Annotated in this window: 55 protein-coding genes, 3 tRNA genes and 1 pseudogene (2 of these 59 cut by a window edge); 34 read left to right on the top strand and 25 right to left on the bottom strand. The window is 42.1% G+C overall.

Translation table 11 applies throughout. The annotated features are described in order from the left end of the window. A protein-coding gene (locus tag DCO44_RS00835) for an HlyC/CorC family transporter (RefSeq protein WP_116758736.1) crosses the window boundary here: on the bottom strand, positions 1-601 show its 5' portion. The gene continues 239 nt to the left of window position 1, outside the view; 601 of the gene's 840 nt are visible here — the first part of the coding sequence; it begins with the start codon at positions 599-601; the stop codon falls past the left edge of the window. Positions 602-838: 237 nt separating this feature from the next. Here DCO44_RS00835 and tusA point away from each other — a divergent pair, with 237 nt between their 5' ends. Both tusA and DCO44_RS00825 read left to right on the top strand, forming a co-directional pair. Further along, complete coding sequence (tusA, locus tag DCO44_RS00830; RefSeq protein WP_016168359.1) at positions 839-1096, top strand: sulfurtransferase TusA; 258 nt, start codon at positions 839-841, stop codon at positions 1094-1096. An 81-nt stretch (positions 1097-1177) separates the two neighbouring features. After that, positions 1178-1705 carry a hypothetical protein gene (locus tag DCO44_RS00825; protein ID WP_116758735.1) on the top strand — a complete coding sequence of 176 codons (528 nt, stop codon included), beginning with the start codon at positions 1178-1180 and terminating at the stop codon, positions 1703-1705. A 158-nt stretch (positions 1706-1863) separates the two neighbouring features. On the opposite strand, the gene DCO44_RS00820 is transcribed toward DCO44_RS00825, so the two are convergent. Further along, complete coding sequence (locus DCO44_RS00820; protein ID WP_116758734.1) at positions 1864-3576, bottom strand: electron transfer flavoprotein-ubiquinone oxidoreductase; 1713 nt, start codon at positions 3574-3576, stop codon at positions 1864-1866. Positions 3577-3764: 188 nt separating this feature from the next. Between DCO44_RS00820 and DCO44_RS00815 the strand changes: the two genes are divergently transcribed. The 5 genes from DCO44_RS00815 to DCO44_RS00795 all read left to right on the top strand — a co-directional run bounded on the left by DCO44_RS00815 (position 3765) and on the right by DCO44_RS00795 (position 8176). Beyond that, on the top strand, positions 3765-4376 hold the full coding sequence (locus DCO44_RS00815; RefSeq protein WP_116758733.1) for a DUF1285 domain-containing protein: 612 nt from the start codon (positions 3765-3767) through the stop codon (positions 4374-4376). Positions 4377-4422: 46 nt separating this feature from the next. Then, the gene (gene murI / locus DCO44_RS00810; protein ID WP_116758732.1) at positions 4423-5298 is read left to right on the top strand and encodes a glutamate racemase; all 876 of its coding nucleotides are present in this window, start codon (positions 4423-4425) and stop codon (positions 5296-5298) included. A 109-nt stretch (positions 5299-5407) separates the two neighbouring features. Beyond that, on the top strand, positions 5408-6421 hold the full coding sequence (locus tag DCO44_RS00805) for a DUF4062 domain-containing protein (protein ID WP_116758731.1): 1014 nt from the start codon (positions 5408-5410) through the stop codon (positions 6419-6421). 81 nt (positions 6422-6502) lie between these two features. Then, on the top strand, positions 6503-7516 hold the full coding sequence (hemH, locus tag DCO44_RS00800; protein WP_116758730.1) for a ferrochelatase: 1014 nt from the start codon (positions 6503-6505) through the stop codon (positions 7514-7516). Between the two features lie 15 nt (positions 7517-7531). Further along, positions 7532-8176, top strand: a complete 645-nt coding sequence (locus DCO44_RS00795) for an MBL fold metallo-hydrolase (RefSeq protein WP_116758729.1) — start codon at positions 7532-7534, stop codon at positions 8174-8176. A 154-nt stretch (positions 8177-8330) separates the two neighbouring features. Here the strand turns inward: DCO44_RS00795 and DCO44_RS00790 are convergent, their stop codons facing one another. The 3 genes from DCO44_RS00790 to DCO44_RS00780 all read right to left on the bottom strand — a co-directional run bounded on the left by DCO44_RS00790 (position 8331) and on the right by DCO44_RS00780 (position 9388). Then, on the bottom strand, positions 8331-8513 hold the full coding sequence (locus DCO44_RS00790) for a hypothetical protein (protein WP_116758728.1): 183 nt from the start codon (positions 8511-8513) through the stop codon (positions 8331-8333). Positions 8514-8869: 356 nt separating this feature from the next. After that, a complete protein-coding gene (locus tag DCO44_RS00785; RefSeq protein WP_116758727.1) occupies positions 8870-9052 on the bottom strand; it encodes a hypothetical protein in 183 nt (60 codons plus the stop codon). Between the two features lie 162 nt (positions 9053-9214). Continuing rightward, entirely contained in the window at positions 9215-9388 is a 174-nt protein-coding gene (locus DCO44_RS00780) for a DNA gyrase inhibitor YacG (RefSeq protein ID WP_116758726.1), read from the bottom strand. A gap of 83 nt (positions 9389-9471) precedes the next feature. Between DCO44_RS00780 and DCO44_RS00775 the strand changes: the two genes are divergently transcribed. The 3 genes from DCO44_RS00775 (at position 9472) to DCO44_RS00765 (ending at position 11804) form a co-directional block, all read left to right on the top strand. Continuing rightward, the gene (locus tag DCO44_RS00775; RefSeq protein WP_171304922.1) at positions 9472-10140 is read left to right on the top strand and encodes an SAM-dependent methyltransferase; all 669 of its coding nucleotides are present in this window, start codon (positions 9472-9474) and stop codon (positions 10138-10140) included. A 3-nt stretch (positions 10141-10143) separates the two neighbouring features. After that, on the top strand, positions 10144-11331 hold the full coding sequence (locus DCO44_RS00770; RefSeq protein WP_116758724.1) for a TIGR03862 family flavoprotein: 1188 nt from the start codon (positions 10144-10146) through the stop codon (positions 11329-11331). A 65-nt stretch (positions 11332-11396) separates the two neighbouring features. Beyond that, entirely contained in the window at positions 11397-11804 is a 408-nt protein-coding gene (locus DCO44_RS00765) for a GFA family protein (protein ID WP_116758723.1), read from the top strand. 92 nt (positions 11805-11896) lie between these two features. On the opposite strand, the gene DCO44_RS00760 is transcribed toward DCO44_RS00765, so the two are convergent. Next, positions 11897-12448, bottom strand: coding sequence for a hypothetical protein (locus DCO44_RS00760; protein WP_116758722.1), 552 nt, complete (start codon positions 12446-12448; stop codon positions 11897-11899). A gap of 21 nt (positions 12449-12469) precedes the next feature. After that, positions 12470-13246, bottom strand: coding sequence for a class I SAM-dependent methyltransferase (locus tag DCO44_RS00755; RefSeq protein WP_116758825.1), 777 nt, complete (start codon positions 13244-13246; stop codon positions 12470-12472). A 277-nt stretch (positions 13247-13523) separates the two neighbouring features. On the opposite strand from DCO44_RS00755, the gene DCO44_RS00750 reads away from it, so the two are divergent. The 3 genes from DCO44_RS00750 (at position 13524) to DCO44_RS00745 (ending at position 16181) form a co-directional block, all read left to right on the top strand. Beyond that, a complete protein-coding gene (locus tag DCO44_RS00750; protein WP_116758721.1) occupies positions 13524-14813 on the top strand; it encodes a hypothetical protein in 1290 nt (429 codons plus the stop codon). A 118-nt stretch (positions 14814-14931) separates the two neighbouring features. Beyond that, positions 14932-15129, top strand: coding sequence for a hypothetical protein (locus DCO44_RS16570; protein WP_133243147.1), 198 nt, complete (start codon positions 14932-14934; stop codon positions 15127-15129). A gap of 98 nt (positions 15130-15227) precedes the next feature. Next, positions 15228-16181 carry a 2-hydroxyacid dehydrogenase gene (locus DCO44_RS00745; RefSeq protein WP_116758720.1) on the top strand — a complete coding sequence of 318 codons (954 nt, stop codon included), beginning with the start codon at positions 15228-15230 and terminating at the stop codon, positions 16179-16181. A 62-nt stretch (positions 16182-16243) separates the two neighbouring features. Here the strand turns inward: DCO44_RS00745 and DCO44_RS00740 are convergent, their stop codons facing one another. The 8 genes and pseudogenes from DCO44_RS00740 to glyQ all read right to left on the bottom strand — a co-directional run bounded on the left by DCO44_RS00740 (position 16244) and on the right by glyQ (position 23311). After that, complete coding sequence (locus DCO44_RS00740) at positions 16244-16624, bottom strand: hypothetical protein (protein ID WP_133243146.1); 381 nt, start codon at positions 16622-16624, stop codon at positions 16244-16246. Between the two features lie 236 nt (positions 16625-16860). Continuing rightward, the gene (locus DCO44_RS00735; protein ID WP_116758718.1) at positions 16861-17469 is read right to left on the bottom strand and encodes a hypothetical protein; all 609 of its coding nucleotides are present in this window, start codon (positions 17467-17469) and stop codon (positions 16861-16863) included. A gap of 308 nt (positions 17470-17777) precedes the next feature. Beyond that, the gene (locus DCO44_RS00730) at positions 17778-18167 is read right to left on the bottom strand and encodes a hypothetical protein (RefSeq protein ID WP_116758717.1); all 390 of its coding nucleotides are present in this window, start codon (positions 18165-18167) and stop codon (positions 17778-17780) included. Positions 18168-18296: 129 nt separating this feature from the next. Then, complete coding sequence (locus DCO44_RS00725) at positions 18297-19505, bottom strand: methionyl aminopeptidase (protein ID WP_133243145.1); 1209 nt, start codon at positions 19503-19505, stop codon at positions 18297-18299. A gap of 12 nt (positions 19506-19517) precedes the next feature. Further along, a pseudogene (locus DCO44_RS00720) lies at positions 19518-19718 on the bottom strand (hypothetical protein); the annotation flags it as partial. Next, a complete protein-coding gene (locus tag DCO44_RS00715) occupies positions 19697-20170 on the bottom strand; it encodes a hypothetical protein (protein ID WP_116758714.1) in 474 nt (157 codons plus the stop codon). The gene DCO44_RS00715 and the pseudogene DCO44_RS00720, both read right to left, overlap by 22 nt. Positions 20171-20252: 82 nt before the next feature. Then, on the bottom strand, positions 20253-22322 hold the full coding sequence (gene glyS / locus DCO44_RS00710; RefSeq protein WP_116758713.1) for a glycine--tRNA ligase subunit beta: 2070 nt from the start codon (positions 22320-22322) through the stop codon (positions 20253-20255). After that, a complete protein-coding gene (gene glyQ / locus DCO44_RS00705) occupies positions 22322-23311 on the bottom strand; it encodes a glycine--tRNA ligase subunit alpha (RefSeq protein ID WP_116758712.1) in 990 nt (329 codons plus the stop codon). The genes glyS and glyQ overlap by 1 nt, the downstream gene beginning before the upstream one ends. A gap of 263 nt (positions 23312-23574) precedes the next feature. On the opposite strand from glyQ, the gene DCO44_RS00700 reads away from it, so the two are divergent. After that, a complete protein-coding gene (locus DCO44_RS00700) occupies positions 23575-23985 on the top strand; it encodes a lysozyme inhibitor LprI family protein (protein WP_116758711.1) in 411 nt (136 codons plus the stop codon). Between the two features lie 122 nt (positions 23986-24107). Beyond that, on the top strand, positions 24108-25208 hold the full coding sequence (locus DCO44_RS00695; RefSeq protein ID WP_416224508.1) for an HPP family protein: 1101 nt from the start codon (positions 24108-24110) through the stop codon (positions 25206-25208). A gap of 83 nt (positions 25209-25291) precedes the next feature. Here the strand turns inward: DCO44_RS00695 and DCO44_RS00690 are convergent, their stop codons facing one another. Further along, positions 25292-25558: a PspC domain-containing protein gene (locus DCO44_RS00690; protein ID WP_116758709.1), complete on the bottom strand. Its 267-nt coding sequence runs from the start codon at positions 25556-25558 to the stop codon at positions 25292-25294. Positions 25559-25850: 292 nt separating this feature from the next. Here DCO44_RS00690 and DCO44_RS00685 point away from each other — a divergent pair, with 292 nt between their 5' ends. Then, positions 25851-26513 (top strand): hypothetical protein, encoded by a 663-nt coding sequence (locus tag DCO44_RS00685; protein ID WP_133243144.1) that lies wholly within the window; start codon positions 25851-25853, stop codon positions 26511-26513. Positions 26514-26611: 98 nt separating this feature from the next. On the opposite strand, the gene DCO44_RS00680 is transcribed toward DCO44_RS00685, so the two are convergent. From DCO44_RS00680 to DCO44_RS00660, 5 genes are all read right to left on the bottom strand, one after another. Beyond that, positions 26612-26687 (bottom strand) — tRNA-Lys (locus DCO44_RS00680). A gap of 48 nt (positions 26688-26735) precedes the next feature. Continuing rightward, positions 26736-26811: transfer RNA gene (locus DCO44_RS00675), tRNA-Lys, on the bottom strand. Positions 26812-26829: 18 nt separating this feature from the next. Further along, a tRNA-Lys gene (locus DCO44_RS00670) sits at positions 26830-26905 on the bottom strand. 133 nt (positions 26906-27038) lie between these two features. Then, on the bottom strand, positions 27039-28880 hold the full coding sequence (locus tag DCO44_RS00665; RefSeq protein WP_116758707.1) for a long-chain-acyl-CoA synthetase: 1842 nt from the start codon (positions 28878-28880) through the stop codon (positions 27039-27041). Positions 28881-29068: 188 nt separating this feature from the next. After that, a complete protein-coding gene (locus tag DCO44_RS00660) occupies positions 29069-32413 on the bottom strand; it encodes an Rne/Rng family ribonuclease (RefSeq protein ID WP_116758706.1) in 3345 nt (1114 codons plus the stop codon). Positions 32414-33168: 755 nt separating this feature from the next. On the opposite strand from DCO44_RS00660, the gene DCO44_RS00650 reads away from it, so the two are divergent. The 9 genes from DCO44_RS00650 to DCO44_RS00610 all read left to right on the top strand — a co-directional run bounded on the left by DCO44_RS00650 (position 33169) and on the right by DCO44_RS00610 (position 42874). Further along, positions 33169-34107 (top strand): RluA family pseudouridine synthase, encoded by a 939-nt coding sequence (locus DCO44_RS00650; RefSeq protein ID WP_116758705.1) that lies wholly within the window; start codon positions 33169-33171, stop codon positions 34105-34107. 249 nt (positions 34108-34356) lie between these two features. After that, complete coding sequence (locus DCO44_RS00645) at positions 34357-35025, top strand: HAD-IA family hydrolase (protein WP_116758704.1); 669 nt, start codon at positions 34357-34359, stop codon at positions 35023-35025. A gap of 74 nt (positions 35026-35099) precedes the next feature. Continuing rightward, on the top strand, positions 35100-35813 hold the full coding sequence (locus tag DCO44_RS00640) for a helix-turn-helix transcriptional regulator (RefSeq protein WP_116758703.1): 714 nt from the start codon (positions 35100-35102) through the stop codon (positions 35811-35813). A gap of 49 nt (positions 35814-35862) precedes the next feature. Then, entirely contained in the window at positions 35863-36468 is a 606-nt protein-coding gene (locus DCO44_RS00635) for a glutathione S-transferase family protein (protein WP_116758702.1), read from the top strand. A 555-nt stretch (positions 36469-37023) separates the two neighbouring features. Then, on the top strand, positions 37024-37821 hold the full coding sequence (locus DCO44_RS00630) for a 2-keto-4-pentenoate hydratase (protein WP_116758701.1): 798 nt from the start codon (positions 37024-37026) through the stop codon (positions 37819-37821). Between the two features lie 25 nt (positions 37822-37846). Then, positions 37847-38743, top strand: coding sequence for an acetaldehyde dehydrogenase (acetylating) (locus DCO44_RS00625; RefSeq protein ID WP_116758700.1), 897 nt, complete (start codon positions 37847-37849; stop codon positions 38741-38743). A gap of 10 nt (positions 38744-38753) precedes the next feature. Next, positions 38754-39773: a 4-hydroxy-2-oxovalerate aldolase gene (gene dmpG / locus DCO44_RS00620; protein WP_116758699.1), complete on the top strand. Its 1020-nt coding sequence runs from the start codon at positions 38754-38756 to the stop codon at positions 39771-39773. 720 nt (positions 39774-40493) lie between these two features. After that, positions 40494-41732: an OprD family outer membrane porin gene (locus DCO44_RS00615; protein ID WP_116758698.1), complete on the top strand. Its 1239-nt coding sequence runs from the start codon at positions 40494-40496 to the stop codon at positions 41730-41732. Between the two features lie 281 nt (positions 41733-42013). Next, on the top strand, positions 42014-42874 hold the full coding sequence (locus DCO44_RS00610; RefSeq protein WP_116758697.1) for an alpha/beta fold hydrolase: 861 nt from the start codon (positions 42014-42016) through the stop codon (positions 42872-42874). Positions 42875-42967: 93 nt separating this feature from the next. Here DCO44_RS00610 and DCO44_RS00605 read toward each other — a convergent pair whose 3' ends face one another. Both DCO44_RS00605 and hcaR read right to left on the bottom strand, forming a co-directional pair. Then, positions 42968-43645, bottom strand: a complete 678-nt coding sequence (locus DCO44_RS00605) for a DUF1345 domain-containing protein (RefSeq protein WP_116758696.1) — start codon at positions 43643-43645, stop codon at positions 42968-42970. A 303-nt stretch (positions 43646-43948) separates the two neighbouring features. Beyond that, complete coding sequence (gene hcaR, locus DCO44_RS00600) at positions 43949-44848, bottom strand: DNA-binding transcriptional regulator HcaR (RefSeq protein ID WP_116758695.1); 900 nt, start codon at positions 44846-44848, stop codon at positions 43949-43951. A 282-nt stretch (positions 44849-45130) separates the two neighbouring features. Here hcaR and hcaE point away from each other — a divergent pair, with 282 nt between their 5' ends. From hcaE to DCO44_RS00565, 7 genes are all read left to right on the top strand, one after another. After that, positions 45131-46498 (top strand): 3-phenylpropionate/cinnamic acid dioxygenase subunit alpha, encoded by a 1368-nt coding sequence (hcaE, locus tag DCO44_RS00595; protein WP_116758694.1) that lies wholly within the window; start codon positions 45131-45133, stop codon positions 46496-46498. Continuing rightward, positions 46495-47013 (top strand): 3-phenylpropionate/cinnamic acid dioxygenase subunit beta, encoded by a 519-nt coding sequence (hcaF, locus tag DCO44_RS00590; RefSeq protein WP_116758693.1) that lies wholly within the window; start codon positions 46495-46497, stop codon positions 47011-47013. Before hcaE ends, hcaF begins: the two co-directional genes overlap by 4 nt. Beyond that, positions 47013-47339, top strand: coding sequence for a 3-phenylpropionate/cinnamic acid dioxygenase ferredoxin subunit (gene hcaC / locus DCO44_RS00585; RefSeq protein WP_116758692.1), 327 nt, complete (start codon positions 47013-47015; stop codon positions 47337-47339). The genes hcaF and hcaC overlap by 1 nt, the downstream gene beginning before the upstream one ends. 2 nt (positions 47340-47341) lie before the next feature. After that, positions 47342-48157, top strand: coding sequence for a 3-phenylpropionate-dihydrodiol/cinnamic acid-dihydrodiol dehydrogenase (hcaB, locus tag DCO44_RS00580; RefSeq protein ID WP_116758691.1), 816 nt, complete (start codon positions 47342-47344; stop codon positions 48155-48157). A gap of 319 nt (positions 48158-48476) precedes the next feature. Next, on the top strand, positions 48477-49442 hold the full coding sequence (locus DCO44_RS00575) for a 3-carboxyethylcatechol 2,3-dioxygenase (RefSeq protein ID WP_116758690.1): 966 nt from the start codon (positions 48477-48479) through the stop codon (positions 49440-49442). A 4-nt stretch (positions 49443-49446) separates the two neighbouring features. After that, positions 49447-50685 (top strand): 3-phenylpropionate/cinnamic acid dioxygenase ferredoxin--NAD(+) reductase subunit, encoded by a 1239-nt coding sequence (gene hcaD, locus DCO44_RS00570; protein ID WP_116758689.1) that lies wholly within the window; start codon positions 49447-49449, stop codon positions 50683-50685. A gap of 240 nt (positions 50686-50925) precedes the next feature. Continuing rightward, a complete protein-coding gene (locus DCO44_RS00565) occupies positions 50926-51975 on the top strand; it encodes an MBL fold metallo-hydrolase (protein ID WP_116758688.1) in 1050 nt (349 codons plus the stop codon). Positions 51976-51997: 22 nt separating this feature from the next. Here DCO44_RS00565 and DCO44_RS00560 read toward each other — a convergent pair whose 3' ends face one another. Both DCO44_RS00560 and DCO44_RS00555 read right to left on the bottom strand, forming a co-directional pair. Next, entirely contained in the window at positions 51998-52399 is a 402-nt protein-coding gene (locus DCO44_RS00560; protein ID WP_228157486.1) for a DoxX-like family protein, read from the bottom strand. After that, complete coding sequence (locus tag DCO44_RS00555; protein ID WP_116758687.1) at positions 52377-52832, bottom strand: thiol-disulfide oxidoreductase DCC family protein; 456 nt, start codon at positions 52830-52832, stop codon at positions 52377-52379. Before DCO44_RS00555 ends, DCO44_RS00560 begins: the two co-directional genes overlap by 23 nt. A gap of 313 nt (positions 52833-53145) precedes the next feature. Here DCO44_RS00555 and katG point away from each other — a divergent pair, with 313 nt between their 5' ends. Continuing rightward, on the top strand, positions 53146-55335 hold the full coding sequence (gene katG / locus DCO44_RS00550) for a catalase/peroxidase HPI (protein WP_116758686.1): 2190 nt from the start codon (positions 53146-53148) through the stop codon (positions 55333-55335). Positions 55336-55670: 335 nt separating this feature from the next. Beyond that, positions 55671-57671: the 5' portion of a TonB-dependent siderophore receptor gene (locus tag DCO44_RS00545; RefSeq protein ID WP_171304921.1), read on the top strand. Its footprint extends 54 nt past the window's final position; the window shows 2001 of its 2055 coding nt (coding positions 1-2001); its start codon is at positions 55671-55673; its stop codon lies off the right edge, out of view.

The following is a 57671-nucleotide window of genomic DNA, read 5'->3' as shown; positions in this document are numbered from 1 at the left end:
CATCATCAGGGACAATATATTGAGCTTCTTCATCGACCATGTCGTGTTCATCTTCAATTTCACCGACAATCTCTTCCAGAATATCTTCAAGCGTGACCAAACCTGATGTGGTGCCATATTCGTCAATCACCACAGCAATATGGGTCTGAGTGTTTTTCAGCATACGTAACACTTGGTCAGAGCGCGCACTTTCAGGGACAAACAGTGGCTGACGCATGAGCACCCGAATATCGACTTTGCTGGCTTTTTCGGTCAAGAAAGGCAGTAAATCTTTCGCCAACAAAATGCCGACCACATTATCGGGTTGATCGGACGAAAACACGGGAAAGCGTGAGTGCGCTGATTCAATCAAGACATGCAAAATATCGAGTAATTCATCATCTTCTTGCAGGCTAATCATCGCTGTGCGCGGTGTCATGACTTCGCGGATTTTAGTCGCAGGAAGATCGAATACACCTTCAAGCATCGCAACCGTATCGGGCTCTAAAAAACGACGTGAATCTTGTACGAGTTTGAGCAATTCGTCGCGAGTTTCTGGTGCAGTTCCTAACCACTTTCTTAAGCCACGCATGCCCCACGACGGGCTGGATTCATCGTGCATGATCTTTCCTAAAGACTCTAGATATGAAAAAAATTATTTTCATCATACCTTAGAAAATGCAGATGTCTATGCAAAAAGTACTGCAAAATATGAATGTTATCGTCATCTTTTACTGAACTAAATGGGTTGAAACTTTGAGTTAATGGTTTGCTTGCTAAACAGATAAGCGGGGAGGTGTTGCTGTGTCATTTCGAGTTTATGTTAGAATGGCGCTGAAAATTTATGAAGAGTGTCTAGATGTCTGAATCCTCTGTTACCCCGACCCTGCAATTAAATACCCGTGGATTACGTTGCCCTGAACCTGTGATGATGTTGCATCAAGCCATTCGTAAATCTAAATCTGGGGATGTGGTAGAGGTATTTGCAACAGACAATTCGACCTCGTGGGATATTCCTAAATTTTGTATGCATTTGGGACATGAGTTGTTGTTGCAAGAAGAACGCTTAGACGAAAATGGCAATAAAGAGTTTCATTATTTGGTGAAAAAAGGCTAATGCTTAAGCGTTAGCATCTTAAGATTGAGCCTAATAATATGAGTTTAAAACAATAAATACAGCTCATTTTAGGACATAAAAATGAAAAGTATATTTCGATGCTTAGGGTTTACTATTTTTGTCTTATCGGGCTCAATCGTGTGGGCAAAACCCTGTGAAATTCCTGTACAAACCATGAATGTCGCAGGTTTAAAGGTTGGGCAGAGTATCAGTGATTTTCAAAAGCTTCACCCTACCGTGAAACCTGTGGTTTTAGGGGGAAATAATTACCAGTTAGCGTTTGCCGATGGTGCTGATCTACAAATCAAAAAGGCAGGTGTGAGTTGGGTTCAGCATATTCGTTATGATCCAGATACTGAAGTCATCACTTCATTCAGTTTAAGTTTTCTGGATGGCCCCATGGCGAGTTATGAGACGGATTTGGATCTTTTTAAAAGTAGAATTCTCAAAAAATTTAAAGTTGCTCAAAAAGGCTGGGTGCAAGAAAAGAATAAATATATCTATCAATGTGATGATTACCGGATTGAAATTCATCAGGACTATGGCGCTGAACATACAGCGATTGGACCAACAGTCATGGTGTTGAGCCAAAAATCGGATATGTTTTAATAAAAAATCCCCTCACAGGGAGGGGATTTTTTTATGGATTAGAGATTACATATTTGGATAGTTCGGACCACCGCCACCTGAGGCAGGAAGAACAAAGCAACGCTTTGCCCTGCCGCAAGTGCAAAAGCTATGCTTTTGCAGTGAAGGTGGATTAGAGATTACATATTTGGATAGTTTGGACCACCGCCGCCTTCAGGCGTTACCCAAGTGATGTTCTGTGATGGATCCTTAATGTCACAGGTCTTACAGTGAACACAGTTCGCTGCATTAATTTGGAAACGTTTTGAACCATCATCATTTTCCATGATTTCATACACACCCGCAGGGCAGTAGCGCTGTGCAGGCTCATCCCATTTTGGTAAGTTCACGTTCACGGGAATCGATGCATCGGTCAGTTTCAAATGCGCAGGCTGGTTTTCTTCATGAACCGTGTTTGAAACGAAGACTGAAGATAAACGGTCAAAGGTTAATTTGCCATCTGGTTTTGGATAGTTTGGCTTGAAGGTTGCCGCATCTACAGTTTTTAGTGCGCTGAAATCAGGTGCTAAGTCATGTAGCGTAAACGGTACTTTAAATACGTTTTGGTCGATAAAGTTAAAAGCACCACCCATCCACTGACCAAACTTGTGCATCGCAGGGCCAAAGTTACGTGCGTTGTATAACTCTTCTTTTAACCAAGAATTATTATATTTTTCAGTATAAGCCGTGAGTTCTTTGGCGAAGAAGTCTTCACCTTCGGTTACACGGGCAATCGCAAGATCACCACCTTTTTCAACGCCAGCAGCAATTGCTTCAAATACTGCTTCGCCACACAACATGCCTGATTTCATGGCAGTGTGCGAACCTTTGATTTTAGCAAAGTTCAAGAAGCCTGCATCATCACCAATTAAAGAGCCACCCGGGAAGGTAAACTTCGGTAATGAGTTGAAACCGCCTTTCACTACAGCACGTGCGCCATAAGAAATACGCTTACCACCTTCCAAATACTGTTTAATGAGTGGATGCGTTTTCCAGCGTTGCATTTCTGCAAATGGGTACATGTGTGGATTTTCGTAAGATAAATCTACGATCATCCCCAAAGTCACTTGGTTGTTTTCAGCGTGGTATAACCACCAACCGCCAGAAGAACCTGTTTCATTTAAAGGCCAACCAGCACCGTGCATCACCAAACCTGGTTTGTGTTTTGCAGGATCGATTTCCCACAGTTCTTTGATACCGATACCGTAGTGCTGTGGGTCTGCATCTTTATCTAGATCAAATTTGGCAATCAGACGCTTACCTAAATGACCACGACAGCCTTCTGCAAAAATGGTGTATTTGGCATGTAATTCATAGCCTGGGGTGAAGTTATGGGTTGGTTCGCCATCTTTACCAATCCCCATGTCACCCGTTTGAATACCTTTTACAGTACCGTCTTCGTGGTAAAGCACTTCAGATGCAGCAAATCCTGGGAAGATAGAAACTTCTAATTCTTCGGCTTTTTGGCCTAACCAGCGAACCACGTTACCTAAAGAGATAACATAGTTGCCATCGTTATGCATGGTTTTAGGAACCATCCAGTGAGGCATTTTCTGAGATTTGGTATCAGATAATAAGAAATAAGTTTCATCTCCCGTTACAGGAACATTTAAAGGTGCACCTTCTTCCTTCCAGTTTGGGAATAATTCATTAATCGCACGTGGTTCTAGTACAGCACCCGAAAGAATATGCGCACCGACTTCGGAGCCCTTTTCTACCACACAAACGGATAAATCAGATAAGTTGTTTTCAATCGCAAGTTGACGAATTTTGATCGCAGCAGAAAGACCTGCAGGGCCTGCGCCTACGATAACGACGTCAAACTCCATCGATTCACGTTCGATGTGTTCCATGTAGGACTCCTCATATTACTTAAAGGTGGCAACTGTATGACTCTTTACAGTGCTGCCATGAGTGTTCTTAAATAGTCGGCACAAATGGATTATCATGCCTTTATATATTGTGGGCTAGTATAGTTTTAAACCGTGGTCTAGCCAATTGGCTGAATCATAATATTTTTACGTCATGTAGGCATTAATTCATGGTAAATCAAACTAATTCCAATAATCCGATGAATAATACAGCGAAAAATGATGATAAAAACATAATGAGTATTGCACAATACTTAAAAAGTGCACAGAGCGGTCACAAAAGGTCAATTCCTCCTATGGAGCAATGGCAGCCAAAGCATTGTGGCAAAATGGATTTGAAGGTTTTGGCCAACGGAGAATGGTGGCACGAAGGTCAATTGATTAAGCGCCAGCCCTTATTAGACTTGTTTTCAAGCGTGCTTTGGAAAGAACAGGGTCGGTTTTATTTAAGGACACCAGTAGAGCAAATTGAAATCGAGGTTGAAGATGAACCTTTGTTCGTCAATCAAGTTGACTCTACGGTCATTGCAGACAAAAAATATATTCAATTCACCACAACCAATGCCGATCTGATTATTGTGGATGCTGAACATTCCATTTTTATGCGTGAATTTGCGGGCGAGTTACGTCCTTATGTACATGTGCGCTTTGGGATAAATGCCTTAATTCAGCGTTCCGCTTTTTTTCATCTCATTGAAATGGGTGAGTTGGTTGAAAATCAGCAAGGCGATACCATTTTAAGCCTACAAAGTGGCGATTTTCACTTGCAATTGGGCACCTGAGGTTTAAGCTTTATTCATTCTGATCTTTCATCGTAAATAGTGTGTTATGACAGCCATTCATCCGATTTACCCCTTAGTTGATCCCATGCCAAAAGCGCAATCTGATGCACCTATTGGAATTTTTGATTCAGGTATTGGCGGGTTATCGGTAGCACAGGAAATTGCACACTATTTGCCGAATGAGCGCATTGTCTATTTTGCAGATACCGCGAATGTGCCTTATGGTCCACGTGAGGATCAGGAGATTCGTGAACTGACGGCCCGCGCCATTGAGTGGTTGTATCGACAAGGCTGTAAAGTTGCTGTGGTCGCGTGTAATACCGCTTCGGCTTTTAGTCTGGATTATTTACGTGAACATTATGGGGAAGATTTCCCAATTATTGGTTTGGTTCCTGCATTGAAGCCTGCGGTTCTGCAAAGTCAAAGTAAAACCGTTGCGGTTCTGGCAACACCCGCCACATTCCGTGGCAAATTAATCCAAGATGTGATGCAGCGTTTTGCTATTCCCTCTCAGGTGAATGTTTTGGCAGTGACGTGTTTGGAACTGGTTCCTTTTGTTGAAAGTGGTCAGCAAATGAGTCCTGCCTGTTTAATGACCTTAGAACGTATTTTACAGCCTGTAGTTGATCAGGGAGCGGACTATTTGGTACTGGGATGTACCCATTATCCGTTCTTGAAACCTGCAATTGAGTCAATTTTTGGGCAAAAAATGACATTAATTGACTCAGGTTATGCCGTTGCACGTCAAACTTCCCGTATTTTGTTAAAAAATGAGTTATTATTTGAACAAAGACGGAAAGATGGTTTACCGCGGATAGCATGTTATGTCAGTGGAAATAATGCCAAGCATTTAGAATCGATTGTGCAACATCTCATTCCACCTGATTTGAGTTGGAGCATCGCCAATATTGTCATGAAATAAATGCAGAACAATAATCCGTCTTAAAACTTGAGTATCAATATTAAAAATTGGGGTTGTCATACTGTAAGACTTTGATTGCGGTATACAAAAGAAAAGGTGAGGATAACCAATGATCGATAAGCGTTATCAGGTATTTATTTCGACTTCTGGGGCAGATATGCAGCCAGAGCGCATGATTTTGTCTCAAACCTTAGTGGGCATGGGTTTTTTTTCTTGGGGATTAGAACAAAGAACACCATTAAGCACCGCTTTTGCACGCCGTCAGATTGATGATTGTGATTATGTGATTATGCTGTTGGGCAGCCAATATGGTGAACAGTCGGTTTCTGGTGTGGGTTATATGCATCTGGAATATATCTATGCCATGACCAAGCAAAAGCCAGTTATTGTGTTTATGCATGAAGAGCCTGCCTCTCGTGACCCTGCCTTACATGACCAGAAACCAGAGCTGAAAGAAAAATTTAACGAGTTTCGGAAATTGTTGCAGCAAGAAGTTGATCAGGTTTTTACCTACCGAACCTTGCGTGACTTAGAAATGGCAGTGCGTTTGAATATGACACAAATGTTGGAGCGCTATCCAACTACGGGGTGGGTGCGACCTCAAAATGCACAAAAGTTACATGATGAAATTGATCGCCTTAAAGCCAAAATTAGTCAGCTAGAACGAGATTTAGGTACACGTGAAATCGACCCATTTTTAACCTTGCCGAAAGTGGCAATGAATGAAGCCTTTAGTTTTGAATATCGTGTACATGCTTATCAGGATGGTAATTTTAAAGAACTGAAGATTCAGAAGACCTTAACATGGGCGCAACTTTTGGCGGTATTGGGCAGTACTTTTTTAAACCCAACACCTGAAGAATATTTTTCTAAACGCATGAATGAATATTTAAATGAAATTGGATTGGCCGATGCACGAATTGAAATGCCTCGTGCACATGCAGTTGCCCGCTCACAAATCAATATTCGTGCATTACATAATATTAAAATACAGATGCGTCAAAACGAATGGATTAGTCCTGCTGGGCGGGACGACCGACAACGCATGTTATGGAAACTAACTCAGAAAGGGCATCATTTATTAGAAAGTCATTTACTTTCGGATAATCGTGTTTCTCTATAGAAATAATTGTATTTATTCGTATTTCATTTCATGGAAAAGTTGTTAAAGTGAGTGGGTTAAATTGGAAATAAAGGTCAACTCATGCCTGCGGAAAAAGCAAAAATCACCGTTATTTTAGCCAATTTAGGCACGCCCGATGCACCCACTGCACCAGCAGTCAGAAAGTTTTTAAAACAGTTTCTTTCTGATCAACGTGTGATTGAAATTCCAAAGCCGTTATGGCAAATCATTTTACGGTTATTTATTTTACCGTTTCGTCCGAAACGTGTTGCACATGCCTATGCCAGTATTTGGTCTGTAGACTCGCCTATGCGAGAGATTTTATTGGCGCAGGTGGCGCAAGTGCGAGCAATTTTAACTGAAAAATATCCAGAATTTGAGTTAAACGTGGTTCCAGCCATGAGCTATGGTCAACCTGGAATGGCAACGGTGCTTGAGCAAATAACCCAAAATCCGCAAGACCATATTATTTTATTGCCACTTTTTCCACAATATTCAGCGACTTCAACTGCACCTTTATACGATTTATTGGCCCAGTGGATGCAAAAGCAACGTAATTTGCCCGGTCTTTCAATTGTCCGCGATTATTATCAGCACCCATTATATATCCAGTCTTTAGCCCAAAGTGTCAAAGACTACTGGGCAGAACATGGTCGGGCAGAAAAGCTGCTGATGTCTTTTCATGGGATTCCACAGCCTTATGCCGACAAGGGAGATCCTTATGCCGACCGTTGCCGTAAAACAGCACAATTATTGGCTCAGGCTTTGGCTTTAACCGATGAACAATGGGCGATCAGTTTTCAGTCACGTTTTGGTAAGCAAGAGTGGGTTAAGCCTTATACGGATCAGTTATTGCAAGATTGGGCAGCTCAAGGAGTCAAGTCGGTGCAGATTATGAGTCCTGCATTTTCTGCTGATTGTTTAGAAACTTTAGAAGAACTCGCCATTGAGAATGCTGAATTATTTTTATCATTGGGTGGTGAGCACTATGCGTATATTCCTGCCTTGAATGCACGTGAAGACCATCTGCAATTGCTCTTGCGCTTATTGCAAGCTAATCTTGATGGTTTAAAACAAACATTAGCATCTGCCTAAGAGAGACCAGAGACTATGCTTCAAGTGAAAATTGTACCTGTAACTGCATTTCAGCAGAACTGTTCTATTGTTTGGGATTCTGAAAGCAAAGAAGCAGTACTGATTGATGCTGGCGGTGAACCAGAAAAATTAAAGGCTGAAGTAGAAGCACTGGGTTTGACAGTAAAAGCCCTCTGGTTGACACATGGGCATTTAGATCATGCGGGTGCAGTGGGTACTTTAAGCCGCATTTGGAATATCCCTGTGATTGGTCCACACAAGGAAGATCAATTTTGGTTAGATATGCTCCAAGAAGTCTCCGAACGCTATGGTTTTCCAATTCCAGAGAAAGTTGAAGTGACACAGTGGCTTGAAGGTGGCGAAACATTGCACTTGGGCGAACAAAACTTTGAAGTCCGTTTTGCACCTGGTCATACGCCTGGGCATGTCATGTTCTATAACGCAGAATATGGTTTATTGTGGACAGGGGATGTGTTGTTTAAAGGTTCGATTGGGCGTACTGATTTCCCACGTGGGAATCATCAACAGTTAATCGACTCGATTCAGCGCGAATGTTTTAGCCTACCCGATGAAACGCAATTTATTTCTGGGCATGGACCACTGAGCACAATTGGTTTTGAAAAACAGCATAATCCTTTTGTGGCAGGTAAGGCGGGTTAATTTCCTGCACAGGGCATGAATGAATGGCTCACTACAGAGAGAATAAGCGTAAAATGCAATGTTATTGAAGGGTGTATAGATTCAATGATATTGATAAAAAATGGGAGGTGTTCATTCACTCCCATTTTTTATGTGGCAATCAAATTGAAGAGCATTAGCTTCTAAAAGGATCTGTTTTGTGTTGTTTTTTCTCGAGACCAAGTAGAAGGGTCGCAATTGCCAATAGAATGCCTACGCCCATGATCATCATGTCATGCGTGAATAGGCTTAGCGTTACTGCACATAAAGTTAAAACGACAAGGAGATAGAAAAAAAACTTTAAAGCCAATTCTTTCATGGGGGAGATTCCACAATTTTCCAAAAATGCAACAAACTTAACAAATTGTTACTTGATGCGTAAAATTTTATGAATTATAGGGGAGTTTTTAGGAAAATCTAGATAAATCTTAAAAATATGATAACTGTGTTGTATTTGTAGGAATAACTTTGAGATGGTTGGAGGAATACTTCTTCAATTTAGCATGGTCTTTGCTGAATTAAGTGACTCGACCAATCAAATGGAAGCATCATCCTGTTGAGATGCGGAAGATTGACTTAAATTTTTTAAAAATCAAATATACAGCCTAATTTTTTGATTGGACACTAGGCTGTAATCGTGAATAAAACCATCAGTGAGTGATTAACTGGGAAGTGCTATTTACGGAAAGGGTTGGCAGAAAATTGCTTACTCTCTAAACCTAACAAAACGGCTGCAATTGCCAGTAAAATACCAATCCCCACAAACATAAGATCTTGTGCGTAAATTGCGAGAATAAAGCTACACAATGTAAAGACAATAGAAAGGTAGAAGAATATTTTTAAGGTTAATTCTTTCATGGGAAATTCTCAAAATAAAACACAGCACAATACAAAAGCAAAGAATAGAATGATTCTCATTATTTATATTATGGTACCCAAAAGGCACCTGTGCAAATAATAATCATGTATAAAATAATTAATGATTTGTATGTCGTTTTGATGAATTGTAAAAATAAAAGGCTATTCTTCTGAATTTCCTGCCTGAGGTGCATCTTCGGTGGGTAATTTATAGTCATCGTTTGCCCAAGCACCTAAATCAATCAGCTTGCAACGCTCAGAGCAAAATGGTCGATAAGGATTACCTTCCCAAGTCGAAGGTTTGCCACAACGTGGGCAAGCAAAGGTCTTTGGCATAATAGACTCCAGTGAAATAGATGGGAAGATTTGGTCAAAACTTTGTGCAGTGTTAGACTGGCGCAGATTTTCTTTAGTTTGATCTGATTATGCCGATTCGTCAATTTCAAGCACAGCATATGCATGCTCCGCGTGATTTTATCATGATTGATTCAGCGCCGATTTGTGTGGAAATTGGTGCAGGTAAAGGTAAGCATGCTTTGTTGTTTACTCGTGAGCATCCAGACAGCAAGCTGATTGCCATAGAACGAACACGCGAAAAGTTTGTGGCGATGCAAAAACAGCATCAATTAGAAGGGCAAACAAATTTACAAACCGTGCATGCCGATGCTTTGCCGTGGATTGTGCATGCTTTGGCACCGCAGCAAGTTCAACAATTTTTCATTTTATACCCGAATCCAGAGCCACATAATCCTGCACAGCGCTGGCTGAATATGCCATTTTTCGAATTTCTGTTGTCCCGACTACAAGTGGATGGTCAGATTACCCTAGCCAGTAATATTCCAGAATACATTGCCGAAGCGGAGCAACAACTACAAGAGGTTTGGAAGTTACCTTATGTAAAAGAGGTGATTGCTTCTGATTCAGCACGCACCCATTTTGAGATTAAGTATCTGGAGCGTGGAGAATTATGTCAGCAATTACTGATTCAAAAACCCGAGCATTACACCACGCGCTTTGATGATTTTCAGGCTTTGGCGGGTGTAAACATGCCAAAACTAACTTCTGCTGATACGCAAAGTGATGCCTAAGTCATGAAAAAGCGGATTGCGATTATCGGTGCAGGTCCTGCGGGTTTAATGGCCGCTGAGATGTTAAGCCAGTGGGATTATGATGTGCATGTATATGAACAGAAACCGTCTGCTGCGCGCAAGTTTTTAATGGCAGGGAAGACAGGGCTGAACATTTCACATGCTGAACCGTTTGAGCAATTTATTCAGCGTTATGATCGGGCAGATTGGCTTTCCGATTGGATCCGCCGTTGGGATGCGACATGGATTCAAAACTGGATGCAGGGCTTGGGTGTTGAATCTTATATCGGTTCTTCAGGTCGTATTTTCCCTATGGAAATGAAAGCCGCACCGTTACTTAGAGCGTGGCTCAAACGCTTAACCGAGCAGGGTGTGCAATTTCATTACCGACATTCGTGCTTAGGGATTCAGTCCAATACGTTAAAAATGAAAGATTTAGTTCAGCAACGCGAATTTAGTGAAGACTTTGATGCCATTGTACTGGCGTGTGGCGCAGTTTCTTGGCCGCAATTGGGCAGTGATGGTCAGTGGCAACAATGGTTAGCAGCAGAGCAGTTAAATCCATTTCAAGCCAGTAACGCCGGTGTTGAACGCGAATGGTCTACCTTTATGCAAGCGGTATTTGGGCAGCCATTAAAGCGAGTTGTGGCTTGGGTGAATGCTGCTGAAAAGAGTCAGGGCGATATTGTGATCACCCATTATGGCTTGGAAAGTGGCTTGATTTATAAACTGGGCAGAGCTTTAAGACAGCAGTCAGAAATGCAGTTAATGCTCGATTTGTTGCCTGAATTAAGCCATGCGCAGTTGGTGCAGAAATTACAACCGAGTAAAAAACAGTCTTTAAGTAATGTCTGGCGTAAAGCTGGTTTAGATGCAGCAAAAGCCAGTTTGGTACGTGAGTTGGTGCCAAAAGCAGATTGGCATGATCCTGAAAAATTGGCGCAGCAAATTAAACAGTTGCGAATTGAATTAACAGGTTTTCGCTCAATCGAAGAAGCTATTAGTTGTGCAGGTGGCATAAAACGCGAAGCTTTAACGGCGCATTTGCAGTTGCAGCAACAGCCACAAATTTTTTGTTGTGGTGAGATGCTAGATTGGGATGCACCCACAGGGGGCTATCTTTTAACCGCCTGTTTTGCAACAGGACGTGCCGCAGGTGAAGGAGTGCATGAATATTTGGCTTCACATTAAAAAGTGATATAAAGCCAAAGATAGACATGCTAATTTAAAACTCTTTCATTCACAGGGCTGAACTGATGTCACAACATTGTTATGCGGGAAGCTGTTTATGTGGTGCAATTCGTTATGAAGTGCGTGGTGAAATTGGCGATATTGTGCAGTGTCACTGCCAACGTTGCCGTAAAGCCAATGGCACAGCCTTTGCCACCAATGCACCGATTAAGAAAACAGATTTTAAAATTGTGCAAGGTGAACAATTCCTGAAAGCTTACCAGTCGACTGAAACCACGCAGCGTTGCTTTTGCAGTGAGTGCGGTTCGCCGATTATGAGTATTAAAATGGATACACCAGAATATTATCGGTTACGCCTTGGGACTTTAGATACGACATTAACGCAAAAACCGACCATGCATATTTTTGTTGACTCCAAAGCAGAGTGGGACAGCATTCAGGATGAATTGCCACAATACAGTGAACGTCCTTAAATTTATTGCACTGCAATAAAAAACCAGATGGCAACAAGATTGCATCTGGTTTTTGAGTTTAAAGCGTTCACTTTCTAGATGATGAATCTGTATTAAGACTTATTTTTCTCAGCAGGTTCATATTGTGCTTCCCAATGATCCAGTTGTTCTTGCGCATGTAGGAATTCACCCAAGCCTTTAATATTGTCTGGTGTTGAGTTGGGAATATCTTGCGAAGTCTTACTATTTTGATTTAATAACTTGGCTTGGTTTTCCCAATATTGTGCCATCAGCCCTTGAATATATCGGCCTTGTTCAGTTTTTAAATCCAGATCTTTGAGCATGGTTAATGCCGATTGAATATTGTCTTGTTTGCGATTACGAGCAAATTCATCGGTGAGGCTGCCGTTGTCACGCATTTTAATGAGCTCATCTTCCATAGCATCACTCATTTCACTAAAACGACGGTCATAGTCGACCAGAAGTTTAATGTCATGTTGATCATTCGCAGTTTTAGGAAACTCCTTAATTGGTGAAGATTCCAGTTCTTGCATCATCCGATCTTGAGAGGGATCAGGTACATCATTTTCATTGTTTTTGCTGCATGCGGTGAATAGCAGAGTACTACAGAGCAGTGGGAGCAAATAAGCTTTAAAGTGCTTCATTTCAGTTATCCTAAAGAATATTTATGTTGTTTTCTTAAAGTTATAGGCGTAGGTGACATAAGGGAAAGCAATTTCATCCTGTGCTGCTTTGCCCGTGTAATCGGCAACAATTTGTTCAAACTGGGCTTTCAGTTGGTATTGTTGGCTTTTGGGTAAAGCTGCAATAAAACTGGTCGAGAGGAGCCGTCCAGACACGACGTCTTCGACACGTCCAATGTGAAGTTGCTGAAAGGTTTTGACCTGATCCAGTTTGAATAAAAATTGCTGTTCAAAGGCTTGTTGCCATTGCCCACTATGAAATCGTGGTGTATCACCTTCGAGCGGTTCGAGCACATCTGCCAATGCTTTGACCCAATCCACCTGAATATCTCGTTGATTCCAGACCAAACCCAGTTGTCCATGGGGTTTTAAGATTTGATGGATTTCATTTAGGCTTTCAATCGTGGCAAACCAGTGGAAAGATTGGGCACAAATGACGGCATCAATACTTTCCGATGCAATGGGTAACTGATCACTGCTGGCTTGGAGGGTCGCAATCTGTGGATAGGTTTGCTGTAATTGTGCCAGCATTTCCGCAATGGGTTCAACGGCAATAATATGGGATGTCACCTGTTGCAGGTAAGGGAGGAATTTTCCTGTACCCGAACCCAAATCGACCACCTTCGACTGCGCCGTCAGATGGAGTTGTTGTTTTAACCACAGCACAATTTCTTGTGGATAATTTGGACGGACTTGTTGATAAAGTTCAGCGGCAGAACTGAAACCTTGCTGTGCGGCAGGATGAAGTGATTGTGTCATATTTTGCGCTTTTTTATCTGCTGTGCATCTATAAAATAACATAGTCCTTTCCGAGTGATCTTAGCAAGCGTTGGCGGGACTTGTTTTTCTAATACATACATCTGTTGCAGCATACGTTAAAATGTTGCCACGGATTTGTGACGCCGTAGATTTATTTTGTTGTTGATTGTGATTCAGATGAGATCGACACATTCTCCTACATAGACAGCGTAATAAGTAGCTGGTCTATGAATTTTATTGATACAAAAAATTAGGGCCGATTTGTTTCGGTGTGGACATGGATAAACACATTATTTTTGAAGACGAACAAATTCGCGCTATTTTTTTAAAAGGTTCGTCTGACGAGTTAGTTTTTTCTTTTGGTGACTTAATTACTCGTGCCAAAGGACTTGCAATCAATGCGGAAAAATCATTAGCCAAATTTGAGTTTAATGTGATTGGCATTATGCCCAAAGAAAAATCATGGTTTCCTGCGGAGTCCATGCACAACTTGCTCAAAGCCATTGAAGATGTAATTGCCCCCTTTCAAAAACGCATTGGTTATGGCGGTTCAATGGGAGGCTATGCCGCGATTAAATATTCAAAGCTGTTGGGTTTAAGTCGTGTGGTGTCTTTGGTCCCACAGTTTTCGATTGACCCAGAGGTGGTTGAAGATAGCCGCTATAACATGTTTTACCATGCAGAACTCAATGCGAATATGCAGGTGCAAACGCAGGACATTGCGGCGGACTGTGAATATATTGTGGTCTATGATCCTTACTGTGCCGAAGACCGCGCACATTTTGTTGAATTAGAACAGGTTATTCCAGAAATTAAAGTGCTGAATTTGCCCTTTACAGGACATGATGCCATTGCGGTGTTGGCAAGTTCTGAGCTGTTAAAAGATTTTCTAACTCGCGAATTTGACAGTGTTTATTTCTATCAAAAAATTCGTCAGGTGAAAAAAGGCAGCAAGTTTTATTACCGTAAAGTGATTGAAACCCTATTGCCGCATCATCGTCGTTCACTAGGGAAAATTCTCAGAAACAATGACATGCAGCTAGACAGCCAGTTTTTTGATGCCAAACTGAAACAAAGCATTATCCGTCAGTTACTCAGTAACCGTCAGGTCAGTGAACAAGACCTGTTGAAATTGGGCATTCAGGTGAATTTGCCACAGGAAAGTAACAGTCAGTTGTTGGACAGTTTTGGGCATGGTCTGGTGTTTAACGTGATTACCCAGAAAATTGAAAGTTATGCGCAAAATGCGATTAACCTCAACCATAAATTTCTGATTCCGATTTTTGCCAAAGGCACGGGTCTGGTACAGATTAGCCTGAACGATGAACGCTATGTGATTGCCATGAATGACCGTCATGTGATGAAACTGTTCAAAGAGCAGGATGAATTGTCTGCTGGGATGCACCCGTTGGTGTTAAAAAAATATAGCGACTATTATTTGCTCAGCTATAAGCAATTTAACCTCAGCAGTGATGAATATGGTGGCAATGACTTTATTGAGGATACGCCTGAAACTGCCAAGTTCATGACGCAACCCGAAGAATCGGAAGACGTAGAACAAGCTTAAAAATTAGGTGAATCTTATTCGATTTAGATGGCTTGATTTTTAACTGAATTGGTTTAAGATCGAAAGAGTGGATAAAAAATATCCACTCTTTTCTATTTTTCACTTAAGGTCAGGTTGTATGAATAGGATATTTATACCTGCTGTACTTTTGTCTATCACACTGATTTTCAGTTTGATTTATCTCATTAATCAAGGTTTTGATTTGGCAGCAATCATCTTTGCTGCTAGCGTACTGGTGGTGTTGATGCTCGCGAGTTATGTTTATCAGCAAATTCGACTTTCTGTGCGTGAGTGTATAAAAGATTCTACAAAATAGTGGATTTTTCTTTTTACGGTGTATGTCTTGAACCGAAACCTGCTTTGGCTTTTAATAAGCTGCACATGAGTCATGGAAAATAATAGCAGGAGCAAGGGATGAGGGCAGTATTTTTAGATGTGGAATCTTTAGATCAGCATGATTTGGATCTGAGACCCTTAACTGCCGCTTTTGATGAGCTGATTTTATATCCTGCAACATCAACCGATCAGGTGCTACAACGCGTGCAAGATGCACAGGTCATTATCACCAATAAAGTACAGATTTCTGCACAAGTGATGCAGCAATGCCCACAATTAAAACTGATTTTAATCTCTGCCACGGGCACTAATAATGTCGACTTAGCTCAAGCCAAAGCACAGGGCATTGTGGTGTGTAACTGTCAGGGGTATGGCACTTCGGCGGTGGCACAACACACTTTGGCTTTGATGTTGGCATTGGCAACTTCACTGCTGAAATATGACCATGCGGTGAAGCAAGGCGTATGGAATAGCTCAAAACAGTTCTGTTTACTGGACTTTCCGATTGTGGAACTTGCGGGTAAAACCTTGGGCATTGTGGGTTATGGTGAGCTAGGGCAGGCCGTGGCCAAACTGGCGCAAGCCTTTGATATGCGAGTCTTGATTGCTACTTTACCTGATCGCCCACAACGTGAAGGTCGCTTACCTTTGTCTGAATTATTGCCACAGGTGGATTTTCTCACACTGCATTGCCCACTGACCGATTCTACCCGTAACTTAATCAGTACGGATGAATTTGAATTGATGAAAGCCAGCGCCTTTCTGATTAATTGCGCGCGCGGGGGTATTGTCGATGAAGCCGCTTTGGCACAGGCTTTGCGTGAAGGGCGTATTGCAGGTGCTGCGACCGATGTATTAACAGTAGAGCCACCGAAAGATGGCAATGTGCTATTGGCAGCAGATATTCCAAATTTAATTATCACTCCGCACAGTGCGTGGGGCAGTGTTGATGCACGACAGCGTATTGTGCAGCAGATGGTGGAAAATGTGACTGCCTTTCAGCAAGGACAACCAATTCGCCAAGTTGCCTGACTAAAAATGAAAAAAGCGCAGTCTGTCGGCTGCGCTTTTTATGGTTTAAAAAATAGTGTGATTTAGTTGAGTTGTTCATTCTGAGCAGGGGAAGAGCTGGATTGACTCAGTGGGTGCGATTCGATGGGAGCAGGCGGGCTATTAGGATCACCTAAAACACTAGCTTTGGCTTCATTCCATTTTCTATTGACTGTAGCGGCGGCTTTCTGTGAGTTTTCTTTGGCGATTTCAGTCTGCTCCTCACTATAGATTTTGGTTTCCTGCCAAGTGCCAGCGACTTTCGGTCTGACTTTGGCAATGCCTTTTTGTGTCGTCCGATCCACAGCATTGGCAGCATCCTGGGCGGTATCTAAGGTTTTTTGCCCCAGCACTTCAAAAATATTTGGATTATCTCCATAGCCTTTTTTCTTGCCACTTTCTGCAGCATGGGCAGATAGAGTCATAGCCACGAACACCGTACTGGAAATTAAGGCGGCTTTTATCAATTGCATGCACTTTGTCCTCTATTGCTCTGCACTATGTTGCAGAAAACATGTTGTAGGCTGGCATGTTTTGCATAGTGTCATGATCGAATGGATACCTCATATTCTGCTGTATCCCATCGGACGTCAAGAATTTTCATTGAATGCCCAAGTACTGCTTGGTTTAAAAATGTGTCTACACCAATGGATTGGTAGCATTATTGTGCTGTGTTCACTGCCGTTTGTGATGAAACCCCAACCGGAGTTTTGGCAATAGGGGTATGTACGCCCACCTGTGCGTTCACATCTGCCTGTGCAGTTGTACTGAGTGCAGTTTTGGTTTTGTTCCAAGTGTGTTGAGTGGTTGCTTTACCTTGCTGCATTTTTTGCCCCAAATAGGCTTGGGTTCTTTCGGCTTTTTCCACACTGTAGTCTTTGGCTTTGGTTGCAGTTTGACCTGCATTTTTCATTTGTTCTGCGCTGAACTGTTTAGTGTTGCTCCATACTGCTTTACTGGTAGATTTAGTTTTTTGAGCACCATTTTCAATGCCTTGACCGACGCGTTCGGATGCTGTGCTGAGTCCCTGTCCAACTTGGGCAGAAGTATGTTGAACGCCATGTCCAACATTTTCTGTTGCTGTGCTTAAACCATTGCCGACTTTCTTGGCAGAAGTCGTTACACCTTCATGAATGTTGTGTAATACACCGTGAGTATTGCCTTGTGCTTCGGCAGAGGCATTGATCTGTCCATTGACTGCGACATTGGCAAAGACTGAAGCAGAAGCAAAAAATGTGGTACTCATGAATGCAGTTTTTATCATGTTCATGTTGGATCTTCCTCTATCATTGCACCCGTTATTGGGAGGGGGATGTGTGAGGCATCATAAACAGATTCAAAATGAGTTTTCGCTTTTGAGATGAAACTTACACAGTTCAGTACAACAGCTTAACACTCGCTACAAGATTGTAGAGATACAAGCTTGCTAGAGGGTGTTGATGTATCTGTATGCTGCCATTTGTTGATATCGGCAAACTTATGTAAGTACAGGGATATTGTAGGAAATGAATTTATAGTTTTGAATTTTAAATATTTTTAAAGGCTTTGCATCATATAGATACAAAGCCTCTATGTTGCTTAGTTACATTGCACAACAGCATCTTTGGCGAAGTTTTTACGTAATTTAATGAAATTTTGCTGTACTTGGGCATTGTTCAGGTCGAAATTGCTGGCTTGACTGGTACCATCTTTCTCGAATGTTGCTGTACTACCTGTAATGAGGGTATTGCCTCTAAAAGACCATTGCTCGACGACTTTGTTGCCGTCTAAATTCCCTGTAAATTCGATGACGCATTTGTCAGTAAATTTGGTGAGTTTGGCTTTATTGTCTGTTGTATCTGGATATACATCTAGGTTTTGAACTTCTTGTAGTACACCTGTTTCCAGTTGTGGAATTTTAGGAGATGAAGTACATGCTGTGAGTGCTGCGCAAGTGAAGCCCGTAAGTAAAAGTGTTTTTAATTTCATATTAACGTTCTTTCTTGTTGAGTGTTGTTAGCTTGAGTATAGGGAATTAAGAAAAGGTTGGCTATAGATTAAATTAAAGTAGTTGTTGGATAATCTATTTCCTCAAAATGATAAGATATGCTTACTACATTATAAAAAAACATGGGATAAGTATTGTAGGGCTTCAGGATAATCTTTAATATTTAAAGTAATATTCTTGTCTAAATCCTCTACATATTCTATTAGTTTATTGAGATTTTTTCTTTTATCATCAGTCAAACTATCCCACCAAGCTGGTGAAATATAAATGTTTTCTGTATACATTAGAATAAGTGCTATAAGTTTATGGTTTATTAAGTGTGATTCAGAAAATATAGAATTTGAGAAGTTTTTACCGTAATCATTATCTTCTTCAAGCCAGCTTATTAATACATAACCAATATTATTAAAAATAAAGCTATTTAAAAATAAGTTTTTTGCATTTACGGTATTTTCTAATTTTTGTAATCTTTCTAAATTGAAATTGAATTCAGGGCTAATTACTGAGCTACATAAAATTTTCTGTGTATCTTTTAATGTTATTAGGCAATGCTTCATTTTGTTGGAAGTATTATTAAGAATATCATTGTGTAGTAGAGATTGAATTTTTTCTAATTTAATCAGAGAATTTTTATTAAATTCAATTTCTATATTTGAACGCATTTGAATTTTATATTGCTCAAGTAAATTTTTCCCTCGATCTTTATTTTCTTTAAAAAAATGATACTTTTTAATAACTTTAATTTTTTTAAATATTTCTAAACAGAGCGATCTATAGCCTATTTTAAGTAGTTGATTGCTAGAAGCTATAAATTCCTTTCTTTCAAAGTCACTAAAAAGATTAGTATCATGTTTGTTGCAGAAACCATAAAAAACTGAGGCTTTAGTAACGCCTATTTCTTTCATGTTTATTTTATATTTAATCATGTCCATATGAGGGCTATAGACTTTATCTTTTTTTGAGATTTTTCTTAAAAATAATTCTTGTGAAACGGAGTGAGCCTTAATAATACCATTGGAGCAATCATTATCGAATTTATTAAAAAGGCATAATTTTAAATTCCTATCTATTTTTTTTAGATGATCTTGTTCTTCTTGTATCGTCATTGGTGTCATTTTCTCTTTATCTAAATGACAATGCTTAAATTTTTTTCCAGAGTCACACCAACATTTTTCATTTCTAGAGTTACTGGAAGTAAAGCTTATTACTTCTGAGAGTGTTTTATTCTTAAATACTAATGAATTCATAATCTTATTAACTTTATAAAGTCCTAAAGAAAACCCCGTTATACTTATAACGGGGTTTTCTTTTAAATTCAAGTAACTAAGACTTTAGTGCTGCAACACTGAAATATCTACAACACTGGTAAACAAGCCACGTAACTGCGCCAGTAAACGTAAACGGTTTGCTTTCAATTCAGCATCATCCGCCATCACCATTACACCATCAAAGAAGGTATTGTGAGGTACGTAAGGAGCTACAAGCTCCGCATCTTTGCTTAAACCGTTTTCTAAAGCTTTGGCAAAAAGAAGCACAGCCCAATAGCTCCAAAAATTCCGCTTAAGATCAGCCAGTCTTTTTTACGCATATCTGCAAGGCGGATCACAGAAAGATAAATACTACTGAAAAAAACCAAAACAAAAATCAGTAAAACGAGCGGATTATTGAAGAAGAATTTGCTGATGCCAAATAGCACAAAAATGGTGGTACTAGAAACCCAATACAGCAGAGCCAAAACAAATTTGTTCACTGATAAATTACGAACAGAACGGTCTAAACGAGGCAGAGTCACAGCTAGCATAATCAGCCCTGCAAAACCGCCCAAAATAGAGATAATCATAAAGAATAGGCCGCTCATATCTGGTTTGGTCTGTATATGAGGATATAGCTTCCATAGACCATAACCGAATGCCAGCAAAAGGGTGTGGCAAAGCACGAGGTAAGCATCTATACGGTAAAACTTTTTAATTGAAGAGGTATTCATTATGATGACTGCTGATTTATTTTTAGTATTAAAAAACCCCGCTATTTCTAGCAGGGTTTTAATTTTATTTCAATTATTGAGCTTAATGCTGCAACACTGAAATATCCGCAACACTTGTAAACAAGCCACGTAACTGAGCCAGTAAACGTAAACGGTTAGCTTTCAATTCAGCATCATCCGCCATGACCATTACGCCATCAAAGAAGGCATCAATTGGCGCGCGAAGGGCAGCGAGTTTAGAAAGTGCTTCGGTGTAGTCTTTCGCAGCCAATAATGGCTCAACCACTGGAGTAATGGCTTGAAGCTCTGCGAATAATGCTTTTTCAGCATCTTCAACCAATTTCGCTTCAACGACTGCACCTTCTGAAGTCGCTTCTTTCGCAAGAATGTTGGCAACACGTTTGTTTGCCGCAGCAAGCGCAGCCGCTTCAGCCAAGTTACGGAAGTGATTAACCGCATTGACACGCTTGTCAAAATCAAGAGGAGATTTTGGAGACAAGGCTTGAACGGCTTGAATCACATCAACCGCAACGCCTTGGTCTTCGTATTTCGCACGGTAACGACCTTCTAGGAATGCAACAGCATCCGCCAAAGTCTTGTCGTGATCTTTCAATACATCGCCATAAGCCGCTAAAGCCAACTTGATGAGTTCTTCAATCGAAACATCAAGATTGTTTTCAGTCACTAAACGCAAAATACCAATCGCAGAACGACGTAAAGCAAATGGGTCTTTTGAACCAGTCGGTGCTTGACCAATACCAAAAATACCAGTGAGCGTGTCTAAACGGTCTGCAAGGGCAATGGTCGTGCCTGTTTTGGTTTGTGGTAACACGTCACCCGCAAATTTAGGAAGATACTGCTCACCTAAAGCTTCAGCCACTTCATCATTTTCGCCTTCAAGACGTGCGTAGTAAGTCCCCGCAATCCCTTGAAGTTCAGGGAATTCACCTACAAGTTCAGACGTTAAGTCACATTTGGCAAGAAGTGCTGCTTTTTCAGCATCGGCAACGGTTGCACCTGTAATTGGCGCAAGGGCTACAGCCAATTTAGCAATACGTTCAGATTTGTTCCAAAGCGTACCCAATTGTGCTTGGAATACCATATTCGCCAGTTTTTCTTTACGAGACGCAAGCGGTTGCTTTTGGTCTTGCAAGAAGAAGAATTCAGCATCTGACAAACGTGGACGTACCACTTTCTCATTACCTTCAATAATTTGAGACGGATCTTTAGACTCAATGTTTGAAATGGTAATGAAGTAAGGCTGGAGCTTGTTATCGCTATTTACCAAACAGAAATACTTTTGGTTGTCCTGCATGGTAGTAATTAATGCTTCTTGAGGCACAGCAAGGAAACGCTCTTCAAAGCTCGCACGAAGTGCAACTGGCCATTCCACCAATGCGGTCACTTCGTCACGAAGATCCGCAGGCACAATCGCAATCGCATTGACTTCATCCGCAAGTGCTTTGACTTGTTGATCAATGATCGCTTGGCGTTCTTCAAAATTCGCCACAACTTTCGCAGCACGAAGTGCATCTAAGTAGGCATCGGCATTGGCTAAAGTAATCGCTTCAGGTGCATGGAAACGATGACCATAAGTCACATTGCCTGCTTTGTGATCCTGAATGGTTGCATCAACAACATCGTTATCTTTAAGCAACACAACCCATTTTACAGGACGCACGAATTCAGTACGGCTTGCCGCAGAACGCATACGTTTTGCAATTGGAAGGTTGTCCAAAGCAGTTTGTAAAATTTGTGGCAGTAAAGCATCAAGGCTTTGACCTTTAACATCTTTCAAGAAGCAGACTTTTTCAACTTTACCTGCTTGGAAAGTTGAAACTTGATCCGCTGTAATGCCTTGACCACGCATAAAGCCTTCAAGTGCTTTGGTCGGCTTGCCTTCAGCATCATAAGCAGCTTGTACAGCAGGGCCATCAAAACGTTTTTGCGTGTCTGCTTGCGCTGCATCTACATTGATAATTTTCAATGCCAAACGACGTGGCGCAGCATAGGCTTCGATAGAATCAAAAGCCAAGCCAGCATCTTTTAAGCCTTTTACAGTTTCAGCTTGTAAGGCATCACGTAAAGTTTTTAAGCTTTTTGGGGGAAGTTCTTCACAGCCAAGTTCAAATAAAACGGTATGTTTAGACATTATTTGTTCTCCGCTGATTTTTCTGCTTGAGCCGCTTCCGCTTCAACCTGAGCTTTGAGTTGAGCTAATACTTCATCACGTAAATGTGGTTCTGCCATTGGGAAACCAAGCTTGGCACGAGCAGCCACATAGCTTTGTGCAATCGAACGTGCCAAAGTACGTACACGTAAAATATAACGTTGACGCTCAGTTACAGAAATCGCACCACGTGCATCGAGCAAGTTAAAGCTGTGTGATGCTTTAATCACTTGTTCGTAGGCAGGAAGTGGAAGTTCAGCTTCCATTAAGCGCGTAGCTTCCGCTTCATAGAAGTCGAATAATTCAAACATTTTTTCAACGTTGGCATATTCAAAGTTATACGTCGATTGTTCTACTTCATTTTGATGGAATACATCGCCATAGGTCACTGTACCAAATTGACCTTTGGTCCAAACAAGATCGTAAACTGAGTCTACACCTTGTAAGTACATGGCCAAACGTTCAAGACCATAAGTAATTTCACCTGTCACTGGGTAGCATTCAACCCCACCGACTTGTTGGAAGTAAGTAAACTGAGTTACTTCCATACCGTTGAGCCAAACTTCCCAACCCAAGCCCCAAGCACCCAGTGTTGGAGATTCCCAGTTGTCTTCGACAAAACGAATATCGTGAACCAGTGGGTCAATTCCGATGGCTTTAAGCGAGTCAAGGTAAAGCTGTTGGATGTTGTCTGGGTTTGGTTTTAACACCACTTGGAACTGGTAGTAGTGTTGCAAACGGTTTGGGTTTTCGCCATAACGACCGTCTTTTGGACGACGTGAAGGTTGTACATAAGCCGCGTTCCAAGTTTCTGGCCCTAAAGCGCGAAGGAAAGTTGCTGTGTGGAAAGTCCCAGCACCCATTTCCATATCATAAGGTTGTAAGATCACACAACCTTGTTCAGCCCAGTAGTTTTGTAAGGCAAGAATTAAGCCTTGAAATGTATCAATATGCGATATGGCGCGACTCATGGTGCATCCATTAAAAATTAGAGAAAAATTGGCTCTAAGTATAAGGATTTTGCAGGGGAGTGGCAAAGGGTTCAGCTTGAATCATCAATTTAAAATTTGTGTATATATTTGCTATGGCTTGAACACGGTTAGATAAGGTGAACTGCTGAAATTCGAATCTTCAAATTCGAGTTTTAAAGCTTGAAGATCAATTGTGTAGATTGGGCTATCATCAAGCATTTTGCTATAGTGAGGACAATTCATAACAACAAAAGTGACAAGTCATGCTGAAATTTATTCTATCCACCAGTGTATTGGTTCTTGGCTCTATTGGGTTGGTGTGTGCCCAACAACCGACGACTGAATCGGATCCGTATAGCGAATGTGTTGAGCAAACCATTCAAGAGCAGCAACTGGCAGGGATTAACAATAGCGTGGTACAAATTTGCGCGGATCAAGCCAAACAAGGCTATGAAAAGCAAATTGTGGCATTACTCGATCAAATTCGGGTACAAAGTGCGGAGTGGCATCAACCTGAACGCTATCAAGCCATTTTAAAGTCGCAGCGGTTGTGGAAAGCCTATGTTGATCAAGAGTGTGAGAATGCTGGACAGTATATTGGTTCGCCCATGTATGCGTATTGTCCAATGCAGCAGTATGCTGAGCGGGTTGCACAGTTACAGCAATATATTTAACAAGTTGTTCAACAGAATTACTCATAAGAATAAGATATAAAATAGATGCATCTTATTGGGAAGACCACGTATAATTTTGCACCAGTTAAGTGCAAAAAAGTAGAAGGGCGGCTGTGTTTCATATGCAACTTGAATGGTTAAATACCTTAAAACCTAATTTTAAAGTGTTACCGCTAAAGGAAAGAATGCTCTGTGGTTTAGGTGCATTATTGGGCTTAGCACTTTCCTCGCTTATTAGTTGGTGGGTGTTGGGTGATATTAATGCATGGTACATTGCTCCAATGGGCGCATCTTCGGTACTGCTGTTTGCTGTCCCCGCCAGTCCTTTGGCGCAGCCATGGAATATGATTATAGGTAATACTTTGGCGGGCTTTATAGGCGTCACTTGTGCGCTATATATGCCGAATTTAACCGAAGCATTTAGTATTGCGGTGGCGTTGTCGATCTTTTTGATGATGACCACTGATTCTTTACATCCACCCAGTGGTGCTGTCGCCATTACTGCGGTGTTGGGTGGTAAAAGTGTGCATGAGCTAGGCTATGTCTTTATTGCCTATCCTGTGTTATTGAATTCATTATTGCTCTTGATTATCGCCATTATCTTTAACCGAATGTTGGGACGCCAATATCCGCAAACAGCACAGCTAAACTCACGTTCCACCGATCCGACACCGACCCAAAAAGTCACCATTCAGCCGCAAGATATTCACAATGTGTTGGAGCATCAGCCACAGTTGCTCGACATCAGTGAATATGATTTACAAAAGATTATTCTCAAGGCACAGCAAATTGCCAACGCACGTGCAGTGAATGAACTAACCTGCCAAGACCTGATGTCTAAAGATGTACTGATGCTGAATGAGCAAGATGATATTCATTTGGCCTTAGATAAGTTTAAACAAGTGAACTTGATGAGCTTACCCGTAGTCAATGCAGACAACCATTTGGTAGGAACTTTAGCATTGTATGAAGTCGTGGAATGGTTTAAACGTGCTGCCGACCCGAAAGCCAGTTGGGAACATCAGGTGAAACAAATTATGAATCGACAAGTGGTGACGGTACAGCCAAGTCAGCCAATTCAGGATTTAGTGCCGTACTTTGTAGAGCGTTCGTTTAACTACATTCCTGTAGTTGAGCAACAACAATTGGTGGGAATGATTAGTCGTGCAGATATGATTGCAGCATTAAACCAGCAATTAATTCAATTGAAAAATCAAAAATAAGTGAGCTAAATAAAAAAGCTACGACTCTTTGGGGAAAAAGCCGTAGCGACCAAAATGGTAGGTCAAATGATATTGTTTAAAACCTATAATGGTGTCTTGTTGTTATTTACAGTACGTATAGGGCGGTGGTAATTCGATGCATCTGAATCTATCGCTTCTACCCGTTTCGGAATGACTAGCCATAAAATCAAATACACTAAAATACCTGGAAATGCGGCACTCATGACGGAAACCAAAAAGAAAATAATTCTTAATAAGTTTGCATTCCAACCAAAACGTTCAGCAATACCGCCCATAACACCTGCAATTATATTTTGGCGATTCGAACGATATAAACCAACATTGGCCATTCAGGTCTCCTTAAAAATTGAATGAGGGGTATCTTGCAAACCCATAGTTAATAAATGGTGATGCAATTCAATTTTTAAAGCAAAGCCAGCACGAAAATAGTTAAGTTATGTAAATAAACATAGGCGCTCAGCCGTGTGCTACATAAAATGTGATCAAATTTACAGATGCCTTTATTTTTGATAAGTAAATACAGGTGCTTACAATGCTATTGCTGAATTTAAGGATAAATGACGCGATAACATTTTTTACCCTCTGGGTGCTCGGTCAAATGAATGTGGATTGTGTATTAACGTGATGAAATGGAAAAGTGTAAGACTTCATCCGAAGTTAGGTGGGGCGTTACTGGCTTGTTTGTGTGTCAGTCTAATTTTGGCTGCGTGTAGTCGCTCAACACCCCCAAATCCAAATGCTGACCCAATAGCATCTGCTGCTGAAGAACAGCCTACATCTGCTGCCCATCCGCTACAGTCAGGCAAGAAATTAACGGAAGTGGCGGGGCAGGCGAGTATACCTAACGAGGCGGCATCAACAGTGCAACAAGATTCAACTGATGAGCAAGCCCCTTATGTGGGACGCTATCATGTCAAGATTTCCTGTAAAGATGACTTCGTACAATGCTCTGAAGGTGCAGCAGAATATATTTTGACTTTGGCTGCTGATGGTTCTGCCTATCGGAGTATTGTTTACACAGGAAAGCTGTTTAGTGAAAAAATGGCTGAAGACAGTAATATCCGAACTTATCGACGTGATACATGGTCAGTGAACCCAGAAGATTCTGAATTGGTGGTGCATTTAGAAGAGGGGGCAGAATTTTATTATCGGATCGATAAACAACAGAATCTTATTCTAAATTTGGATCGAACTTTAGATCTAGATAATCAAATGAATCAACACTTGTTTGCAGCAGGCTATCCCATGCCGACACAAGCGTATCGTTTAATTAAAGATCAATAATTTGCAATGAAATTTGACGCTATCAATTTGCTATGAAAATCTAGTAGCGATGCGGAGAGCGGTGCTCAAGGAGATATTTTAAGATGTTTTGCAATAAATGGTGGGTCGTCCGCGACTCGAACGCGGGACCAACGGATTAAAAGTCCGCTGCTCTACCAACTGAGCTAACGACCCATTTAGAATGCTTTCACATTATGACAGCTTTTAAATAAAGCTTAAAGATGGTGGGTCGTCCGCGACTCGAACGCGGGACCAACGGATTAAAAGTCCGCTGCTCTACCAACTGAGCTAACGACCCATCAGGAATCAAAATAAGTGGTGGGTCGTCCGCGACTCGAACGCGGGACCAACGGATTAAAAGTCCGCTGCTCTACCAACTGAGCTAACGACCCATCTCGTTTTGATGGAGCGTATTGTAGCAAGATATCGAACGAGCGCAAGAGAAAAATCGCAAAGTTGTTGATGTTTGATTATAAATACAACAACTTTGCCTGATTTTATGCAAAAAATTACCAAAATTTCAGTTTAGAAGCGATATTGGTACTGTTGGATATTGCTGTAAATTTCAGTATTCATATCGCAATAGGCATTGCTATTGGGCAATAAGACTAAAATTTGTTCATTGGTTTTTTCTGGATCGAAGGCTTGCTCTTTCAGCTTGTTCTTCTGATATTTAAAGGTACCTGTGGTTTCCACTTGTTTTTGAACACGTAAGAATACAGGGATGGCATAGGCTGGTAAGCTTTTTTTGAAGCAACTGAGCATGGCTTGCAGGTCTTGTTCATTCAGTTGGGCTTGCTCTGCTAAGGTGATAGCAGCCATACCTGCACGTCCATTGGTGTGTGGAATTTCCACGCCATATACTACCGCTTCGGCAATTTTGGGATATTCACACAACATGTTCTCGACTTCAGTGGTCGAGACATTTTCGCCTTTCCAGCGGAAGGTATCGCCAAGGCGGTCAACAAACTGTGCATGGCGGAAGCCAATATCCCGCACTAAATCACCTGTGTTAAAGTAGGCATCGCCGTTCTTAAACACGTTGGACATAATCACAGACTTGTTTTTTTCAGGGTCGGTATAGCCATCAAAAGGGGAGCGACGGGTAATTTTACCGATCAACAGGCCGACTTCGCCTTTGCTTACTTTTTGACACCAACCATTTACATCACGAATAGGTTCGTTTTTTTCTTTGTCGAATTGAACGATAGCATAAGGTGTTGGGGAGAATCCGACAGTGTTGTCGAAATTAAACACATTGCTAAAGCCAACATTACCTTCACTGGATGCATAGAGTTCAAGCACTTCTTCTACACCAAAACGTTGTTTAAATTTGTCCCAGATATTCGGGCGCATGCCATTGCCAATCATTTTTTTGACACGATGGGTGTGCTCCAACTCCGATGCAGGCGCATCCATTAAGTAACGGCATAGCTCTCCTACATAGCCAATCGCAGATGCGTTAAATGTTTGCACATCTTTCCAGAACGCAGAGGTCGAATATTTACGTCGCAATGCCAAAGTCGCACTACTTGCAATCACTCCACACCAGCACACCACAATACCTGTCGCGTGGTAGAGCGGCAGGGTAACGTACATGACATCATCACTGTTTAAATCCAGCACGTGCCCATAAGTGCCATAGGCAAGTGTCCAGCGACTATGGGTGAAGATCACCGCTTTCGGTAAGCCTGTGGTGCCCGAGGTATAGATGTAAAATAAGCCATCTTTGCCTTTCACGCTATGCGTGGTTGGCGTGTTAAAGGTCGGAAAGGTGATGATTTCATCGGCTAAATTTAGATAATGTACAGGTGCTGTAGCTGTATGTTGACGTGTTTCTTGGTCGGCAAACCAATGAAAACGCTGCTCAGGCAAGTTAAGCTCTTGACGAATGTCATCTACGGCAGCGCGGCATTCTTCTCCGACAATGAGTGCAATTGGGTTGACCAAATTAATACTATGCGCCAAAACTTTGCCAACTTGTGAAGTATTCACCAAAGCCGCCGTGACCCCAATTTTTGCCAAAGCTAAAACACTGGCAACCAGTTCTGGGCGATTTTCAACCATTACTGCAATGACATCACCTTTTTGCGCACCAATTGACAAATAATAGTGTCCAATTTGGTTTGCCCAATCATTGAGTTGTTGATAGGTATATTTTTGCTCTTCAAATAATAATGCATAGCCATGTGGGTTGCGTTTTACGGCTTTTTCAAAGGCAATACCTAAGCCCGCTGGAGAGTTTGGGGTACGTAAATATGCTTGTTTCAACCCTGTAACCAGATGTGGAAGTTTTCCAATAAATTGCGGGATTTTGGCAGCGACGTCTGTAATTCCAATAAGATCGCTCTGTGTGGTTTGGCTCATAAGAATCCTATTTATTTTTCGTGTCCAATACGATGTCTTTGTCTACAGGTTGAACGAAGTAATCTGTACAGTTGTCCTTTTAATCGTTTCTTTCTAGTGCAATCAACCTAATCTGTTCAAAATAACAAAAAAAACCTAGCCATCGAAATGACTAGGTTTTAATTATTTTACAACAATTGGGTAAATACTTACTCTGCTGTAGGCGTTATTTTTTTCGGTGGGCGGCCACGTGGACGACGCGGACGAGCTTTTTCTTTCTCTTCCTTTTCAGCCGCAGTTTCTTCTGTCGCTGTATCTTCGATAACATCTACAGCAAGCTCAGTCTGTGCAGGTTCTGCTTTGGCTTTAGCTTTCACAGGTGTTTTAGTTTCAACCATTGCCTCTTCTACTACTACAGCAGGTTCAGGAACAGCTTCAGTTACTGCAACTTCGGTAGCAGCCTCGACAGGTTCAACCGCCTCAGTAACATTTTCAACTACTGCTACGGCAGTGAGTTCAGCAGCAACAGGCGTTTCTTCCACGTGTGCTTGTTTTACTTGTGCTAGGGCTTGCTCAGCAGCCTGTTTTGCTAAACGACGACGCTCACGCGGGTCATTGGCAACGCGCTTTTCTGACTCAGGCTTTGGCGGTGTTAAGTCCAACACAGGTGCTGGTTCAGCTTCAGGAGTAGCTTTCGCAACTTCTACATCACGTGTGACAGGTTTTTTCTCCGTTTCAACAACCACAGTACTTGTGTTGAGGCTTGCTGCATATTCTGCAGTAAACTTCTGTAGTGCGCGGTTGAAGGTTGGAATTAAGCCAAACTGCTCAATCAGCACAGCACAGTCTTCACCATAAACATGGCGAATTAAGCTACCTACTGTGTATTGGGCTAAAGTCGGTACTTGTGATGGGTTAAGCTTTGGCGCTTGCGCTCGTTTAGCTTGAGCATCACGTTGTTGGCGACGATGCATACGCGGGTCATTGCTTGCACGTTTGCCGTCAGAACGAGGCTTTTGAGCTTCCACTTCAACTTGTGGTGCTGGTACTTTAGCCTGAACTTCACCTTTTGCTTCAGTCACAGCAGTGGCAGGAGCAGCTTCAACCACTTCTGGAGTTTCAGTCACGGCAGGAACAGCCACAGCTTCCACAGCCTTTACGGTTGTAGGCTTGTTGATGGCGATGATTTCACTTTGCGCTTGATCCACATTGACCACAAGTGCTGTCGGCATGATGTCTTGACGCGGAGCATCAATGACTTCTACCTTGACTTGTTGCTCATCGACCACGACTGGAGCAGGTGCTACTACCGCAGCTTGCTGCTCATTGAATACGCTTTGGTCGCGGTGGCGATTTGGGCGATTCGGACGTTGCTGGTTGTTACGGTCACGACGTGGAACAGCTTGTTCAGCATGCGTTTCGCTCTGTTGATCTTGCTGTGGTTGACGTTGTTGCTGACGTTGACGCTTTTGCTCACGCTGTTCTTGGCGTTGCTCTTGGCGCGACATTTGTACAACTTCTTCAACCACTTGATTTTGTTCTTGTGGTTGCTCACGTTGTTCGCGTTGCTTGGTGTTATTGTTACGCTTTTTGTTGTGACGTTGCGTTTTTTCTTCTTTCTCAGAATTTTTTTCTGCAAAGTCACGTTGCTCTGATTTTTGTGGAGCAGGTGTAGCCGACAAGTACACATTGTTGTTTGCAACAGGTGTTGCGACAACAGCAGCAGGTGTTGCTGTTACTTGACCAAATTGACCGCGGCTGACTGCGCCACCATTGACCATTTGCTCAATTGCAGATGCAGCATTATTTGCTGTACGGGCTTGATCAACCGTGTGTGCTTGCTTTTGAACAAATAGATTTTCTAACCATGCACATGGGCTGCTTGACGCAGTTGTTGCAGCAGCAGGGCTAGGGGCTTGCGTACTTTGTTGAGCAGCTTGCTGTGGCTTTTTCTTGCTATTTTTGTCAGCAATAGGTGCAGCGCTTGGTTGTTGATCAGCATCTTCTAAATGCCAATTTGAAGCTTCATAACCCAATTCTTTTTCGCTAGAACGTGTTGCTTCGGTACGTTCATAACTGGTTGGCGCGAAGCCTTCAGGGTTATAAGAAATTTCGTAATGCGGCGTTTCTAAGTGAGGGTGTGGCAATACTGTTACACGAACACCCGAGGTTTGCTCTAAGTAAACCAAGCTGTGACGCTTTTCATTCAATAAGAATGCAGCAATTTCTACAGGCACTTCAACTTGAACTTCACCATGACGTTCACGTAGGGCAATTTCTTCCACTTTACGCATAATTGAAAGTGAAAGTGAGCGCAAGTCACGCACCATACCGGTACCGTGGCAACGTGGGCAAACATAACCAGTGGCTTCTTCTAAAGATGGACGTAAGCGTTGACGGCTCATTTCCATTAAACCAAAGCGCGACAATTGACCAAACTGAATGCGGGCGCGGTCGCTTTGTGTTGCTTCACGTAATTTTGCTTCCACCATGCGTTGGTTGCGGTCTTTGGTCATATCGATGAAGTCGATGACCACCAAACCACCAATATCGCGTAAGCGCAATTGACGTGCAATTTCTTCTGCGGCTTCTAGGTTGGTATTGAGTGCAGTTTCTTCTACATCATGACCACGAGTCGATTTTGCAGAGTTAATATCGATCGAAACCAAAGCTTCTGTTTGGTCAATCACGATTGAACCACCAGAAGGTAATTTTACTTCACGCTCATACGCAGTTTGAATTTGGCTTTCAATACCAAAATGAGCAAATAATGGCTCGTTTAACGTATAGGTTTTTAACTTGTCGATTTGACGAGGCATGACTGCTTTTACGAAGTTATACGCTTCGTTATAGGCTTGCTCAGAGTCAATTAAGATTTCTGCCACATCATCACGTAAGTAATCACGGATGGCACGCGTCACCACACCGGCTTCTTGATGCACCAACATTGGTGATGGACCAGAACTTGCAGTGCTTTGGATTTGTGCCCAAAGATCGAGAAGGTGCTGTAGATCGAGTTGTAACTCTTCCTGAGAGCGACCAATACCCGCAGTACGTACAATCACGCTCATGCCACGAGGGACATTGAGTGATGCCAACATTTCTTTTAATTCTTCACGAACTGAACCCGAAATTTGACGGCTGATGCCACCACCTTTTGGATTGTTAGGCATAAGGACTAAATAGCGACCTGCCAAAGAAATAAAGGTAGAAAGTGCCGCGCCTTTGTTGCCACGTTCTTCTTTTTCCACTTGGACTAAAAGCTCAGTACCTTCAGTAATCAGTTCACGGATATTCGAAGTCTGGCGAGGGTCAGCTTTGTAGTATGAATTTGCGATTTCGCGCATAGACAGGAAGCCTTGGCGACCTGCACCATATTCTACAAATACAGCTTCTAGAGAAGGCTCGACGCGAGTCACATGACCTTTATAGATATTCGATTTTTTTTGTTCACGAGTACGATTTTCTAAATCAAAATCGTAAAGACGCTGACCAGTAACCAGTGCAACGCGGACTTCCTCAGCATGTGTTGCATTAATCAACATACGTTTCATGGGTGTAACACCTTATAGTGATACACAGCAAAAAATCGCTATTCACGTAGCGAGCATCAAACATCATGGATCAAACTCAGATCTCAAATAAACCAATTGTGGTCTGAGGGTTTTCACTGGCCTTTTTTAAGGTGGGCTCCAGTTTTGATTCACGTATTGATGATGGCAATACGGCTTCAATCTTTCAACGATTAAAGACACCTGTACACTTCACTGGCGAACGAGCGGTGCATTGGATGTGAGTAACTTTCACTGTCACATTGCTCGAAGAGCATCCCTACATAAGAGTGTCTTGATACGGAATTATCGTCGTATCTTTACAAATTGTGCAGATCCAATGCATCAGACGCTGTAGCCTGAATGTGGTTTCAGGGTGCGACTAATCTGATGTGTATCAGTTTACGTTTAAAAACCAACTTGAGGTTGGCGACATATTTTTTCAGGCAAACTGATTTATGTACCTGAGGTACAATTAAACGCAACAGTTTGCAGTTTTGCCGATATAATAAGCCTTCGGCGTCGGCATAATTCTTTTGGGACCTTTTCGAGTTTATAATCAAAATGTCAGTCACATTTCAACTTAAATTCAATTGAAATGCGTTGATGATGATTCACTTACGATGGTTTCCGTGCGCTGACTATAGCAAACCTTGCATCATCTGCCTATGGGCTAAGCTAACGTTTCTAGTGAAAAGTATAGCCTAAATGATCAGTTTTTAATCAATTTTAGTATTTTTTTAGGTCACAGTATCTGTATGAATTCTACGCAAGAATGGCAAAGTGTCACTTGGTTTGAAGTGGATGAGCATCAAGCGGGTCAACGCATCGATAATTTTTTATTTAGCCGACTCAAAGGTGTGCCGAAAAGTCGCATTTATCGTTTAATTCGTGAAGGTCAGGTGCGCGTGAATAAAAAGCGCATTAAAGCGGAAACCAAATTGGCAATTGGCGATCAGATTCGTGTTGCGCCAATTCGTTATGAACAAAAAGATGAAACGGCTGCGCCAGTTTCAGACAAAGTCGCACAAAGTTTACTGAGCCGTGTCGTGTACGAAGATGAGGGCTTGATGGTGGTGAATAAACCATCGGGGATTGCGGTGCATGGCGGCAGTGGCGTGGCCTATGGTCTGATCGAAGGTTTACGGGCTGCAACGGGAAAAAAATATTTAGAACTGATTCACCGTATTGACCGTGATACATCCGGTTTGGTGATGATTTCTAAGAAACGTAGCGTGTTAAAAACTTTGCAAGATATGCTGCGTGAACACAAAATTAAGAAGACTTATGCTGCTGTGGTCAAAGGTGTCGTCAGCCTCGATAAGCAGTTGATTGATGCGCCTTTACACCGTTACGAATTGTCGAATGGCGAACGTCGTGTACGCGTCTCTAAAGAAGGTAAAGATTCGAAAACTCAGTGGAATGTCGCTGAGCGTTTTATGCATGCGACTTTGGTGTATGCTTCGCCGCTTTCGGGTCGTACCCATCAAATTCGTGTGCATGGTTTAAGTATTGGTCATCCGCTGGTTGGCGATGATAAATATGGTCATGAAACGGAATATAAGGGACCAAAACCACGCCGTTTATGTTTACACGCCATGCGTTTGGATATTCCTGGTTATCCACCAATTGAAGCACCTTTACCTGAAGATATGCAGAATATTGTGGCGCAGTTAAGAGCACAGAAGAAGGACTAAACCTTTTCCCTCTCCTTTTAGGAGAGGGTTAGAGAGAGGTAATAAAATAGGACCTCTTTTGTCGTGATTAACTGGAAATGATGCTGTATTGGTCATTTTTACTTTTCAAAGATGAAAAGTAACAAAAATCTTTTGTTGAGCTGATGGAACGTCCTTGTACCACAGCTCAACGGCGACATCCTTGTCGCCATCATGTAGCAAATGCATCGTGTAAATTTTCTTCATAAAAGCAAATATTGGAACCCCAGCATGCAAAAACCTGTAGAACTGATTATCTTTGATTGGGATGGCACATTATTTGATTCAGTGGGGCAAATTGTGGACAGTCTTTTGTTTGCAGCGCAGCAATTTGAGCAACCCTTAACGCCTGAAGCGGCAAAAAGTATTATTGGTTTGGGTTTGCCTGAAGTGGCTCAAGTCTTATTTCCGACAGTGCCTGAATTACATACTGATCTTTTGAAGTGTTATGGCGATCATTATGTTGCCCATTCAACCGATGATGCTTGGTTTGCGGGGATTGCTGAAATGTTATATGGACTCAAAAATCAGGGGGTTCAGCTTGCGGTGGCGACAGGTAAAAGCCGTAAAGGTTTGGATCGTGTGCTGGCTCAAACCAATAGTCATGATTTGTTTGAGATTACGCGTGCGGCAAGCGAAACCAAGTCTAAACCTGACCCGTTGATGTTGCGGGAAATCTTACAGTTCACTGGGTTGCGCCCAGAGCAAGCGATTATGGTCGGCGATACTTCTTATGATTTGGAAATGGCGCAAAATATTGCCATGCCAAGAGTCGGCGTCGCCTATGGTGTACATACTAAAAATATTTTGCAGCAGTTTAATCCGTTGACCATTGCAGATGATGTCGCGAGCTTAGATCAGTTTTTAAATCTGCAAGTAAATGCTTCTGATGTGGCTTAAGCAAAGTTGATTATTTTTCAAGGCGTGTAAGGATATACGCCTAAAATTACTTTTGAATAACAAGAAAATCCGCTATGAGTCGTTCTATTCGATTACTTCATTTATTACAGCATCTGCGTGAACAGCGTTATCCTGTTACTGCGCAACGTTTGGCTGAACATTTACAAATCAGTGTGCGAAGTGTTTATCGAGATATTGAAAGTTTACGTGATCAAGGGGTCAATATTGAGGGGAGTGTCGGTTTAGGATTTCAATTGAAAGAAAACTTTCTCCTTCCACCCATGAGTTTGGATGAATCCGAAATTGAAGCGATGTATCTGGCATTACAATGGGCTAAATCTATTCCTGATCAAGCATTACAGCAGGCTTCACATTCGGTATTAAGCAAATTAAAAGCCGTATTGCCACAAAGAAAACAAGAATTTTTAAATGATACCTATCTAAAATCCATTCATTCATGGATTGAGGTTGATCAAACCATTGTGGAACAAGTTCGTATCGCCATTCGTTTACAAACTAAAATCCAGATTGATTATGTTGATGAACAAAAACAGATTTCACACAGGCAATTATGGCCGTTTGCATTGGGATATTTTAACGACAAAATGTTGTTGGCGGCATGGTGTGAATTACGAGAAGATTTTAGAAATTTCCGTTTAGATCGAATTCAAACGCTGATATCCACGGAGCAAATTTATCCCCAATTTAAACGCCATTTATTTCAACAATGGTGTCAAAAAGAATTTTCACATTCAGAAAAATCAGCAAGCACTACTGACAAAAACTGACACAGCTTAGTTCTATTCTAAAAAAACAATAAACACAGAGGATAGAACAATGGCTTTAACTTTATATACAAATAAGCAATCTCGAGGCGTTGTGGTGGATTGGCTCATTCTTGATTTGGGGATTGAGGTTGAGCGCGTAGAAATCGCCTATGGCGCAGAAATGAAATCAGCCGAATTTTTAAAACTCAACCCTTTTGGTAAAGTGCCAGTTTTGGTTGATGGTGATGTGGTGATTTATGAGTTAGATGCCATTTGTGCATATTTGGCAGATAAATTCTCTGAAAAAGGGTTAGCTCCTGCACTAGATGATCCGAAAAGAGGTCTATATTATCGTTGGTTGTTCTTTGGTGCAGGCCCGTTTGCAGCAGCTTCCGACAATGAACATTTAAAAGTTCAGGTTGCACCAGAGCAAAAAATGTTTATGGGCTATGGCGATTATCAAGATACCTATCAAGCCTTGATTCAAGGTTTGGAACAAGCAAGCCCCTATTTATGCGGTTCACAGTTTACGGCAGCCGACATCAGTTTAGGGGCAATGATCATGTGGCAATTAAAAATGAATTTATTAAAACCACATCCTGCAATTGAGCGCTATGTATTGGCCATACAACAACGTGAAAGTTTAAAGAATAATCCTGCTTTATTTGCAGCGTAAAACCATTTTACTCCGATAAGCCTCTTATGCAGGTAATGCCAGTCAGTGAATAAATTGACTGGCATTTTTATTTTAAATTCATGATGTTATTCGGTGTGATAGAACGTGATCCGCAACTGTTCGAGGCATGAGGTGTAACGGACTGGTATGACTTATGAAAAGAGGCGTATTTTTTGTGGTAAATATTTTATAGATAGACTTCTCGCTTATTATTTTTTAGTCGTAGATGCAAAGTGTAATCAAAATATACCCCACTAAATTTTGAATGATTGGGTCATTTTTCTCTTTGATTTTTTCTATGCTGTTTATTTTGATGGATAAAACAAAAAAGATTTATAGGTTCTAACTATTGTAAAAAATAAAATAAGTATTGGCGCAAAACCTGCAATTTTCCGATGCTTAAGCGGTCTAAAACATACTCGTTTTTAGTGGTGCTTAGGGATAAGCCCTTGGTTTCACCTTTGGTCATTTGCAAGGTCTATTTTGACTATCTCTTGATTTCCCTTGCTCGCTAAAACGGTATTTGTCTCTATTTTGCAGTTTAAGGAACCCTAGATGTCGAATTCTGCTGTTGTTGAATCCGTTGCGCAGGCTTTACGTAACGCTGAGCTTACACAGACTGCGATTGCACCCATTCGCCCACAACTGGGCGCGGAACAGGCAGACGTCGATATTGCGTATGCGGTTCAGGAAGTGAATACCCAACGTGCCTTGAAAGAAGGACGTCGCTTAGTGGGGCGTAAAATTGGTCTCACCTCTAAAGTGGTTCAAGCTCAATTGGGCGTGGATCAACCTGATTTTGGCATGTTGTTTGCCGACATGGCTTATGGCGATGGTGAGGCTATTCCTGCTGGTTTGCTCATTCAACCGAAAGTTGAAGCTGAAATTGCACTGATTATTAACAAAGATTTAACCCAAGAAAAACATAGCTATGCGGACATTATCAGCGCTACAGCTTATGCCTTGCCTGCTATAGAAGTGGTGGATAGCCGTATTGAAAACTGGAAAATTTCACTGATTGATACCGTGGCGGACAATGCGTCTTCTGCTGCTTTTGTGTTGGGTTCACGCCCAGTGAAATTAGATCAGCTTGATTTGGCTCATTGCAAAATGACCATGACCCGCGGTGATGAAGTGGTTTCACAAGGCATTGGCAAAGCCTGCTTAGCCAATCCTTTAAATGCCGCAGTTTGGCTTGCCGATGAAATGGTACGCCGTGGTCGCCCATTGCTTGCGGGAGACATTATTTTAACTGGTGCGCTTGGCCCAATGGTTGTTGCAAACCCGGGTGACGAATTCAAAGTTGAAATTGAAGGCTTTGGTTCAGTGGTCGCTGCGTTTGCTGCGGAATAAATTGAAATTTTGAGAGAGTAGATGCATGAAAAAGATTAAATGTGCATTAATCGGTCCGGGAAATATTGGAACTGATTTGCTATATAAGTTACAGCGCAGCGAGTTTTTGGAACCTGTCTGGATGGTGGGGATTGACCCAACTTCAGAAGGTCTGACCCGCGCAGCGAGTATGGGCTTAAAAACTACAGCTGAGGGTGTAGATGGCCTACTGCCACATGTGCTTGCGGATGAAATTCAAATTGCCTTTGATGCGACCTCAGCTTATGTACATGCGGAAAATAGCCGTAAGTTGAATGAGTTGGGTGTGCAGATGATTGATCTGACGCCTGCTGCCATTGGTCCTTTCTGTGTGCCACCTGTAAATCTTCAAGAACTCTTGGATGCAGGTGAGCTACCGAATGTGAACATGGTGACCTGTGGTGGACAAGCGACCATTCCGATGGTGGCTGCCGTTTCACGTGTTCAGCCTGTGAGCTATGGTGAAATTATTGCTACGGTTTCGACCAAATCTGTGGGTCCGGGCACGCGTAAAAACATTGATGAATTTACCCGTACTACGGCTGGCGCGATTGAGAAAGTCGGCGGTGCGAAACAAGGTAAAGCGATCATCATTATTAACCCTGCCGAGCCACCATTGATGATGCGTGATACGGTGCATTGCTTGGTTGAAGGTGAACCTGATCAAGCAGCAATTACGGCATCTGTTCAAGCCATGATTGTCGAAGTTCAAAAATATGTACCTGGCTATAAACTGGTGAATGGCCCAGTATTTGATCGCAACCGCGTGTCGATCTACCTTGAAGTAGAAGGCTTGGGTGATTTCTTGCCAAAGTATGCAGGGAATTTGGACATTATGACTGCGGCAGCTGCGCGCACTGCGGAAATGTTTGCGGAACGTTTATTGGCTACGGCTGAAGTATAAGGAGCAACCCATGTCTAAGATTATTGTGCATGATATGACTTTGCGTGATGGTATGCATCCACAGCGCCATCAAACCACTGTTGAGCAAATGATTGCCATTTCAACTGCCCTTGATGATTCAGGCGTACCTTTAATTGAAGTGACGCATGGCGACGGTTTAGGTGGTTCATCAGTGAACTACGGTTTTGCCGCAGCAACGGATGAAGAGTATTTGTCAGCGGTTGTTCCGCGCATGAAAAATGCCAAAGTTTCGGCATTGCTGTTGCCGGGAATTGGTACGGTCGATCATTTGAAAATGGCGCACGAAATTGGCGTTTCAACCATCCGTGTGGCAACTCACTGTACCGAAGCGGATTGCTCAGAACAGCATATTACTGCGGCACGTCAACTGGGTATGGATACCGTTGGTTTCTTGATGTTGGCACACATGGCATCGCCTGCTCAATTGCTTGAAGAAGCGAAAAAGATGGTGTCTTATGGCGCGAACTGTATTTATGTGACTGACTCTGCTGGTTATATGTTGCCGCAAGATGTCACAGACCGCGTTGGTTTGCTGCGTCAAGAGTTGGACAGCAGTATTGAACTGGGTTTCCACGGGCACCACAATTTGGGTATGGGCGTGGCAAATACAGTAGCCGCAGTTGATGCGGGTGCAATTCGTGTGGACTTGGCATCTGCGGGCTTGGGTGCTGGCGCGGGCAATACACCACTGGAATTGTTCATTGCAGTCGCCAACCGTATGGGCTTAGAAACAGGCGTGGATCTGTTTAAAGTACAGGATGTGGCAGAAGATTTGGTCATTCCAATGATGTTGAACCCAATTCGTGCTGACCGTGATGCTGCAACTTTAGGTTATGCAGGTGTCTATTCATCGTTCCTATTGTTTGCGAAACGTGCGGAAGCGAAATATGGCGTGTCTGCACGTGAAATCTTGTTGGAATTAGGTCGTCGTGGGACGGTCGGTGGTCAGGAAGATATGATTGAAGATTTGGCTTTGACCATGTCGAAAGCGAAGGCTGCTTTGGTTTAATTTATTAATATGTATTTGAAAGGCGTCCTTTGGGACGCTTTTTTGTTTTTGGCATTTAGAAATTATTCGGGGGGGATGTCATCAGCAACCTGCGTGATATTTGAAATAGACTGTTTTTGCAATAGCAGTATTTAAATGTATCTGGTGAACAGGTTTTGCGGATGACAAATGTTTTTGGTTCTTTTGGCATAACAAAAGAACGAAATGAGCTCCGAAAAATGGATTTAAAGCAGTAAGACTCCGTAGTGAATAGCTTAAGAAGAAGGCAGTTTTTTAAATATAGTTATTATTACAACGTGATTTTTTATTTTATATCGCATTTAATAAATTAGACTTTTCTAGTTTTAAAGCGATTTAACTTCATTATGCACATATAGAAAATTTCTGTGATATGAGCGCTTTTTCTTATAAATCTACGTCGCTATGAAAAAGTGGAATCGGAATACTTAAACAAAAAAACGCTTAATGATCAAAATCATTCAAAAAAGAAAGAGGTTTTAAACGAGCAAGGCTAGAGAGACTCAATCTTTCAGCACGATCTGAAAAATGGTGTTTAAGGTGAGTTATTGTAATTTTATCTAAATGAAAAAAAAGTGGTGCCTACCTTTGCATTTATAGGGGGTGAAGTCACATTTTCTTAAGACTGTGGTCGGATTTTTTCTCTTCGATGAGTTCCGCATGATGGTGTCATAGTTTAATGTGATCATTGGAATGAATATCATGCGTCGTCAAACTTTATGGACAGCCATCTGTGTCGCAACTGCGGCATTAGGTACAACTGCAACGAATGCAGACTTTATCGACGATAGCCAAGTCCAGTTAAAATTCAGAAATTTCTATTTAGACCGTCAGTACGAAACTGTACCGCAAAATAATTGGGGCAGTTGGTCACAAGGCATCACCTTAGATGCCAAATCAGGTTATGCCCAAATTGGCGCATTGCAGGTCGGTGCGGATGTGTTGGTGCAACATGCTTTTCGTTTAAATGGCCGTGATAAAAATGCCGATTGGGTGTTGCCACATAATGGTCAAGAACAAGCCAGCAATTTCGGCAAAGTGGGTGCAACCTTAAAAGCCAAAGTGTCACAAACAGAATTGAAAGTGGGTGAGTTATTGCCTGTTTCTCCAGTTTTAGTATTTGATCCATCGCGTCAGTTGCTGACCACGTATAGTGGGGCATGGTTAGAGTCGAAAGAGCTTAAAGATACCAAATTGAGCTTGGCCTATATTGATGGCATTAATGCGCGGTATGACAATCAATTTCAGGATTTAAGTTTATTCCCGAACAATAATCCAAATACTGCCAAAGCTGCGGATGGCATGTATATCGCAGGGATTGATCATCAGTTTAACCCTGAAATTGGTGCCAGTTATTGGTATGCCGATGTCCAAGATATTTATCAACAGCATTATGCAGGCATCAATTACAACACCACGCTGGGTACGAAGACTAAGCTGACCAGCCATGTTCGTTATTTTGATAACTCTGAGTCAGGCGATAAATTGTATGGTGAGATTGACAACCAAGCCTTGTCGATGGGAGCCAAGTTCAATCATGGAGCACACAGTGTAGGCTTGGGTTATCAGCAAATGTTTGGGGAAAATAATTTCCCAACTTTGGCGGGATGGGTACCACAGCCTTATTTGGTCAATTGGTCAGTCGCGACCTTTACCAATGCCAAAGAAAAATCATGGAATGTGTCGTATGGGTATGACTTTACCGCATTGGGGTTAAAAGGTTTAAATGCCAATGCGATTTATTTTGCAGGTTTCGATGCCAAAGCGGGCGGTAAAACGAATCAGGACGAACAAGAGCTGAACTTGATTGTGAATTACACCGTACCCGAAGGCAAATTCAAAGGTCTAGGGATTCAAGCTATGTATATCGATACCGATTACGACTGGAAAAGTGATTTAAAAGAATATCGTGTTGCGACCACGTACAGTTATAAATTCTAATCTTCAGCAAGCAGAGCAGGGTGATTCAAAAAAGAATCACCTTGTTTTATGCCAGATGTGTTGTTGTCGGGCGGATCATTGAGCAGCACTTGTTTCTAAAATATAGTCTTTATAAACATGTACTTAAATAATCGTTTTTTTGTAGTGTGTGATCGAAAACAAGTATCAGTTGGGTCGCTTTGAGCAGGTAAGATGGAGCAGTAAAACTGTCGAAATGAACGAATTCATCTGTCTTTGGAAGTATCAAACCAGACAGATTTAAGGCTGTACGAGGAGTAAGTATGAGCACGGTCCAAATCCCCAATTACACCACCGATCCATTCTTTGGCTTGGAAGATAAATGGATTGAAACAGCGGAAGGTGAGTTAACCCATTACCATGAATTGGGTGAAGGCACCCCAATTTTATTTTTACACGGTTCAGGTACAGGTGTATCGGCAGCGGCAAACTGGTGGTTGAACTTACCGCAAATTGCTGAACAAGCCCGTTGTATCGCGATTGACTCGATTGGCTATGGTCAGACCGTTGTGGCAGACGGTACGGCTTATGGTATTCGTGCATGGGTAGATCATGCAGTCCGTACACTGGATGCGTTAGGTATTGAAAAAACTTGGTTAGTGGGCAACTCATTGGGTGGCTGGTTAGCCTTTCAAATGGTGTTGGACTATCCAGAACGTGTCTTGGGTATTGTGTCGATGGGTACGGGCGGCGCGAAACAAACTGCGGCACTGAAAGCCCATGCCAATCCTGTCCTGACGGAAGAAGGCATTAAAAATACTTTGTCGATGTTTGTGGTCGATAAAAGCTTAATTACCGATGAATTGGTGAAAGTACGTTTTGAAGCGGCAAAAAATGACTATGCTTCAGACCGTTTAATGGATGTGGTTGGCGCGCGTGACCGTGATCGCTTCGAGTTCCCGCTCGATTTTGACAAGATGAAAGACATCCAAGTACCTGTGTTGTTAATTCATGGTGTACAGGATGTGGTTATTCCAGTATCTCGCTCATGGGATATTTTAAATACCGTACCATTTGCAGATGCACATATTTTCAGTCAGTGTGGACACTGGTCACAGGTTGAAAAGGCAGAGGAATTTAACACGGTGATTAAAGACTATTTAAGCGCACGTGGCGTGCAATAATTTAAGTCCGATTATTGAGTTGAAGCAAAAGGGATGGTTAAGGCCATCCTTTTTTATATCTTTTATAAAGGCAGATGTAGAAGAACAACGGATTTAAAGCGTAATGAAACCTGCTGCAACATTAATGCTAATGGCTAAAATGGAAGTGTTAAAACCATAAGCCAGAATAATATGCACAATATTTAAAATCCGCATGGAGCGGGAAGTAATCGACACATCTGCTGTTTGTGCCGAGGTACCAATGACATAACTAAAGTATAAGAAGTCGGGATAGGTCGGCTGTGTAGTTTTTGGGAAGTCTAAGCCAGCATTTTGTTGATCTGCAAGGGCGAGATAATAGTCATGTGCATAGTGAATGGCAAACACAGTATGCATAAAAAACCATGCACTAATAATGGTCAGTAGGGACAAAGCCAAGTGGCCATATTTGATGGTTGGATCGTTAGGGAGATAGGTCAATTCCAACACAATCGCAATCAAGCACATTATTAATGTCATGATCACTAATAATAGAATGATCCATTTACTCGCATCTTGTTGTTGTGCATGTTGCAGAATGTGTCGATGGTCAACAGACCACAAGGTTGTCATGGTTTTAACTAAATAACTGGATACGGCAATATTCCAACTGATTAATAAATTGGTCGACCAAGACCAGTCATTAAACGTATTTAGCAGAGCATAAAAAACGGCTGTCATCAAAAAACTAATGAAAAAGAAGGGGCGAAATTGCATTGCCGTTTTTAAACGCTGCAAAGTGTGCGTCGGCATAATCTTCTCCTTCTCTGTTATATTTTTTGTGCTGCTAACGTACCAAGATCTGTTTAAATATAAGCCTAAGTTTAGACTTAAGTTGTAGGTAAAACCTGACAAAAAGTCAGCTTTTTATCACCATACCCTAGCTTAAAAAAGAATACAAAATGAAAAGTGTGAGCTGATGAACGTTGGATAAGTCAGAAATGCTGCAAATACGCTTACGATGTAGCGCATTTTTCCATGAAAAAAGCACATCGCTATTTATTCAGAAAATAGTGGTGTGCCGAATGGGATGATTGATGTGGATCAGATGTTGATTTATTCGCGGTTAATATCCAAATAAAATATTCGAGTTAGCAGTTCTAGAAATTTATTCACGGCCAGTGAAGTGTTGTTTTTACGATAGCTCACATACAGATCCAAATAGGGGAGCTCGACTTCAAGTGGGCGAATTACCGTGTTGTTCATGGTCAAGGGTGCAACGTAGCCTGGTAAAATGGTGCAACCGAGTCCCATACCAATCGAGTTGATATTAAACAGAATATTGTCGGCTTTTTGCACAATATTGAATTCAATGTTGTTGGCTTTAGCAAACTCTAAAATGGTCTGGTGCAGGGTCTGTGACTGTTCGACTGCGGGAATAATAAAATCAATACCATTTAAAGCTTTAATCGGGATTCGCTCGTATTTGGCCAAAGGATGGTCTTTCGGCAGTAAGAAAATCAGTGGTTCACGTAAGACAAACTGGCTTTCAATTTCATCGCTATGAAAATTATGCCGAGTAAAGGTAATGTCCAATTCACCTTTTTTCAGTAAGCGCATTTGTTCAGTATTGTTCATACTGAGCAATTCAATTTTTAAGTCTGGGTTTTGTACCCGTAAATTGGGCAGCACATAAGGAAAGATTTTCATTTCCGCAACAGGGACAAAACCAATGCGCAGCATCTGCTGTTTGGCTTGTGCCACTTGACGTGCCATAGCGACCGCTTTGTCTGCCTGAGCTAAGGTCAGGCGTGCCTGTTCCAGAAAAACAGCACCTTCTTCCGTGAGCTCTACTTTGCGCTTGGTTCGATACAGTAACTGCACACCGACATCTTCTTCAAGGTCTTTGATTTGCTGACTTAAAGAGGGTTGGGCGGTGTAAAGTTTCAATGCTGCTTTGCTAAAGTTGAGTTCTTCAGCAACGGTAATGAAATAGCGAAGGTGTCTAAGTTCCATATCAATAACCCACTGAGTAATCCAAAAAATGTCTTACCACGACTATGGCAAAGTATAATCTATAAACAACTATGCTGTGAAGATGATTCAAGTATTTAGAAAATAAATGGTCTTGAGCCTAGTGCTGCGATTTTAATATAAGAAATAGCTTTTCCAATAATTGCTAAAACGTATTAATTGAAACAAAAAAAATATTTCCCTAAAGCTGTCTAAAAAATCATGATGCCTCAAAAGTTGAGTCTATTTACGTTGTGCCGAGTATTGGTCGCAGGAGAGCTTTTCATGAGTGGAAAAATTGATGTGCGTGAAATCGACGCTTTGGTCGATGCACAAAATGGACGTATCTCGCCATCCATCTATACCGATCCAAATTTATACGAATTAGAACTGGAACGTGTATTTGGGCGTACATGGTTATTCCTATGTCATGAGAGCCAAATTCCAAAGGCAGGCGATTTTTTTAATACCTACATGGGTGAAGACCCGATTATTGTGGTACGTCAAAAAGATGGCTCAATCAAGGCACTTTTAAACCAGTGCCGTCACCGTTCTATGCGCGTTAGCTTTGCTGACTGTGGAAATACCCGTGCCTTTACCTGTCCATACCATGGCTGGTCTTACGGGGTGGATGGTTCACTGAAAGATATTCCATTAGAAGATCGTGCTTTCCCGCAAGGTGCCTGCAAAGAAAAATGGGGTCTGATTGAAGTGAATCGTGTTGAGTCTTACAAAGGCTTGATCTTCGGTTGTTGGGATGAGTCTACCCCAGACCTCATTGAATACATGGGCGACATCGCTTGGTATTTAGATGGTGTGGTCGATCGCCGTCCGGGCGGAACAGAAATCATTGGTGGGGTACATAAGTGGGAAATCGAGTGTAACTGGAAATTTGCTGCGGAACAGTTCGCATCAGATCAGTACCATGCTTTGTTCTCTCATGCGTCTGCCATCCAAGTGTTGGGTGCAAAACCAGATGATGATTCTTCTAAAAAATTAGGTGCAGCACAAACTGCACGACCAGTATGGGAAACGGCTAAAGACGCGATCCAGTACGGTTCACGTGGTCATGGTTCAGGTTTCTTCTTTACTGAAAAACCAGACGCTAACGTGTGGGTAGACGGTGAAGTTGCCAACTACTTCCGTGAAACGTATGAAGAAGTCAAAGAACGTTTGGGTGAAACGCGCGCATTGCGTCTTGCGGGTCACAACAACATGTTCCCAACCATGTCTTGGTTAAACGGTACTGCAACACTTCGCGTATGGCACCCACGTGGTCCAAACAAAACTGAAGTCTGGGCATTCTGTATTGCCGATGCTGAAGCGTCGCAAGAAGTGAAAGAAGCTTTTGAGCGTTCTGCAACGCGTGCCTTTGGCCCTGCCGGTTTCCTAGAGCAAGATGACTCTGAGAACTGGATTGAGATTCAAAAAGTATTACGTGGCTATAAAGCGCGTAATAACCCACTCATTATGGAAATGGGCTTGGGGAATGAGAAAAAACGTGAAGATGGTATTCCTGGCATTACCAACTACATTTTCTCTGAAACTGCGGCACGTGCTTTATACCGTCGTTGGGCAGATTTGTTGATTCATGACACATGGGAAGAGGTTGAAAAAGCCGCTGAGCAATATGAGAAGGAGCTAATGAAATGAGTCAGATCAGTTTAGAACTTCATCATCAAATTAGTCAGTTTCTCTATCGTGAAGGCAAAGCGCTAGACGATTGGAAATTCCGCGATTGGTTGGATATGTTGGCGGACGATATTTCTTATACGCTGCGCACGACACCGAATGCACAAACCCGTGACCGCCGCCGTTCAGTTGAACCGCCAACGACTTGGGTATTTAACGATACCAAAGATCTTTTAGAGCGTCGTGTTGCGCGTCTTGAAACTGGTATGGCTTGGGCTGAAGAGCCGCCATCACGTACCACTCACATGGTGAGCAACGTGATTGTAGAGCCGACTGAAGTTGAAGGCGAATACGACGTGTACGTAACTTATTTGTTATACCGTACGCAAAAAGAGAAAGACGTAACGATTTACTGTGGTAAGCGTCACGACAAGATCCGTAAAGTTGGAAGTGATCTGGGCTTCCAAATCTTCAACCGTAAAATTACGTTAGATCAAGTGACTTATAACTCACATAACCTGAGTGTATTCTTCTAATGAATAAGATTTTTGTTTGCCAAGTTGACGAATTAGACGAAGGCGAAGCGCTAAAAGTAGATTGCGGCGTGAACGGTATTGAAGCGCTTGCAGTGTTCAACAATGGCGGAGAATTCTTCGCCATGAATGACCGTTGTTCACATGGTAATGCTTCTATGTCTGAAGGTTATCTTGAAGATGATGGTACGGTTGAATGCCCATTGCATTCAGCACGTTTCTGCTTGAAAACAGGTGACGCTTTATGTCTACCTGCAACTGATCCAATCAAAACTTTCCCTGTGATTGTTGAAGATGGTCAATTGTTCGTAGAGATGGCAGGAGAGTAATCATGGGTTGGCTACAAGGCGAAGTTGCACTGATTACTGGTGGTGGTTCAGGTCTGGGTTGGGCTTTGGTTGAGCGTTTCTTGGAAGAGGGCGCACAAGTTGCGGTTCTTCAACGTTCAAAAGCAAAAGTGGATGCCTTGAACGAACACTTCGGTGGTAAAGTTCTTGCGATTGAAGGTGATGTAGCCAGCTATGCAGACAATGTCCGTGCTGTTCAAGCGACCGTTGAGCGTTTTGGCAAACTGGACTGTTTTGTCGGTAATGCCGGTATTTGGGATCATTATGCCGATATCGTCAATACATCAGGTGAGCAGTTAGAAAAAGCCTTCGATGAAATTATGGGCATTAATACCAAATCGCTCATCTTAGGTGCGAAGGCAGCACTGGATGCATTGATAGCTTCTGAAGGGTCAATCATATTTACTTTGTCTAATTCAGCCTTGTATTCGGCAGGCGGAGGCCCCGTATATACAGCCTCTAAGCATGCAGGTGTAGGCGTGATGAAAGAATTGGCCTATGAGCTTGCGCCTAAAGTACGAGTGAATGCGGTCGCGCCGTCAGGTATGAATGTCAATATCAAAGGAGCAGCGTCCTTAGGTCAAGAAAACTTGGGGCTATTGGACGCGCGTGACCCTGAAAAGATTGCCCGTGGTATGCCGCTGAATTTCTTGCCTGAACCAGAAGAAATGACAGGTTCATACGTCCTGTTGGCATCGCGTCAAAACAACCGTCCACTGACAGGTGTCTTGATCAATGCTGAATGTGGTTTGGGAATCCGTGGTTTACGCCAACCTCGTGCAGGGTTCTTTGATGAGTGACTTTGGCGTGGTGTCTTACTTTTAATTGGCCCAAATTTAAATAAGGCACGGCCACAAATAAATGCAAAAGTTTAGATGGTTTTGCGGAGGCATTTCCTTACTTTTGACGGATCAAAAGTAACAAAAATCCCTTGTTGGGTGAGAGGTTCATCCCTGAAACCTCCACCCAACGGCGACATCCATGTCGCCAACCGTGATAGTGAATAGCATCGTGAATTCTATATTTCATTTGGAGCCACTCACAATGATTTAAGCCATTTGCTAAAGACTTTACTGGGCAACTGTATTTTCAGTAGATATTTTGATTTTGGAGTCATACATGGCCGTTAAACTCATTTGTGCATCGCACAGTCCTTTAATGGAGTTCGCAACTCCGCAAGAACAGCGTAAAGAACACGTTGTACGTGAGACTTTCGCAAAGCTGTCCAAAGAAGTTAAAGCTTACGATCCGACTTTAATCATTACTTTTGGTCCAGACCACTTTAATGGTTTTTTCTATGACCTGATGCCAAGCTTCTGTGTGGGTATTCGTGCGACTGCGGCAGGCGATTGGGACTACGGCAAAGACAACGACAAAATTAATGTCCCTGAAGACACAGCGCTTAATTTGGTGCGTCGTGTACTCGATGAAGGTGTCGATGTTGCCTATTCCTACCGAATGCAAGCTGACCATGGCGTGACGCAACCACTACATTTCCTGTGTGATGGTCAATTAGATCGTTATCCAACCATTCCTATTTTTATTAATGGCGCAGCGGCACCGATGCCAACCACCAAGCGTACCGTTGCTTTGGGGCGTGCCGTTGGACAGTTTATTCAGTCCTTAAATCTTGAAAATGAACGGGTTTTAATTTTAGGAACAGGTGGACTTTCGCATGATCCTCCGACACCACAAATGGGCGCTGTACCGCCAGAAGTGGAAGAGTTTTTGATTTGTGGACGTAACCCATCCGCAGAATCACGCAATAACCGTCAAGCCAAAATTATTGCTGTGGGTCAAAAACTGGCTGCGGGCGATCAATCTGTGGCAGTGCCGCTCAATCCAGAATGGGATCGTGCATTGCTTGAAACATTGGCCAAAGCAGACTTCGCCACGATTGAAGCCATGACTGAAGCAGGCATTCGCCGTGATGGTGGGCGTGGTGGTCAGGAAGTCCGTTCTTGGATGGCGGCATTTGCAGCCTTACATGAACTTGGCGAATACGAGATGACAACGCATTGTTATGAAGACATCAGCGAGTGGATTGCGGGCTTTGGCATCGTATCGGCAGAGTTAAAAGGTTAATTACATGAGCAATATCGAAACCATCGTCATCGTCGGTGCAGGCCAAGCAGGGGCAAGCGCGATTTTAGAACTCCGTAGCAATAAATTTGCAGGCAACATTATCCTGATTGGGGATGAAGTGCATTTGCCTTATGAACGTCCACCTTTGTCTAAAGATGTGATTTTAAAGCCTGAAGAAACCAAGGTTGAGATTTTATCTGAAGAGAAATTGGCGACTTTAGGTGTAACGCATATTCGTGGCAATGGCGTAGTCAAAATCAACCCTGAGGCAAAAACCGTTGAATTGCAAAAGGGTGATGTTGTTGCTTATGACAAACTGTTGCTTGCTACAGGGGGCGCCGCGCGCCGCTTGCCGAATTTCGATGCTTTAGGTAAACACGTTTATACCCTACGTAATTTGGAAGATTCACAAGCATTGGTACCTGTGCTACAAGCAGGGCAACGTATTGTACTGATTGGCGGTGGTGTAATCGGTCTTGAGTTAGCTTCCTCTGCACGTTTTAAAGATTGCCAAGTGACCGTGATTGAAATGGGACCGATGGTGATGGGGCGTTCATCTCCGCAGATTTTGAGTGAGTTTTTATTGGCACAACAGCATCTTGCTGGTGTCGATGTCCGTCTTGCAACTTCAATTACAAACTGTCGTCTTGAGCAGAATCAGCAAGGTGAAGAAGTTGTAATCACTTTAGCGGATGGTGAAGAACTGCGTGCAGATGCGGTGATTTATGGTGTTGGCATTGTCCCAAATGCACAGCTTGCAATAGATGCAGGCTTGGCGGTGGATGTTGCGATTCAGGTGAATCAAAACTGTCAAACTTCACATCCCGATATTTATGCCGCCGGTGATGTTGCGACACAGTTACGTGCGGATGGGCAGTATCGTCGTGTGGAAACATGGGAAAATGCCAATCTGCAAGCAGGAATTTTTGCGCGTCATATTCTGGGTATTGAACATCCGACTCCTAATCCTGCATGGTTTTGGACGGATCAGCTTGATATTAACTATCAGTTTGTCGGTGATATGGCTGCTGCAGAGTGGATTGTTCGTGGTGTAATTCGGCCTGAACTTCGTGCAGCCTCTTCATTTGTTCTGTTCGGTGTAACCGACGGCATTATTGTGGGAGGGATCACAGTCAATGCAGCCAAGGAGATGCGTCACTTGAAAAAGTTAATTGCTAAAAGTGCAGCATTTGAAGCCGAAAAGCATTTAGATCTTGCTTTAGATTTACGTAAGATTGCTTAAGATTTGAGTTTACAACCTTGGCAGACTGAGTTTAATTCGAGTCTGCCGCTTTTTTATTCCCATCAAATTTTAGTATGACCACTCGCGTTGTTATGCCATCTGATTTCATAGAAGTCTAAAGTTTATATTTTGTTGTTTGGCTTGAATTAGCCAATAGAGTATCTACAATAAGAAACACGCCAATCTCGACATTCATGTTATTGCATTGAATGTGACGTTTCTTTTAGATAATGATATTACATGAAGCAGAACTTAGAACAACAGCATTTCCAGATTAAAACCCAAGAGTGTTGGTCACATACTTGGCGTAAACCTTCTTTTCAGTATCTTGAATCTGCTCACTTTAATGGTACGCGATTTTTGAATCCGCTTCATGCACCAGAGGGGCGTAGCCATTTTGACTTGTTTAAATGGTTGTTAAAACGCAAGTCATCGACTTGGGACAAAGAAACCCCATCAGATGTTGCTTCTGCGACTCCACGTGTATTGCCACAAAATCGTCCGAATGCAGCACTGAATAATTGGCAAGTCTGGTTTGTGGGGCATGCCACAGTTCTGTTACAGATAGGTCCTTATAATTTTTTAACGGATCCTGTTTGGGCGGAATTTGTGAGTCCAAAACAGGGACGTGGTCCTAAGCGTTTTTGTCCCGCAGGCATTGCCTTAGAGGAATTACCGACCATTCATGCTGTTTTGCTTAGCCATAATCATTATGATCATATGGATTTGGCTAGCCTGAACTGGTTGCATGATAAATTTGCCATGCCAATTTATACGGGTTTAGGTAATGGCTGGTACTTACCTAAAAGTATGCATGTGCTTGAATTGGATTGGTGGCAATCTGCACAGTTTCATGAACTCGAATTTATTTATACGCCTGCACAGCATGGTTCAGGTCGTGGTGTACGTGATCAGAATATGGCGCTTTGGGGTGGTTTTGCGGTTAAACAGGGGCATGAATATACTTTCTTTGCAGGCGATACAGGCTATTCACCGCATTTTAAGGAAATTCATACCCGTTTGGGGCCTCCACGCATTGCCTTATTGCCGATTGGTGCTTATGAGCCACGTGAGCTGATGCGTTATATGCATATGAATCCTGAAGATGCATTTCAGGCACATAAAGATTTGCATGCCAAATGTTCATTGGCTATTCATTACCGTAGCTATCAATTGACCGATGAAGCACGCGAGCAACCTGAACATGATTTACATGTAGCGATGCGCGGTTCGTCAAAATTAATGAATCCGTTTTATTGCATTCGTGAAGGTAAGCGTTTAATTGTTTAATATTGACGTTGAATGTTGTTCATTATGCGTTTCTTTCTGGATATTTTAAAAGGCGAATCGCGGTTAAAGACAAAGCCATCATCGCGATATTCATGACAAATGGATTAAAGGCTTGGGTGAAATAGTGTGGGTCGACGAGCAAAATTAAAAAGCTTAATCCGAGCATGCCGACAATATTGAGGTAATGGAGCGCTAAGGTTTTATAACCTGTTAAAAATAATGCTCCGAAGATGATTTCGATTGCGCCCGAATATTGCATAAGGCTCAGTGCAGTATGTTCATTGAATCCCTGTAACATCCAAATACGGCGTTCATCATCGGCTTGAAATAGAATCTTAGGAATTAGACCTTGATAAATCCAAAGGATTGCTAGGCTCATATGAATGGTTTGAAGCATTTTTTTATGGAGTCGTTGAGTATTCACGGATGACCTGTTCTAAAAAATGATGCTTATTTTCTTGGGATGGCATGAGGCAATTATCGGTTTTACCAAAAAGGGTATAGCGATTGAGTGCAACACGACGATAAAGAAAATCTCGAAATGGTCGGGGAATAAGATAACCCATTTTCATCAGAGAGAAAGGTAGACCGAGCCGAGCCAGAACTTTGAATAAGGCGGTAGATTCTGTAAATAACTGTCCATCTATAATCACAACCATGGTGGTGTAATGCGTGGTCGACAGACCATAATATTCAAGAATTTTTTCTCCCAAAGGGGACTGTGCTGAAGCGAGTTTGAATTGAGCCTGCGGATCATGTTGGATGAGAAAACGTGCCCAACCATTACAGATGACACAAATCGCATCAAATAAGATGATGTCGTACTGTTGAATGATGTGATCGAGATCATTCTGCATTTATTATGTTCTAAAGTCTTCATCTGTTCAAAATAGCAGAATTTATCTATCACATATAGTTTATATTTTATCCAGAATCATGCTGTTTGAAATGCTAAACAGTATGAGTGTTGTGAAGCCCGTAGACATAAAATGTGTGTCCACAACCCTTTAAAAATCTTTTTTTCTTCAATGCTTATATAGAAGAATTCGATTGTTTTGATTAGTAAATACCGCTTTAGCTTGTCTAAAAAAAAGGCTATGTTGATAGTCGAACACTACTTTTACACGGTTCAATAATAAACATTGAAAGACTTGAGTCTGGAGACATAACATGGACAATAATTCGCAAGCCTCGTCAGGTAAGTGCCCATTTTCACATGGTGCAAATACCTCCGCTGCCAGCTCAAATAGCGATTGGTGGCCAAATTCACTTAATTTAGACATCCTTTCACAACACGACACCAAAACCAATCCCCTCGATCCTGACTTTAATTATGCCGAAGCCTTCAAATCGCTCGATTTAGACGCCGTTAAACAAGATATTCGGGACTTAATTAACAGCAGCCAAGACTGGTGGCCGTCGGATTATGGTAGCTACATCGGGATGTTTGTACGTACTGCATGGCATTTGGCGGGTTCATACCGTAAGCAAGATGGTCGAGGTGGTGCAAATACAGGTAACCAGCGTTTTGCTCCACTCAACAGTTGGCCAGATAACGTCAATACCGATAAAGGCCGTCGTTTACTTTGGCCGATTAAGAAAAAATACGGCAACAAACTGTCATGGGGGGATTTAATTGTCCTTGCAGGGACTGTGGCGTATGACGTTGCTGGATTAAAGACGTTTGGTTTCGGAGGGGGGCGAGTTGATATTTGGCATCCAGAAAAAGACATTTACTGGGGAGAAGAGCATCAATGGTTGGCACCAACCGCCAACCGCTATGGCAGTGATCAAGACCGTCAATCACTGGAAAATCCTTTGGCTGCGGTACAAATGGGCTTGATCTATGTAAACCCTGAAGGGGTTGATGGTGTGCAAGATCCATTGCGTACAGCACAAGACATGCGCGTGACCTTTGACCGTATGGGAATGGATGATGAAGAAACTGTGGCATTGACCGCAGGTGGTCATACTGTCGGTAAAGCGCACGGTAATGGTAAAGCTGAATTATTGGGTAAAGATGTTGAAAGTGCAGATGTTGAATTCCAGGGTCTAGGTTGGCATAACCCAGAAGGGACAGGCAACGGCCCTAATACCATGGTCAGTGGCTTAGAAGGTGCTTGGACTACACACCCAACCAAGTGGGATAACGAGTTCTTCTATTTGCTGTTCACCTATGAGTGGGAAAAAACCACCAGTCCTGCGGGCGCTAAGCAATGGGAACCAATTAACATCAAAGAGGAAGACAAGCCTGTCGATGCACATAACCCGAATGTGCGTCGTAATCCAATGATGACCGATGCCGACATGGCACTGAAAATGGATCCTGAATACCGTAAAATTTCAGAGCGTTTTTATCAAGATCCTGCTTATTTGGCGGAAGTTTTTGCACGTGCTTGGTACAAATTGACACACCGTGATATGGGGCCAAAATCACGTTATTTAGGGGCTGATGTACCTGCAGAAGATTTAATTTGGCAAGACCCAATCCCGACTGTGGATTACACTCTATCTGAAGCAGAAATTGATGAATTGAAAGAAAAACTCATTAATAGTGGTTTATCCAGCAGTGATCTCATTACCACCGCGTGGGACAGTGCTAGAACTTATCGTGGTTCGGACTTTCGTGGTGGTGCCAATGGTGCACGTATCCGTTTATCTCCACAAAAAGACTGGATAGGCAACGAGCCTGAGCGTTTGCAACGGGTGCTCGCAAAGCTTGAAGAAATTCAGGCAGGGTTGGCGAAGAAAGTGAGTATTGCTGACCTGATTGTATTGGGTGGGAGCGCTGCGGTAGAAAAAGCAGCCCAAGCCGCAGGTGTGAATGTGAAAGTGCCATTTATTGCAGGTCGAGGAGATGCTTTACAGGAGCAAACTGACGAATATTCATTTGCTGATTTAGAGCCTACTCATGATGGCTATCGGAATTGGTTAAAGCAAGATTATGCGGTGCAACCTGAAGAAATGCTGTTAGATCGTACCCAATTAATGGGCTTAACTGCACCTGAAATGACGGTATTGATTGGGGGGATGCGTGTGCTCGACACCAACTATGGCGGTGCGAAAGAAGGCGTATTGACCGACCGTGTTGGCGTGCTCAGCAATGATTTCTTTGTCAATTTGACCGACATGAACAATACATGGAAACCTGTGGGTAAAAACCGTTATGAAATTGCTGACCGTGCTACGGGTACAGTGAAATGGACGGCAACCCGTGTAGATTTGGTGTTCGGTTCAAACTCAATTTTACGTTCTTATGCTGAGGTGTATGCGCAGGATGACAACAAAGAGAAATTTGTACATGACTTTATTGCCGCTTGGAATAAAGTGATGAATGCAGACCGTTTTGATGTGAAGTAGTTTTCGCAAAATAAAAAACCGCTCGTAAGAGCGGTTTTTTTATGGAACGATGAGTTTTCATTTAAAACTCAATGCGTTGTACACTTGGCCTTTTATATTTTAAGATATTGAAATATTTACGTTATTAACTGAATTTTGTATAAGGTGGATTATGTTGATTTTATGAAAACTTTAAAATCAAACAATAACTTATAAAAAGAATAAAGGCACAAAACTAAAAATTTAATGTGTATTTTTATAAACTGTAAAATATAATCATTATCACCAAATTTCAGTGAAATATTCCCGTGTTCAAACGTCGTTTATTACCAAGTCTACTGCCACTTGGCTGTGTAATGTCAGTCTTTGCAAGTGATCAAATCAGTGCTTTACCAACCATTAGTTTACAAGCCACTAGTACTTCTGAAGATGCTGGAAAAACCTATAAAGTAAGTACTGCCAGCTCAGCAACGCGAACTAATACCTCACTGAAAGAAACACCTCAAGCTGTGACAGTTATTCCTGAAGCTGTTTTAAAAGACATTCAAGCAACACGCTTATCTGAAGCACTTGATGTCGCTGGTGTTGGGCGGGCGAATAACTTTGGTGGACAAGGTTTAACAACCTTTACTTCGCGCGGATTTACCAGTGGCGAATATTATCGAAATGGTTTCCCAATTAACCGTGGTTATCCTAATGCGCCTGATAGCAGTACCGTGGAACGAGTTGAAGTGTTAAAAGGGGCTTCATCAAGTTTATATGGTCGTGGTGATCCTGGTGGAACATTTAACGTAGTGAGTAAAACACCGCAAACTGAACAGAAAACAACTTTAGGTTTAACTGTTGATGAAGAGGGTTTATACCGTGGCACCATAGATACCACTGGTGCTTTAACACAAGATGAAAGCCTCACCTACCGTTTAAATTTGATGGGTGAAAATGGCAATACTTATCGTGATCATGTGGATTCTAAACGTTGGAATATTGCACCTGTGCTGCAATGGACGCCTTCGGATGCTACCAAATTGACATTTGAAGCTGATTTTTTACGTAATCAGCATGCCTTGGATCGTGGCTTTACTCGTTATGATGGGCAGCAAAAAACTTCATTTGATTCATCAAACTATTGGTGGGAATCAGGTAAAGATCGCAATCGTCTATATAATAATAACGACATGCTACAGTTCCGTGTTGAACATGTGCTCAATGATGCGTGGAAATTGAATATTGGTGCTCAATATTTAAATGGGAACTTACATGGTTATGCAGTTGAAGCCAATGGAATCAAAGAGAATAGCAATGGTGAAGTGATTACCCGCAACTATAATTGGCGTAACTTAGATTGGATTGATAAAAATTTTCAAGCCAATGTCGTTGGTAATTTCAATCTATTCAATTTACAACATACCTTAATCTCAGGGATTGAGCTTGAAGATTACGATTATAAATCCTATATCATCCGTTCAAGAGATAGTTTTGATTTAAACATCAACCAACCCTACAACACACAACCATTGCCAGAATTGGTTAACGTGACCACGAATGACCGTGAGCAACTGAAAAGCCAAGCCTTTTTTGTCCAAGATCAAATTCGCATCACGGATCATTTAAATACTTTAATTGCGATGCGCTTTGAAAACTATAAGCAAGATTATAGTAATTTCGTCAATAGTACTTCATGGTCTACGGACACTAATGCATTTATTCCACGTATTGGTTTGACCTATGATCTAACGGATCAATTTATGGTTTACAGTAATATCAGTAAATCATTTAAACCGAACCCGGGAGCAGATCGTAACAATCAAGGCTTCGATCCAGAAGAAGGCATTTCTTACGAAATCGGCTCAAAGTATGCCTTATGGGATAATCAACTTTCTTTTGATACCGCAATCTATTATGTAAAGAAAGAAAATGTATTGACTCTAGACCCATTAGATTCAACCAAGAGCGTTGCCGCAGGAGAGGTGACGAGTAAGGGGGTAGATTTAAGTCTCGTAGGTAATATTACATCTGCATGGAAAATTATTGGTAATTACTCTTATGTCGATGCGGCTGTGAGTAAAGATAATTCTTTGGCAAAAGGCACCCGTTTAGCCAATATTCCTCAAGATTCATTTAATTTACTCAGTATTTACGAGTTTAAATCAGGTGCATTGAATGGCTTAGGGCTTGGAGTGAATCAACGTTATGTGGGGAGCCGTAAAGGCCAAACTGCCAATGGCTCTTATGACATGGGCAGTTATGCAACAACAGATTTGATTTCTTATTATGATTGGAACAAAGATGTACGCTTAAGTTTTGATATTAAAAATATTTTTAATAAAGAATATGATGACAGTGCTTTCAACCGTTAT

Source organism: Acinetobacter sp. AM (genome assembly GCF_003105055.1).
Classification (GTDB): Bacteria; Pseudomonadota; Gammaproteobacteria; order Pseudomonadales; family Moraxellaceae; genus Acinetobacter; species Acinetobacter tibetensis.
This window is presented reverse-complemented; position numbering and strand designations above follow the sequence as displayed.

Excerpts from the sequence above, each read along its gene's own strand:
- DCO44_RS00700 (WP_116758711.1), top strand. The coding sequence starts at position 23,575 with ATGCTGAAATTTATTCTATCCACCAGTGTATTGGTTCTTGGCTCTATT.
- hemH (WP_116758730.1), top strand. The coding sequence starts at position 6,503 with ATGCCTGCGGAAAAAGCAAAAATCACCGTTATTTTAGCCAATTTAGGC.
- DCO44_RS00665 (WP_116758707.1), bottom strand. The coding sequence starts at position 28,880 with ATGAGCCAAACCACACAGAGCGATCTTATTGGAATTACAGACGTCGCT.
- DCO44_RS00650 (WP_116758705.1), top strand. The coding sequence starts at position 33,169 with ATGAATTCTACGCAAGAATGGCAAAGTGTCACTTGGTTTGAAGTGGAT.
- DCO44_RS00820 (WP_116758734.1), bottom strand. The coding sequence starts at position 3,576 with ATGGAACACATCGAACGTGAATCGATGGAGTTTGACGTCGTTATCGTA.
- dmpG (WP_116758699.1), top strand. The coding sequence starts at position 38,754 with ATGTCTAAGATTATTGTGCATGATATGACTTTGCGTGATGGTATGCAT.
- DCO44_RS00555 (WP_116758687.1), bottom strand. The coding sequence starts at position 52,832 with ATGCAGAATGATCTCGATCACATCATTCAACAGTACGACATCATCTTA.
- hcaD (WP_116758689.1), top strand. The coding sequence starts at position 49,447 with ATGAGCAATATCGAAACCATCGTCATCGTCGGTGCAGGCCAAGCAGGG.
- DCO44_RS00640 (WP_116758703.1), top strand. The coding sequence starts at position 35,100 with ATGAGTCGTTCTATTCGATTACTTCATTTATTACAGCATCTGCGTGAA.
- DCO44_RS00565 (WP_116758688.1), top strand. The coding sequence starts at position 50,926 with ATGAAGCAGAACTTAGAACAACAGCATTTCCAGATTAAAACCCAAGAG.
- DCO44_RS00780 (WP_116758726.1), bottom strand. The coding sequence starts at position 9,388 with ATGCCAAAGACCTTTGCTTGCCCACGTTGTGGCAAACCTTCGACTTGG.
- DCO44_RS00770 (WP_116758724.1), top strand. The coding sequence starts at position 10,144 with ATGAAAAAGCGGATTGCGATTATCGGTGCAGGTCCTGCGGGTTTAATG.
- DCO44_RS00805 (WP_116758731.1), top strand. The coding sequence starts at position 5,408 with ATGATCGATAAGCGTTATCAGGTATTTATTTCGACTTCTGGGGCAGAT.
- DCO44_RS00715 (WP_116758714.1), bottom strand. The coding sequence starts at position 20,170 with ATGAATACCTCTTCAATTAAAAAGTTTTACCGTATAGATGCTTACCTC.
- DCO44_RS00610 (WP_116758697.1), top strand. The coding sequence starts at position 42,014 with ATGAGCACGGTCCAAATCCCCAATTACACCACCGATCCATTCTTTGGC.
- hcaC (WP_116758692.1), top strand. The coding sequence starts at position 47,013 with ATGAATAAGATTTTTGTTTGCCAAGTTGACGAATTAGACGAAGGCGAA.
- DCO44_RS00825 (WP_116758735.1), top strand. The coding sequence starts at position 1,178 with ATGAAAAGTATATTTCGATGCTTAGGGTTTACTATTTTTGTCTTATCG.
- glyS (WP_116758713.1), bottom strand. The coding sequence starts at position 22,322 with ATGTCTAAACATACCGTTTTATTTGAACTTGGCTGTGAAGAACTTCCC.
- DCO44_RS00750 (WP_116758721.1), top strand. The coding sequence starts at position 13,524 with ATGGATAAACACATTATTTTTGAAGACGAACAAATTCGCGCTATTTTT.
- tusA (WP_016168359.1), top strand. The coding sequence starts at position 839 with ATGTCTGAATCCTCTGTTACCCCGACCCTGCAATTAAATACCCGTGGA.
- DCO44_RS00815 (WP_116758733.1), top strand. The coding sequence starts at position 3,765 with ATGGTAAATCAAACTAATTCCAATAATCCGATGAATAATACAGCGAAA.
- DCO44_RS00760 (WP_116758722.1), bottom strand. The coding sequence starts at position 12,448 with ATGAAGCACTTTAAAGCTTATTTGCTCCCACTGCTCTGTAGTACTCTG.
- DCO44_RS00645 (WP_116758704.1), top strand. The coding sequence starts at position 34,357 with ATGCAAAAACCTGTAGAACTGATTATCTTTGATTGGGATGGCACATTA.
- hcaR (WP_116758695.1), bottom strand. The coding sequence starts at position 44,848 with ATGGAACTTAGACACCTTCGCTATTTCATTACCGTTGCTGAAGAACTC.
- DCO44_RS00625 (WP_116758700.1), top strand. The coding sequence starts at position 37,847 with ATGAAAAAGATTAAATGTGCATTAATCGGTCCGGGAAATATTGGAACT.
- DCO44_RS00575 (WP_116758690.1), top strand. The coding sequence starts at position 48,477 with ATGGCCGTTAAACTCATTTGTGCATCGCACAGTCCTTTAATGGAGTTC.
- DCO44_RS00605 (WP_116758696.1), bottom strand. The coding sequence starts at position 43,645 with ATGCCGACGCACACTTTGCAGCGTTTAAAAACGGCAATGCAATTTCGC.
- DCO44_RS00785 (WP_116758727.1), bottom strand. The coding sequence starts at position 9,052 with ATGAAAGAATTAACCTTAAAAATATTCTTCTACCTTTCTATTGTCTTT.
- DCO44_RS00730 (WP_116758717.1), bottom strand. The coding sequence starts at position 18,167 with ATGAAATTAAAAACACTTTTACTTACGGGCTTCACTTGCGCAGCACTC.
- DCO44_RS00630 (WP_116758701.1), top strand. The coding sequence starts at position 37,024 with ATGTCGAATTCTGCTGTTGTTGAATCCGTTGCGCAGGCTTTACGTAAC.
- DCO44_RS00635 (WP_116758702.1), top strand. The coding sequence starts at position 35,863 with ATGGCTTTAACTTTATATACAAATAAGCAATCTCGAGGCGTTGTGGTG.
- DCO44_RS16570 (WP_133243147.1), top strand. The coding sequence starts at position 14,932 with ATGAATAGGATATTTATACCTGCTGTACTTTTGTCTATCACACTGATT.
- hcaB (WP_116758691.1), top strand. The coding sequence starts at position 47,342 with ATGGGTTGGCTACAAGGCGAAGTTGCACTGATTACTGGTGGTGGTTCA.
- katG (WP_116758686.1), top strand. The coding sequence starts at position 53,146 with ATGGACAATAATTCGCAAGCCTCGTCAGGTAAGTGCCCATTTTCACAT.
- DCO44_RS00745 (WP_116758720.1), top strand. The coding sequence starts at position 15,228 with ATGAGGGCAGTATTTTTAGATGTGGAATCTTTAGATCAGCATGATTTG.
- DCO44_RS00615 (WP_116758698.1), top strand. The coding sequence starts at position 40,494 with ATGCGTCGTCAAACTTTATGGACAGCCATCTGTGTCGCAACTGCGGCA.
- DCO44_RS00755 (WP_116758825.1), bottom strand. The coding sequence starts at position 13,246 with ATGACACAATCACTTCATCCTGCCGCACAGCAAGGTTTCAGTTCTGCC.
- hcaE (WP_116758694.1), top strand. The coding sequence starts at position 45,131 with ATGAGTGGAAAAATTGATGTGCGTGAAATCGACGCTTTGGTCGATGCA.
- DCO44_RS00660 (WP_116758706.1), bottom strand. The coding sequence starts at position 32,413 with ATGAAACGTATGTTGATTAATGCAACACATGCTGAGGAAGTCCGCGTT.
- DCO44_RS00690 (WP_116758709.1), bottom strand. The coding sequence starts at position 25,558 with ATGGCCAATGTTGGTTTATATCGTTCGAATCGCCAAAATATAATTGCA.
- glyQ (WP_116758712.1), bottom strand. The coding sequence starts at position 23,311 with ATGAGTCGCGCCATATCGCATATTGATACATTTCAAGGCTTAATTCTT.
- DCO44_RS00790 (WP_116758728.1), bottom strand. The coding sequence starts at position 8,513 with ATGAAAGAATTGGCTTTAAAGTTTTTTTTCTATCTCCTTGTCGTTTTA.
- DCO44_RS00740 (WP_133243146.1), bottom strand. The coding sequence starts at position 16,624 with ATGACTCTATCTGCCCATGCTGCAGAAAGTGGCAAGAAAAAAGGCTAT.
- DCO44_RS00735 (WP_116758718.1), bottom strand. The coding sequence starts at position 17,469 with ATGAACATGATAAAAACTGCATTCATGAGTACCACATTTTTTGCTTCT.
- DCO44_RS00695 (WP_416224508.1), top strand. The coding sequence starts at position 24,108 with ATGCAACTTGAATGGTTAAATACCTTAAAACCTAATTTTAAAGTGTTA.
- DCO44_RS00765 (WP_116758723.1), top strand. The coding sequence starts at position 11,397 with ATGTCACAACATTGTTATGCGGGAAGCTGTTTATGTGGTGCAATTCGT.
- hcaF (WP_116758693.1), top strand. The coding sequence starts at position 46,495 with ATGAGTCAGATCAGTTTAGAACTTCATCATCAAATTAGTCAGTTTCTC.
- DCO44_RS00795 (WP_116758729.1), top strand. The coding sequence starts at position 7,532 with ATGCTTCAAGTGAAAATTGTACCTGTAACTGCATTTCAGCAGAACTGT.
- murI (WP_116758732.1), top strand. The coding sequence starts at position 4,423 with ATGACAGCCATTCATCCGATTTACCCCTTAGTTGATCCCATGCCAAAA.